Genomic DNA, 53,414 nt, shown 5'->3' with positions numbered 1-53,414 from the left:
GTGGGCCAGGCGACGCGTCAGCACCTGATAGAGCGAGTCGGTGTCGTCGGTCGTCTCCGCGATGCTGAAGGAGCGGTACTGATCCTTGCGCGGCAGCCCGTCTTCGAAGACCACCATGGAGGCCACGACGTTGGTTCCCGACAGATGCGACACGTCGTAGCATTCGATCCGCAGCGGCGCCTCGTCCATGCCGAGGGCGAGTTGCAGGTCGGTGAGAGCTTTCGTGCGCGACGTGTAGTCGGACGTGCGGCGCGTCTTGTGCAGCAAGAGCGCCTGCTGCGCGTTGACGGTGGCGGTGCGCATCAGGTCGGCCTTGCGCCCGCGTTGGGCGACCTGCAGGCTCACGCGCTTGCCGCGCCGCTCCTGCAGCCACTGCTCCAGCTCCGCGGCATCATCCGGCAGGCGCGGCACCAGGACCTGGCGAGGGATGTCGGATGACTCAGCGTCACCGTACGTGCGCTGGAGCACCTGATCCACCACGTCGGCGGAGGAGATGTCGAGCTCCTTGTCGATGGTCGTCGCACGGACACCGCGTACGCGACCGCCCCGGACGACGAAATGCTGCACCGCCGCCGAGAGTTCGTCCTCCGCGATGCCGAACAGATCGGCATCCGTGTCCTCGGCCAGCACCAGAGAACTGCGACTGAGCACCGCATCGATCGCCTGCAGCCGGTCGCGGTAGACCGCGGCCGATTCGTAGTCCATCGCCGCCGCCGCCTCGCGCATGCGCGCGGTGAGGTCACGCGCGAAGCGCTGGTCTCCGCCCGCCATGAAAGCGACGAAGTCGTCGACGATGGCGCGGTGCTCCTCGATCGTGACCTTCATCGAACACGGTCCGCCGCATCGACCGATCTGTCCCGGAAAGCACGGTCGTCCGGTCGCCATGGCCTTCTTGTACGACGCGTCGGAGCAGGTGCGGATGGGGAAGACCTTGATCATCAGGTCGATCGTGTCGTGCACCGCCCACACCTTCGGGTACGGGCCGAAATAGCGCGCTCCGGGAATGCGCCGATTGCGGGTCACGATGACGCGCGGCGCCTCGTCGGCCAAGGTGATCGCCATGTAGGGGTAGGACTTGTCGTCCTTGTAGCGCACGTTGAACGGCGGCGAGAACTCTTGGATCCACATGTACTCCAGCTGCAGCGACTCGACATCGCTGCCGACCACCGTCCACTCCACGGATGCCGCCGTGAGCACCATCCGGCGGGTGCGCTCGTGCAGGGTGTGCAGCGGCGCGAAGTAGTTGGACAACCGGGCGCGCAGATTCTTGGCCTTGCCGACGTAGAGGACGCGGCCGTCCGCGTCGCGGAAGCGGTAGACCCCGGGCTGCGTGGGGATCTCCCCCGGCTTCGGCTTGTAAGGAAGCGCGTCGGCCATCGTCAGCCGGCCTTCCGCACCGGCCCCCGCGCCGTCGCCCCCTCGTCAGACGGCCCTGCCGCGAGGATCTCGGCCAGGAAGGCGCCCGTGTGGCTCTCTTCGACGCGCGCCACCTGCTCTGGCGTCCCCGTCGCGACGATGCGGCCGCCGCCCGAACCACCCTCGGGCCCCAGGTCGATGATCCAGTCGGCCGACTTGATCACGTCGAGATTGTGCTCGATGACGACGACCGTGTTCCCCTTGTCGACGAGGCCGCCCAGCACTTTCAGCAGCAGAGACACGTCTTCGAAGTGCAGCCCGGTCGTGGGCTCGTCGAGCACGTAGATGCTGCGCCCATTCGAGCGGCGCTGCAGCTCGGTCGCGAGCTTGACGCGCTGAGCCTCGCCGCCGGAGAGCGTCGTCGCCGACTGTCCGAGTCGGACATACCCGAGCCCGACGTCGACGAGGGTCTTCAGGAAGCGGTGGATCGCTTGGATCGGCTCGAAGAAGTCGGCCGCCTCGGAGATCGGCATCTCCAGCACCTCGGCGATGTTCTTGCCCTTGTAGTGCACGGCGAGCGTGTCACGGTTGTAGCGCTTGCCGTGACAGACCTCGCAGTCGACATAGACGTCGGGCAGGAAGTTCATCTCGATCTTGATCGTGCCGTCGCCCGAGCAGGCCTCACAACGACCGCCCTTGACGTTGAAGCTGAACCGACCCGGCTGGTAGCCGCGCACCTTCGCCTCAGGCGTCTCGCTGAACAGGGTGCGGATGCGATCGAACACGCCCGTGTAGGTCGCGGGGTTGGATCGCGGTGTCCGCCCGATCGGGGCCTGATCGACGTGCACGACCTTGTCGAGGTTGTCGAGTCCGGTGATCCGGGTGTGCTTGCCCGCCACGCGGCGCGCTCCGTTGAGCTTGGTCGCGAGGACTTCGTAGAGGATGCCGTTGACCAGAGTCGACTTGCCCGAGCCGCTGACGCCCGTCACGGCGGTGAGCACCCCGAGGGGGAATTCGGCAGTGACGTTCTGCAGGTTGTTCTCGCGGGCGCCGACGACGGTCAGCATGCGCTTCTTGTCGATCTTGCGCCGCTTCTTGGGCGTCGCGATCGACCGCCGCCCGCTGAGGTAGGCGCCCGTCAACGAGCGCTCTTCCTCGAGCAGCGACGACAGCGGACCCGAATGCACGACTTCGCCTCCGTCGACACCCGCGCGGGGCCCGATGTCGACGATCCAGTCCGACGCCTGCACGGTCTCCTCGTCGTGCTCGACGACGATGAGGGTGTTGCCCAGATCCTTCAGCCGGACGAGAGTCTCGATCAGCCGACGGTTGTCTCGTTGGTGCAGCCCGATGGAGGGTTCGTCGAGCACGTACAGCACGCCCGTCAGCCCGGAGCCGATCTGCGTCGCGAGCCGGATGCGCTGGGCCTCCCCACCGGAGAGCGAGCCCGCGGAGCGTCCGAGGCTCAGATAGTTCAGTCCGACCTGCACGAGGAAGTCCAAGCGCGCGCGGATCTCCCTGAGGACGGCGGCGGCGATCTTGGCTTCGCGGTCGGTCAGCTCGAGCTGCGCGAAGTACTGCTGCGCGTCGGCCAGACTCATGCGCGACGCATCGGCGATCGAATGGTCGTGCACCAGGACGGCCAGCACCTCGGGCTTCAGACGGTCGCCGTGGCACACGGGACACGGGACCTCACGAAGGTACTCCGCCCATCGCTGGCGCTGCGCGTCGGTCTCGGCCTGGGTGTACTGACGCTCGATGTAGGGCACCACCCCCTCGAACCCGGACGAGTAGCGCATCTCCCGGCCGTAGCGGTTGCGCCACTTCACCGTGACCTTGTAGTTCTCGCCGCGAAGGATCGCATCCTGGACGTCGGTGGACAGGTCCCGCCACGGTGTGTCGAGCGAGAAGTCGAGGTCATCGGCCAGGCCCACCAGGAGGCGCTCGTAATACTGGTACAGCCCCTTGCCCTGTGTCGTCCATGGGATGATGACGCCGTCGTTGATCGACAGCTCTTCATCGCCCAGCATCAGCTCGACATCGACCGACATCCGCGTGCCCAGACCGGAACAGGTGGGGCACGCGCCGAAGGGAGCGTTGAACGAGAAGGTACGCGGCTCGATTTCGGTCAGCTGCAGCGGATGCCCGTTCGGACAGGCGAGCTTCTCGCTGAAACTCACCCACGCGTCGTCCCCTTCTTCGTCGACGAAGTTGATCTGCACGATGCCGTCGGCGAGGCCGAGCGCGGTCTCGACCGAGTCGGTGACGCGGCCGAGGATGTCGCCACTTGCCACGAGCCGGTCGACCACGACCGCGATGTCATGCTTGTAGCTCTTCTTGAGCGTCGGGGGCTCCGCGAGCTGAATCAGGTCGCCGTCCACGACCGCGCGGGCGTATCCCTTGGCCGACAGCTCCTTGAAGAGGTCGACGAACTCGCCCTTCTTCTGCGTCACGACCGGGGCCACGATCTGATAGCGCGTGCGCTCGGGTAGTTCCATGAGCTGATCGGCGATCTGCTGCACGGTCTGCCGCTGGATCTGGGCGCCGCACTCGGGACAGTGCGGAACACCGATGCGCGCCCACAGCAGACGCATGTAGTCGTGGATCTCGGTGATGGTGCCGACCGTCGAACGCGGGTTGCGGTTCGTCGACTTCTGATCGATCGAGACGGCGGGACTCAATCCCTCGATGAAGTCGACGTCCGGGCGGTCGACCTGACCGAGGAACTGCCGCGCGTACGCGCTCAGCGACTCCACGTAACGACGCTGACCTTCGGCGAAGATCGTGTCGAAAGCGAGGCTGGACTTGCCTGAACCGGAGAGGCCGGTGAAGACGACGAGGGAGTCGCGCGGGATGTCGAGATCCACGTTCTTGAGGTTGTGGACGCGGGCTCCGCGCACGCTGAGTTTCGACGAGGCAACAGGGACGATGGGCACCGGACAAGTCTAGGTGTGGCCTCCGACACCGGATCCGAGGTGCGCTCTCGGCGCACCCTCCTCAGTCCGGCCGACGGCCGGCGAAGGGGGCGAGACCGTCGCGCAGTGCCGCAAGTTGGTCGGCATCCATCCCGACTCTCGCCATGATCTGCGCCGGCACGTCGAGAGCCCGTGCCCGCAGAGACGTGCCGTCGGCGGTGAGCGCGATATCCAGCACCCGCTCGTCGTCAGTGCGGCGCGTGCGACTGACCCGCCCCTGCACCTCGAGGCGCTTGACGAGCGGCGACAGGGTGGCCGGTTCCATCGCAAGCTCCTCCGCGAGCTCACCCAGCGAGCGCGGCGAGTGCTCCCAGAGGGCGAGCATCACGAGGTACTGCGGGTGCGTCAGGCCGAGGGGATCGAGGACAGGACGATAGATGGAGACGACGTTGCGCGCGGCCGTCACGAGAGCGAAGCACAGCTGGTTCTCGAGCTTCAGCAGATCGTCGCGCGCATCCATGCCTCTACTGTACTCATTCCGTTAGTACACTAATGTTCATGACACGAAACGATGCCGAGCGGCCGCCGCTTCGTCAACGGGTGCGCGACGCCGGCGGGTGGTACACGTACCTCAACACGCGGCTCATCCGCCTGGCCGGTCCCGCGTCGGTCGGTCCGTACGAGAGCGAGCCCGAGCCGGCGCGCGCCGAACGGGCCTGCCCGCTCTGCGGCCACGCGATGTCCCAGCACACGTTCGACCGCAGCGGCCCGAAGCCGCTCATGCACTGCCCCTGATCAGGACCGCCCGTCAGGCGCGGTCGAACGTCATGATCGCGCGCGCTGCCGCAGCGCCCACTCCACCTCGTCGGGGTCGCTGTGCGGAACGACCACGCCGTCTCGCATGATCTGGTGACGCTCGTCGCCCTTACCCACGATGGCGATGAGGTCACCCTCCCGGGCGAGTTCGACGGCCTTGTGGATCGCCTCGGCTCGGCCGCCCACGTCGAAGACCTCTGCGCGCGAGCCGCGCGTACCGGCGACGACGGCTCGCCTGATGGTCGCGGGGTCCTCGTCGGCGGGATTGTCGTCGGTGACGATCACGATGTCCGAGGCCATCGCGGAGAAGCGGCCCATGAGCGGGCGCTTGTGCGCATCGCGATTGCCGTTGGATCCGATCACCGTGATGATGCGCCCCGGCGTCAGAGGCCGCATAGCGCGCAGCAGCGCGTTGATCGCCTCGGGCTTGTGGCCGGCGTCGATGACGACCTGGAACTCGGCATCCACGGGGACGAACTGGACCCGCCCCTCGACGCCCGCGAAGTTCGCAATCCCCTCCACGGATGCCGAGAGAGGATGACCCACGATCTCGAGGGCCGCGACCGCGGCCAGGATGTTGCTGACGTTGAACTCTCCCACCAGGGGTGTGGTGAAACGCTCCGTCTGGCCATCGGGTCCGATCACCGTGAACGAGGAGCCGTCCAGCCGCAGGTCGATGTCGACAGCGCGCCAGTGCGCGTCGCGACCCGTCACCGAGAACGACTGCGTGTTCAGGTCGGCATCGGCATGCAGGCGCCGCCCGGCCCGGTCGTCGACGTTCACCAGCGCGACACAGGACATCGCCGGCGTCAGCAGCTCGCGCTTGGCCAGCAGATAGGCCTCCTGCGTGCCGTGGAAGTCGCGATGGTCGTGGCCGAGGTTGAGGAAGATGCCGACGTCGAAGCGGAGGCCTTCCACGCGACCCATCGTGATGGCATGGCTCGACACCTCGGAAGAGACCACCTCGACACCGCGCTCGCGCATGAGCGCCAGCAGCGCGTGCATCTGCGGGGCTTCCGGAGTGGTGAGAGTGGACGGAACGGCGACGCCGTCGATGCGCGTTCCCATCGAGCCGATCACCCCGGTGTGCCGGGACTGACGCGCTGCATCGACGAGATAGGTCGTCGAGGTCTTGCCCTGCGTCCCCGTGATGCCGATCGTCTTCAGCGCACGCGCAGGCTGGTCGTAGAACCAGGCGGCGAGCCCACCCAACACCCGACGGGGGTGCCCATCGACGACGATCCGTGGGAGCGCGGAGAGTCCTGTCGTGGCGTCGATGATGTCGGCGCCGGCGGCGTCGGTGAGCACCGCGACCGCCCCGGCTTCCACGGCGTCGGCGAGATAGCGCGCGCCGTGAGTCCGGGCCCCCGGCTGGGCGAAGAACAGATCACCCGGCTGCGTCGAGGCCGCGCTGAGAGCGATACCCGTGACGAACGCGTCACCGGCGACGAGAGACGCACCGACCTGATCGGCGATGTCGGCGAGTGAGCGAGCAACGACGTTCTGCGGACGGTTCGCGGCGGGCTGCGCAACCCCCATTCCGGCCTCCGAAGGATCCGACGGGGAGGACTGCTCGATGCTCACTCGGCGACGATAGCAAAACAGTGCGAACCCGGCTGTCAGCATCGCCGCGCGAAGCCCGAGTCCACCCTGCCGGCGGCACCGCCTGCATGTCGTTCAGGTGGTGCGGCGCACTGGACCTGCTTACGCGTGGCCGGCATTCACCATGGCCCGCAGCTCCTTCTTGAGATCCTGCACCTCGTCGCGGAGCCGCGCGGCCAGCTCGAACTTCAGCTCACCGGCCGCGGCGAGCATCTGCTGCGAGAGATCCTCGATGGTCGCCTCGAGCTGCATGGCGCCCTCTGCCGCGATGCCCTCCCGCCGCAGGCGCGGCGTCGGCGAGCCTGCGCGACCCGAGCCGCCGCCACGAGCCAGAAGCGCCTTGGTATCGGACGCCTCGCGTGCCAGCACGTCGGTGATGTCGGCGATCTTCTTGCGCAGGGGCTGCGGATCGATGCCGTGCGCCGTGTTGTATGCGATCTGCTTCTCCCGGCGACGCTCGGTCTCCTCGATCGCCGATCGCATCGAGTCGGTCATGTTGTCGGCGTACATGTGGACTTCACCGGAGACGTTTCGCGCCGCTCGACCGATCGTCTGAATGAGTGACGTCCCGCTGCGCAGGAACCCTTCCTTGTCGGCGTCGAGAATGGCGACGAGCGAGACCTCGGGCAGGTCGAGCCCCTCACGCAGCAGGTTGATTCCGACCAGCACGTCGTAGACACCCTGTCGAAGCTCGGTGAGCAGCTCGACGCGACGCAGCGTGTCGACGTCGGAGTGCAGGTATCGCACGCGCACACCGTGCTCGCCGAGGAAGTCCGTCAGCTCTTCGGCCATCTTCTTGGTCAGGGTGGTGACGAGCACGCGCTCGTCTCGCTCGACCCGCACCCGGATCTCCTCCAGCAGGTCGTCGATCTGCCCCTTGGACGGCTTGATCACGATCTGCGGATCGACCAGACCCGTCGGTCGGATGATCTGCTCGACGACGCCGTCGGCGATACCCATCTCGTAGCGGCCCGGCGTCGCGGACAGATACACCGTCTGACCGATGCGGTTCTTGAACTCGTCGAAACGCAGCGGGCGGTTGTCGAGCGCACTCGGAAGCCGGAAGCCGTGGTCGACCAGCGTGCGCTTGCGGGACGCGTCGCCTTCGTACATGGCGCCGATCTGCGGCACCGTGACGTGCGACTCGTCGATGACGAGCAGGAAGTCGTCGGGGAAGAAGTCGAGCAGCGTGTGCGGCGGCTCGCCGGGCTCGCGACCGTCCATGTGTCGGGAGTAGTTCTCGATGCCGGAGCAGAAACCGAGCTGCTGCAGCATCTCGAGATCGAACGTCGTGCGCATCCGCAGGCGCTGTGCCTCCAGCAGCTTGCCCTGGCCCTCCAGCTCCGCCAGCCTCTCGGCCAGCTCGGTCTCGATCGTGCCAATGGCGCGATGAACGGTGTCGGTGCCCGCGACGTAGTGCGACGCCGGGAAGATGGGCACACTGTCGAGCTTCTGGACGACGTCTCCGGTGAGGGGATGGAGCATGTAGAGCGCTTCGATCTCGTCGCCGAACAGCTCGATGCGGACGGCGTACTCCTCGTAGACGGGAATGATCTCGATCGTGTCGCCGCGCACACGGAAGTTGCCGCGCGAGAAGTCGACGTCGTTGCGGTTGTACTGCATCGCGATGAACTTGCGGATGAGCGCATCGCGGTCGTACCGCTCGCCGACCTGCAGGGCGACCATCGCGCGGAGGTACTCTTCGGGCGCACCGAGACCGTAGATGCACGACACCGTGCTGACCACGACCACATCGCGACGGCTCAGCAGCGAGTTCGTCGTCGAGTGACGCAAGCGTTCGACCTCGGCGTTGACGGACGAGTCCTTCTCGATGAAGGTGTCCGTCTGCGGCACGTAAGCCTCGGGCTGGTAGTAGTCGTAGTAGCTGACGAAGTACTCGACGGCGTTGTGCGGCATCAGCTCACGGAACTCGTTGGCCAGCTGCGCCGCGAGGGTCTTGTTGTGGGCCAGCACCAGCGTGGGACGCTGTACCTGTTCGATCAGCCACGCCGTCGTCGCCGACTTGCCGGTACCGGTCGCGCCGAGCAGGACGACGTCGGTCTCCCCCGCGTTGATTCGAGCCGCGAGCTCGGAGATCGCCTGCGGCTGATCACCGCTGGGCGCATACTCGCTGACGACCTCGAACGGCCGGACGGATCGCGTGGTCTGCATGCCTCCAGCGTAGGCTCGGCCCCCGACATCGGCCGCGTCGTTCGCCCTCGGCGTCCTCGTTCGCCCAGGCCCTCCCGAGGCGCTCGGCCCGCTCGGCCCCGTACTGTGGAACCATGCTGGAGTTCCTCGTCGGGTCCGGCCTCGCCGCGGCCGCGGGGCTGAACGCGTGGATGCCGCTGTTCGCACTGGGGCTGTTGGACCGTTTCGTGCCGGTGATCGATCTGCCGGCCTCCTGGTCGTGGCTTTCCAGCGACGTCGCTCTCTGGATCACCGGTGTGCTGCTGGTCGTGGAGATCGTGGCCGACAAGATCCCCGCGGTCGATTCCGTGAACGACGTCCTGCAGACCGTGGTGCGCCCGGCATCCGGGGGCATCGCCTTCGGCGCCGGCGCGAGCGCGCAGACGGTGCGCGTCGACGACCCGAGCCTCTTCGCGGGCGCCGCGTGGGTGCCGATCGTCGTCGGCGTCGTGATCGCCCTCGCGCTGCATGCCCTCAAAGCGTCGGTGCGCCCTCTCGCCAATGTCGCCACCGCGGGCGTCGCCGCCCCCGTCCTGTCGGCGGCGGAGGATGTATCGGCGGGAGCACTCATCGTGGCCGCGATCTTCGCGCCCGTTCTGGCCGGAGCGCTCGTGGTCGCCCTCATCGTGTCGGCCGTGCTTCTGCTGCGTCGTCGACGCCGCCACCGCTCAGGGACGTCCGTCGCCTCCGTACCGCGACCGTGAGCGCGCACCTCAGCGCGAGGGGTGCAAGCGCCTCCACAGCGCCTCGACCTGCGCACTGGTCTCGGCCAGCGACCCGGCTGTGTCGATGATGACGTCGGCGACGGCCAACCGCGTGTCATCGTCGACCTGCGACGCCAGCCGCGCGCGGGCATCGGCGAGGGTGAGCCCGCGCAGCGCGACGAGGCGCTCCTCGCGCAGGGATGCCGGGGCGTGCGCCACGACGATCAGATCCCACGGGTCGTCGGCCCGCGCCTCTACCAGCAGCGGCACGTCGTAGACGACGACCGCATCGGGATCGGCGGCGAACGCCGCGGCGAAGCGCCGGCCCGACTCTGCCGCCACGGCCGGATGGATGAGGGCGTTGAGGCGGCGACGGGCGTCGTCGTCGGAGAAGACGACCGCTCCCAGCGCTGCGCGGTCGAGGTTGCCGTCACCGGCGATCACTCCCGGACCGAACGCGGCGGCGATCTGGTCGAGCACCGGAGACCCGGGAGCCTGCAGCTCGCGGACGATCGCGTCGGCGTCGACGATGACTGCACCGTGCTGGGCGAGGAGGCGCGCGATGGTCGATTTGCCGGAGGCGACGCCGCCGGTGAGCGCGAGAAGGGGCATGCCTACGAGGATGCCACGTCGGCGTCGGCCGGAGCCGTCGACGGCGGCGCCACGAAGACGGAGGCCTCTGCGATGCGCGCCGCGCGCAGTGCGGCCGAGCGCGCAGCGCTCATGAGGATTCCCGGGTCGTACCCGAGCGACGAGGTGAGTCCCACTCCGACGCCCACCGACGCGAGACGGCCGTGAGCGACCGCGGTGAGCTCGTCGATGGCGCCCCGGAACAGCGCGCTGCCGACGCGGCGGGCATCGGCGGTCGATTCGGCGAGAGTGCAGATGACGAGCTGCCCGTCCCCGTCCTCGCCGACCAGAGCCGCGGCCGGCGCGAAGGATCGAGCCGCATGACGGCAGGCGGCCGAGATCGTATCGACCACGTCACCGCCGAAGGCGTCGCCGATCTCGTCGAGCCCGTCTGCACGAAGCACGATGACGGCGATGCCCTCCTGCCGCCACGAGGCTCGCTCCACGATGTCGGCGAGGGCTCCGGCGAAGGTTCGCGGCAGCATGACACCGTCGGCGGCGACACCGTTGGAGGTCAGCCACTCGTAGCGCTGCCGCGTCGTGCGCTGCGAGCGCAGCACCGACATGACGATCGCCGCCACCATCGTCAGGATCACCGTGACGATGTTCGCGCTGAGGGAGCCGAGCCACCGCGAGAACAGCTCGCTCTGCGGCCCGAGCGTCACGAAGACGACAAGGCGCACGGCGTAGAACACCCCCGCGGCCGCGAGCACGGTCGACAAGGCCCAGGCGCTGCGCAGTCCGCGCATCGGGCTGCGCAGCGATTCGGCGGCACCGGCTCCGAAGAACACCACGAGCGATGCCGCCATCGCCCACCAGCCACCCCAGCTGCCCCGGGTCGGGTACTCGATGAGCGCGGCGACGAAGGTGATGACCGCAAGCGTCCCGACCGTCACCGACGAGACGAGAACGGAGCGGTCGTTGAACCGTCGGCATCCCAGAAGCATGAATCCCGGCACCGAGACGAACAGGGCGTTGCCGACCGCGACCGAGACCGCACCGCCTACACCCGCAGACCACGCCATGTAGGCGAGCGTTGTCGCCAGCCCGCAGAAGAATGCCACCGCCCACAGCCGTCCCGGGCCGGTATCGCGGCGCAGCAGGGTGTCGAGGATGAAGGTCAGACTGGCGACCGACGCAACGATGGCCGTCATGACCGTGACGCTGAACAGATCGAGATTCATGCCCCGTCCTTGTCGGTGAGCTCGGCCGATCCGGGCGGGAGTCCGGTGGACGTCTCCCGGTCGAAGACCTCGCGGGTCGCCGGCAGGACCACGGTGAAGACGCTGCCCTCCCCCGCGGTCGATTCGACGGCGATGGATCCGCCGTGAGCGGCGACCAGATCACGTGTGATCGTCAGACCCAAACCGTTGCCCGGCACGGACGGCACGGCTCGGAAGAACCGCTCGAACACTCTCGCGGCCGCATCGGGGGCCATGCCGATACCGGTGTCGGCGACCCGAACCGTCGTATGAACGCCGTCCGTCGAGGTGGATGCCGTCACCCGGCCACCGTCGCGATTGAACTTCACCGCATTCGCCAGCAGATTGTCGATCACCTGTCGGATGCGGGTCGGATCGGCGTACGCCTCGGCCGCGCCCGACTCCTCCACGCGAAGGTCGACGAAGCGCCCCTCTGCGACCGGCTCGAGCCCCGCCGCTGCAGCGCGCACGATCTCGGTCATGTCGACGACGCGAGGGTGCAGGCGCGTATCGATCGACGACCCCGACCGCGACGACGCCGACAGGATGTCGGTGACGATGCCGAGCAGCCGCTCGCTGTTGCGGTGCGCGGTCTCGACGTGCCTGCGCGCGGCATCCGAGAGTCCGCCGCCGTCGAGGACCAGCTCGAGATACCCGAGGATGGACGTCAGCGGGGTGCGAAGCTCGTGCGAGACCGATGTAACCAAGTCGTCACGCACCCGCTGGGCGTCCCGCTCCGCGGTGACGTCGCGCGCGATCAGCACCGCTCCGGCCGGCGCGCCGTTGTGATCGGTGAGATGGCGCCCAGCGAAGGCGAACGCGCGTCGGCGGCCGTCGGCGAGCGCGAACCACAGGACGACGTCGTCGAACGACTCCTGACGCTGCAGACGCACGAGAGGGTGCTGCTGAGGGTCGAGAGGCACCAGCTTCTCGTCGGTGACGGCGGAGTCGCCGGCGCCGCCAGGAAGGAACCCGGGGATGCGGCCGAAGCGGAGGAGCGCATCGTTCTCGAGCACGACCTCGCCCGCCGCGGAAAGGCGGATGACTCCGAAGTCGACCGTGTCGAGGACTTCGCTGACCAGCTGCTCCTGACGCAACGCCTCGCGGTGCGCCGCCGACACGCGCACCGCTTGACGGTCCAACAGCGTTCGCTGCGCACGGAAGCGGCGCGAAGACAGGTAGCAGGCGACACTGACCGCGACGATGACGACCGGAAGCAGGACCACCGCGTACGTCCCCGTCGGCGATGCCCCGGTCCACAGGATGCACCAATACACGACGGGGATGCCGACCACCGAGATCGCGAAGCCGGCGCGCCCGATCACCGACAACCACATCGCCGGAAACACCCACAGCAAACCGAAAGCAGCGTTCGGTTCGGCGAGGCGCATCAGGGCGATGGCGACGATATCGACGACCGGAAGGACGATCACGGCGTGAGGCGGCAAGCGCGACCAGGGTACGGCGAGGCCGGCCACTCCTCCGAGGACGACGAGCAGCACCGCGATCCCGAAGAGGCCGCCGTCGGTGAGGGACGCCGTGGCGATACCGATGAAGAACAGCACACCGACAACGGCGCACAGCACGAGCTGATTGCTCGCCGCGGCGCGGTCGCGCAGTTGGCCGCGGATGCGGCCGTCTGCGGGGCCGCTGGGGCTCGGAGGGCTCGCCATGGGACGACGTTACAGCCGGGGGGCGCGCGACGGCAGACGACAACGGCACAGGGCCGCCGCCCGGACGGATCCGGGGCGACGGCCCTGTGCGAATGCGGTTCGACTCAGCGGCCCGACAGCTTCTCGCGGAGAGCCGCGAGAGCCTCGTCGTCGGCGAGGGTTCCGCCGCCGTTCGAGGAGTCGGACGAGAACGACGACCCGCCGGTCTCGATCGGAGCGGCGGCCTCGGCCTCGAGCGTCTTGGCGACGGCGAGCTTGTGCGCCTCCCAGCGAGCCTGGGCAGCGGCGTACTCCTGCTCCCACTTCTCGCGCTGAGCGTCGAAGCCCTCGAGCCAGGCACCCGACTCGGGGTCGAAGCCCTCGGGGTACTTGTACTCGCCGTTCTCGTCGTACTCGGTCGCCATACCGTACAGCGCCGGGTCGAACTCGGTGCCGTTGGGGTCGACCGACTCGTTCGCCTGCTTGAGCGAGAGCGAGATGCGGCGACGCTCGAGATCGATGTCGATGATCTTGACGAAGACCTCTTCGCCGACCGACACGACCTGCTCGGCGAGCTCGACGTGCTTGCCCGAGAGCTCCGAGATGTGCACGAGGCCCTCGATGCCGTCCGCGACGCGGACGAATGCACCGAACGGGACGAGCTTGGTGACCTTGCCCGGCGCGACCTGACCGATCGCGTGCGTGCGCGCGAAGACCTGCCACGGGTCCTCCTGCGTCGCCTTCAGCGACAGGGAGACGCGCTCGCGGTCGAGGTCGACCTCGAGGATCTCGACGGTGACCTCCTGGCCCACCTCGACGACCTCGGAGGCGTGCTCGATGTGCTTCCAGGACAGCTCCGACACGTGGACGAGACCGTCGACGCCGCCGAGGTCGACGAACGCACCGAAGTTGACGATCGACGAGACGACACCCTTGCGGACCTGACCCTTGTGCAGGTTGTTGAGGAACGTGGTGCGCGACTCGGACTGCGTCTGCTCGAGCAGGGCGCGGCGCGAGAGCACGACGTTGTTGCGGTTCTTGTCGAGCTCGAGGATCTTCGCCTCGATCTCCTGGCCGAGGTAGGGCGTCAGGTCGCGGACGCGACGCAGCTCGATGAGCGACGCGGGCAGGAAGCCGCGCAGGCCGATGTCGACGATGAGACCACCCTTGACGACCTCGATCACGGAACCGGTGACGACACCGTCGTTCTCCTTGATCTTCTCGACGTCACCCCAGGCGCGCTCGTACTGCGCGCGCTTCTTGGAGAGGATGAGGCGGCCTTCCTTGTCCTCCTTCTGGAGAACGAGGGCTTCGACCTCGTCGCCGACCTTGACGACCTCGTTGGGGTCGACGTCGTGCTTGATGGAAAGCTCGCGCGAGGGGATGACACCCTCGGTCTTGTACCCGACGTCGAGGAGGACCTCGTCGCGGTCGATCTTCACGACGGTGCCTTCGATGAGGTCACCGTCGTTGAAGAACTTGAGGGTCTTCTCGACCGCGGCCAGGAAGTCCTCAGCAGATCCGATGTCGTTGATGGCGACCTGCTTGGTGGCCGGGGCGGTCGTTGCGGTAGTCATGTAGTGGGTTGTCCTTGTTGGGTTGGATGTCGGGCTCCGGCGCGAGATGATCGCGCAACGGCACACGGACGAAGACGAACGAATGCCCCGCCGGAGCGGTCGGTCAGGGATTGCGTGTCATGAGCGCGCAGCACAGCGCCACACGAATGACACTCCAGGGTATCAGAATCACCGGCTCGCCGTCGGGGGCATCCCGCGCGGCGACGGGTCCGTCGCCTAGCCGCGCAGCGGGTCGGCGGGGTCCGCCGGATCCAACGCCGGAGCCCCCGGTCGAGACAGCGTGAGCACCGCCCAGGCGACGCGCGGGCTCTCGGCCAGACGATCCTCGACGGCATTCAGCTGGGCGGCGACCGCATGCTCGGGGACGTCGCCCACGAGGTCGACCGCGGCGACGACGAACACCCGTCCGGGACCGACGTATTCGATGTGCAGGTAGGTGATCTGCGCGATCTCCGCCTGTTCCAGCAGACGCTGCAGCGCGGCGGCGCGCACTCGCGGCTCGACCGCGACGCCCACCAGGAAGCGGCGGTTCTGGCGGATCAGCACGATCGCGACGACGGCCAAGAGCACGCCGACCAGAATCGATCCGATCGCGTCCGGGACCGCAGATCCAGTGAGCTGATGCAGCAGGATGCCGAGGAAGGCGATCACCAGACCGATCAACGCCGCGGCATCCTCGAAGAAGACCGCACGCAGCGTGGGGTCGGACGTGTCCATGACGTACTCGAGCACGTCCTTCGCGCTCTCCCGTGCGCGACGACGCGACTGGCGCAGCGCCTGGAGGAACGAAACGCCCTCCAAGACGAACGCGACACCCAGGACGGCGTAGGAGACGCCGAACAGACCGGCCGGCTCAGGCGCGAACAGCTCCTGCACCCCGTGCATGATCGAGACGCCGGCGCCGACGGCGAACAGACCGAACGCCGCGAAGAGCGACCACACGTACGCTTCCCGTCCGTACCCGGTGGGATGCCGCGCATCGCGCGGACGCGCCGACCGGCGGGTCGCGACGAAGAGGAAGATCTCGTTGCCGGTGTCCGCCCACGAGTGCGCGGCCTCGGCGAGCATGCTCGCCGCACCGGTGAGCACCGCCGCGACGGTCTTCGCGACGGCGATGAGGAGGTTCGCTCCGAGCGCGACGAGAACCGTCAGCAGCGACTCCGCATCGCCGGCTGCGCCGTCCGGCGCAGGGAGCGCCGCGCGGCGGGACGATCGGGAGGGCGCCATGCTCACACGCTACGCGGGGTCGACGACGCCGTCGACGTACAGCCAGCGACCGTCGAGACGGCGGAAGCGACTGCGCTCGGTGAGCACGCCGCACGCGCCGGTGCCGCGCTCCCGCCACGACGCCCGGAAGGTGAGCGTGGCGCGGACGTCGTCCACCCCTCCGTTGGTCTCATCGATATCGAGGCGCTCCCAGCACAGGTCGTCGTCGAGCTCCAGTCGATCAGGGCGGGTGGCCGGGTGCCACGACGCCAGAAGATGAGAGGCGTCGCCCAGCGCGAACGCCGTGAACCGTGAGCGCATGAGCCTCTCCGCCGTCGCGGCCGCGAGACCGTCGAGAACAGGACCGCAGCATGCGGCGAACGCGCCGCCGCCGCACGGGCACGGCGATGCCGCAGGAGGACGGCGGCCTCGTGGCGGGGAGGCGGCGCCGAAGGACATTCCCCGACTCTACGACACGCCCACGCTCGCGCGCGCCGAGTGTGCGGCTGTGGAAAACCGCGGTGAGCGCACGGCGCGGTGGCTACCGTGAGGGACATGACGAGGCGAAGACACGTGCTGTCGGCAGTGGTGGCGTTCGCGCTGGCCGGGAGCATCGTCGGATGCACACCGCAGAGCACGCCGTCGCCCGCGCCGAGCTCCAGCTCCTCGACGTTCTCCTCGGATGCCGAGGCCTTCGCCGCCGCCGAGGCGACCTACCGCGCCTACGTCGATGCCACGAACGCCCGCAGGGTGGACCCGACATCCCTTCCCAACCCCAACGACTTCCTGAGCGGACAGGCACTGGACGACGAGATTTCAACTGCAAGCACACTAGACGAGCGTGGTTGGCGCATAACCGGTGAGACAAAGATCGCGTCGATCAGGCATGTCAGTAACGAGTTGGGTTTTCCTCTCCTGCGGGTCTGCCTAGATGCATCAGCTACCAGAGTGCTGGACCGTTCAGGCTCGGATGTCACACCCACGGACAGAACGACCGTGCAGTCACTCGCAGTGAAATTCGCAAAACGCTCTAGCGGCGTTCAAATTGTCGACTCAGTGACGAGCGCCGAATCATGTTGACGATACTCATCTTCGCTGCGCTCACTAGCGCGACAGCCTGTAACTCGAATGCTCAAGCAGCTGGGCTCTGCTCCATCTCGAACACGGGATCATCGGTAGAGATCGGGGCGACGCGGCCGGGCGGATCTGGCGGTTCCGGGGGTTCCCGCGGCGATGGCGGCGATGCCGAGGCCGTTCCGGCGCCATCCCCGCCGGCATGCACCGACAGCCTGTGCCGGGGCAATTACTCGGTCGTGGTGCTGCAGCCGACCCTCAGCGACGTGGCGTCGTTCGCTCCGGCATCCGCGCCGTTCGTCGACGAACCCGACGGGGTCGGCATCGTCGGCATGCCGATGAACTTCGTCGCGACGGCGGGCGTTCATGAACAGGCGGGAACGCTCTTCGATCTTCCGGTCACGGTCCGCTTCACGCCGACGTCGTACCACTTCATCTACGGCGACGGCACGTCGCGCGACAGTCCCACGGGCGGCCGGACCTGGGCCGCGCTCGGACGCGCGCAGTTCAGCGCCACCGACACCAGCCACGCCTATGCCGCACGCGGCACCTACACGGCGACCGCGACCGTGCGCTATGCGGCGCAGGCCAACTTCGGCAACGGATGGATCGATGTGCCCGGCCACCTCGACATCCCCGCCGGCACGACGACGCTGCAGATCGTCGACGTCAAGACCGCCCTGGTCGACAAGACCTGTCTCGAGAATCCGCGCGGGCCCGGCTGCTGACCCCCGCGCCGTCGCACCGTCGTGACAGGATGAGCGCGTGGCCGATCGCCTGATGCTCCTCGACACCGCGTCCCTCTACTTCCGTGCGTTCTACGGCGTGCCGGACACGGTCACAGCGCCCGACGGCACCTCGGTCAATGCAGCACGCGGACTGCTCGACATGATCGCCAAGCTCGTGTCGACCTACGAGCCGACCCACGTGATCGCCTGTTGGGACGACGACTGGCGTCCGCAGTGGCGGGTCGATCTCATCCCCACGTACAAGACCCACCGCGTCGCCGAGGTCGTCGCCGACGACACCGACATCGAAGAGGTCCCCGATCCGCTTACGGCCCAGATCCCTGTCATCCGTGACGAGTTGGCAGTTCTCGGCATCCCCGTGGTCGGTAGGGCCGATCACGAAGCCGACGATGTCATCGCCAGCTACGCGACTCAGCACGCCGGTGCCGTCGATGTCGTGACGGGCGACCGCGACCTGTTCCAACTCGTCGACGACGCCCGGTCGGTGCGCGTGATCTACACCGGACGCGGCATGAGCAAGCTCGAAGTCCTCGACGAAGCTGCCGTCATCGAGAAGTACGGAGTGCGGGCCAGCCAATACTCGGACTTCGCCGTCCTGCGCGGTGACGCCTCGGACGGGCTGCCCGGCGTCGCCGGTATCGGCGAGAAGACGGCTGCGGCCCTGCTCGCCAGTCACGGCGACCTCGCCGGCATCATCGCCGAGGCAGCCCGCGGGGGCCTCGCGGCGGGCGTTCGGGCGAAGATCGTCGCCGCAATCGACTACCTCGCCGTCGCCCCGCGGGTCGTCGAGGTCGTCCGCACGCTCGACCTTCCCGCCCTCGGCGCACCGCTGCGTTCCCCCGACCCCGACGCGACCGCCCGGCTGGATGCCGAGTGGAACCTCGGGGCACCGCTCGCCCGCGCGGTCGCCGCCATCACCGCCCGCGCCTGACGATCAGCGCGCGAGCCAATCGCGCAAGCGGTCCAGCGGCCACGTGGTGATGATCCGCTCCGGCGGGACGCCGGTTCGCTCCGCACGCGCCGCCCCCTCATCGATCAGACCGAGTTGACCGGGCGCGTGCGCATCGGAGTCGAGGGAGAAGAGGCACCCCTCCGCCAGCGCGAGAGCGATGAGCCCCGACGGCGGATCCTCACGCTCGGGTCGTGCGTTGATCTCGACGGCGACGTCATGAGCCGCGCAGGCCGCGAACACGGCGCGCGCATCGAAGGTGGAAGCCGGCCGGGTGCCCCGCTCGCCGCGCACGAGCCGGCCCGTCACGTGGCCGAGCACATGCGCCTGGCCCGACGAAACGGCGGCCACCAGGCGACGGGTCATCGCCGAGGATTCCATCCGCAGCTTCGAGTGCACCGAGGCGACGACCACGTCCAGCCGTGCGAGCAGGGCACGCTCCTGATCGAGACGTCCGTCATCGAGGATGTCCACCTCGATGCCGCTGAGCAGCGTGAAGCGATCGTCGCAGAACGACGGTACTTCGTCGAGCTGCGCACGCAGTCGTTGCGCGCTCAGACCGTTGGCCACGCGCAGACGCGGCGAATGATCCGTCAGCGCGAGGTATTCGTGACCGAGGGCGCGCCCCGCGTCGACCATCTCGCCGATCGAGGTCGTGCCGTCCGACCAGTTCGAGTGACAGTGCAGGTCGCCGCGCAGCATCGCTCGCAGCGTCGAACGTGCAGGGGCGAATCGGTCACGCAGCTCCGCGAGGTAGGCGGGCACCTCGCCGGCCAGCGCCTCGTGGATCACTCGGAACGACGAGTCCCCGATGCCCGCGCGCCTGCGGAGGCTCGCGTCATCACGCAGCTCGTCGTCCGAGAGATCCTCGATCGCTACCGCCGCCCTGCGAAAGGCGGCAGAGCGGTATCGCGACGCCCGCTCGCGCTCGAGCAGCGTCGCGATCTCCCGCAGCGCGTCGATCGGCTTCATCTGCACGCCATCATGACAGCGAAACGGGCCCGCGCGGTGCGCGAGCCCGTTCCAAGGGGACGATCTGTGAGGCGTCAGGACCGAATCACGGCAGACCGCCGCACGACGACGGGCACCGAGGCCAGCCGAGTGAGGGCCGCACCGAAGAGGATGGACAGGATCCCCACCCCCATCGCGAAGGCGGCGACACCGAACGAGACGACGGAGGTGAACAGCGAGGCGCGCAGGAACGACGCGTTCATCATGGTCGCGCGCACCGGATCCTCCCTGTCGAGTTCGGCATAGGTCTTACCGCCCGACGCCTTCAGCGCGTGGTGCTGGATGATGTCGGCCTGCACGTAGGCGGTGAACGGGCCCTGGACGGTCTGCCCCTGGAAGGCCATCGCATCGTCGGGCACCGTGATGTTCTCCGCGCGCAGCTGGCTGGACACCGTGAGCCAGACGACAAGACCCACCACGATGAGCGCGATGCCGCCGAGGATGCCGAGAATGCCGGCGATCTTGACGAAGCCGACCTTCTTCTGCGGGGGTTCAAGGGTGTCGGCGGTGGCGATGTTCTCTGACATGGCGGGGCCTCTCTTCGGTGCCGTGCTGTTGCCTCACGGTATCGCTCTCACGAGGGCCGGGACCAGGCGAACGGGCCGGAGAAAACCCTGTGGTCAGTCCACAGCGCGAGTCGTTGCCTCGACCCAACGGTCGAGGACACCGCGAGCCGAGCCGTCGTCGATCGCCGCCGCTGCCCTGTCGCGAGCGTCGGCGAGACGCTCGACGATCGGCAGCTGCACCTGCGTGGCATCGCGGAACAGGTCATACGAGACGATCCCCGCGGCCGCGTTGAGCAGGACGATGTCGCGTACGGCGCCCTGTTCGCCGTCGAGCACCCGTCGCACGACCTCGGCGTTGTGCTGCGCATCGCCGCCGAGCAGGTCCTCGATATCCGCCAACGGGATGCCGAGGTCTCGCGGATCGAGGTCGTGCTCGTGGATGTCGCCCCGACTGATCTCCCACACACGGCTGTGACCGGTGGTCGTGAGTTCGTCCAGACCGTCGTCCCCGCGGAAGACCAACGCCGTGGCTCCGCGCGTCTGGAAGACGCCGGTGATCAGAGGGACGCGATCGAGAGCGGCGACCCCGACGGCATTGGCCTCGGCGCGAGCGGGGTTGCAGAGCGGTCCGAGGAAGTTGAAGACGGTGGGCACGCCCAGTTCCGCTCGCGTCGGTCCCGCGTGACGGAAGCCGGGATGGAAGGCGGACGCGAACGCGAACGTGATGCCAACCTCGGTCAGGACCTCGGCGACCCGCTCCGGAGACAGAGCGAGGTCGACGCCGAGCGCGCCGAGCACATCGGAGGAGCCCGAAGCCGAACTGGCAGCCCGGTTGCCGTGTTTGACCACCGGGATACCGGTCGCAGCGGCCACGATCGCCGACATGGTCGAGATGTTGACGGTGCCGAATCGGTCTCCCCCGGTGCCGACGATGTCGAGCACGTCGGCCGATACGGGCAGGGGCAACGCCGCCTCGAGGATCGCGTCACGGAAGCCCACGATCTCGTCGACCGTCTCCCCCTTCGCACGCAGGGCGAGCAGGAATCCGCCGAGCTGCGACGGGGTCGCCGTGCCCTGCATCACCTGCCGCATGGCCCACGTCGACTCCGACACGCTGAGGTCGCGCCGCTCGAGCACGGCAGTGAGAATTTCGGGCCAGGAATAGAGCTCCGCCATGAGCCCCGATCCTATCGGCACTCTGCCAGCCAACTCCCGGCGCGCCCGAAGGGCCCTCCAATCCCCCCGAAAGTCGAACGCACCTTCAGTGATGCGAAAACCGGCTGTGAAATCAGCCATAATGGGGAGCGTGACGACCACTCCAGCGACCTATTCCCAAGCCTTGCGTTCCGTCAAGCGGCCGGATCCGGTCGCCGTCGGCACCATCGTGTGGCTCGGCAGCGAGGTCATGTTCTTCGCGGGTCTCTTCGCGATCTACTTCACGCTGCGCAACGCCTCCCCTGACCTGTGGGCCGCCAGCACCGGGGACCTCAACGTGCCGTTCGCGGCCGTGAACACCGGCATCCTGGTGCTCTCCTCGTTCACCGCCCAGGCCGGTGTGTTCGCCGCCGAACGCTTCCAGCCCTACCGTCGCGGCTCCATCTGGCAGTTCCGCCAGTGGGGAATGGTCGAGTGGTTCTTCCTCACCTTCGTGATGGGTGCCGTCTTCGTCTCCGGCCAGGTGTGGGAGTACGCCACGCTCGTCGCAGAGGGTATGCCGATCAGCGCGAGCTCGTACGCGTCGGCCTTCTACATCACCACCGGTTTCCACGCGCTGCACGTGACGGGTGGCCTCCTGGCCTTCCTTCTCGTCATCGGTCGCGCCTACGCCGTCAAGAACTTCGGACGCAAGGAGATGACGTCCGCAATCGTCGTCTCGTACTACTGGCACTTCGTCGACGTGGTGTGGATCGTCCTGTTCTTCGTCATCTACGTCGTCAAGTAAGAAGCGGAGCTGAGTTCCTCCATGGCAACCAAGACCACCCGGCAGAAGACCGGTCGTCGCAGCAAGTGGGCTGCCGCCGCGCTCATCGGCATCGGCCTTCTCGTCACCGGCGGCGTCTACGCCGGCGCGTCGGCGGCAATGGCCGCGACGGAGCCCGCGTCCGCGTCGTCCACCACGCTCACCGTCGAAGACGGCAAGAAGCTCTTCCAGGCCAACTGCGCCACGTGTCACGGCCTCAACATGGAGGGCACCGCTGACGGGCCCTCGCTCTACGGGGTCGGAGAGCTGGCCGTCGAGTTCCAGATGTCGACGGGACGCATGCCGCTGCAGATGCAGGGGCCGCAGGCACCTCAGAAGCCGGTGCAGTTCACCGAGGACCAGATCCGTGCGATCGCGGCCTGGGCACAGTCGGTCGCGCCCGGCCCGACCTACCCGGATGCGCGCATCCTCGACGGCAAGGGCGATGTCGCCAACGGCGCCGAGCTCTTCCGCGTCAACTGCGCCATGTGCCACAACGTCGCCGCCGCCGGTGGTGCACTCACCGAGGGCAAGTACGCCCCGGCACTGACCAAGACCAGCCCCCTGCACATCTACGCGGCGATGGTCACCGGCCCGCAGAACATGCCGGTCTTCAACAACATGACCATCACTCCGGACGAGAAGCGCGACATCATCTCGTCGCTGATGTACCTGCAGGAGAACGAGTCCGCCGGCGGTTTCAACCTCGGCTCGCTCGGCCCGGTCTCGGAGGGTCTGTTCATCTGGATCTTCGGCATCGGCGCGCTCATCGGCATCACCGTGTGGATCACGGCGAAGTCGAACTGATCGGGCACACGTGGACAACGGCACTGACGTAGGGAACGGACGAGACATGGCACACGAGGAAGACGCACTCGAGCACGAGAGGGCTTCATGGAAGCCCTCCCCCGGGCTCGCCGTCGCCGTCCCCGACCCCGTGCAGAACCCGGGCCTCCCGCCCCACCGGGAGCGCATCACCGACAAGGACCCGGCGGCCATGCAGCGCGCCGTTCGCACGGTCTACACGCTGTTCTACCTCTCCCTCGCGGGCAGCATCTGGGCCGTCGCCGCCTACATGCTCTTCCCGATCGAGAGCGGTCAGATCGTCGACATCCGCCACAACAACCTGTTCATCGGGTTGGGCATCGCGCTCGCGCTCCTCGCAATCGGCATCGGTGCGATCCACTGGTCCAAGGCCGTGATGAGCGACAAGGAGCACATCGAGCCGCGTCACGCCACGCGCGGACGCGACGTGACGCGAGAGGGCGCCGTCGCCGTCTTCCGCGAGGCGAACGAGGAGTCCGGGTTCGGACGCCGCACCGCTATCCGCGGATCGCTGATCGCCGCTCTTGTCGCCTCGGTGCTTCCCGGCATCACCCTGTTCCGCGGTCTGGCTCCCGAGTCCAGCCCCGAGAACCCGATCGCCGGCGACCCGGTCGCCCTCCTCAGCCACACGATGTGGAAGAAGGGTGAGCGTCTCGCGCACGACCCCACCGGCGAGCCGATCCGTGCCGCCGACCTCACTCTGGGCTCCGCTGTGCACGTGATCCCCCAGTCTCTCGCCGAGCTCAGCCACAGCGATGGCTACCTCGAGGAGAAGGCGAAGGCGATCGTCCTGCTGATGAGGATGCTGCCCGAGCAGATCGTCGAAGCCGAAGACCGCAAGAGCTGGTCGTACAACGGCATCGTGGCGTACTCGAAGGTCTGCACGCACGTCGGCTGCCCGGTCGCGCTGTACGAGCAGCAGACCCACCACCTGCTCTGCCCCTGCCACCAGTCGCAGTTCGACGTGACCCACGGCGCCGCGGTGATCTTCGGACCGGCCGCTCGTCCGCTGCCGCAGCTGCCGATCACCGTCGACTCCGAGGGGTACCTGATCGCGCAGAGCGACTTCACCGAACCCGTCGGCCCGAGCTTCTGGGAGCGCCATTGAGCACCGCGACTGTCACCGAGACAGGCCCTGACACCACGCCTCAGACCACCCGCGATGAGAAGCCGCTGGGCGGCCGCTTCGTCGCCGGCGCGGCGAACTACCTCGACGAGCGCACCAGCATCTCAGGCCTCGTCAAGGAGCTGGGGCGCAAGATCTTCCCGGACCACTGGTCCTTCATGCTCGGCGAGATCGCACTGTGGAGCTTCGTCGTCGTCCTGCTGTCGGGGACGTTCCTGACCTTCTTCTTCCAAGCGTCCATGGTCGAGACGCACTACGACGGGGCATTCGTCCCGCTGCGCGGCGTGGAGATGTCCGCGGCGCTCGACTCGGCGCTGCGCCTCTCGTTCGACATCCGTGGCGGCCTGCTGGTGCGCCAGATCCACCACTGGGCGGCTCTCGTGTTCGTCGCCGGTATCGGTGTGCACATGCTCCGCGTGTTCTTCACCGGAGCGTTCCGCAAGCCGCGCGAGCTCAACTGGGTGATCGGCTTCATCCTCTTCATCCTCGCCATGGCCGAGGGCTTCACCGGCTACTCGCTGCCCGACGACCTGCTCTCCGGCAACGGCCTGCGCATCATCGACGGCATGGTCAAGGGCATCCCGGTCATCGGCACCTGGACCTCGTTCCTGTTGTTCGGTGGTGAGTTCCCGGGCACTCAGATCGTCGGCCGCCTGTACACGCTGCACATCCTGCTCCTGCCCGCGATCCTCGTGGCACTGCTCGCGGTGCACCTCATGCTCATGATCGTCAACAAGCACACGCAGTTCGCCGGTCCTGGCCGCACGAACAGCAACGTCGTGGGCTTCCCCATGGTCCCGGTCTACATGTCGAAGATGGGCGGCTTCTTCTTCATCACGTTCGGCGTGATCGTCCTGATCGCTTCCCTGTTCACGATCAACCCGATCTGGAACTACGGTCCGTACGACCCGTCGCCGGTCTCGGCCGGCACGCAGCCCGACTGGTACATCGGGTTCGCCGACGGCGCGCTGCGTCTCGTGCCGCCGCACCTCGAGTTCGTCCTGTGGGACCGCACCTGGTCGTTCAACATCCTCATCCCTCTGACGGCTCTGGGCCTGTTCATCGTGATCGTGATGCTGTACCCGTTCATCGAGGCCTGGATCACGGGCGACAAGCGCGAGCACCACATCGCCCAGCGTCCGCGCAACGCCGCGACGCGCACCGCGATCGGTGCCGCCGGTGTGACGTTCTACGCGGTGCTGTGGGCCGCGGCATCCTCGGACATCATCGCCACCCACTTCTGGCTCACGATGGAAGGCGTCATCCACACGCTGCAGGCGCTGTTGTTCGTCGGGCCGGTGCTCGCGTACTTCATCACGAAGCGTCTGTGCATCGCCCTCCAGAAGAAGGACCGGGAGATCGCCCTGCACGGCTACGAGTCCGGCCGCATCGTCCGCCTTCCGGGCGGCGAGTACATCGAGGTCCACCAGCCGGTCGACCAGTACGAGATCGTCAAGCTCGTCGACTTCGAGACCAACCAGCCGCTCGTGGTGCGTCCGAACGATCAGGGTCGCATCCCCTGGCACGAGAACTTCCGCGCCTCGCTGTCGCGCTGGTTCTTCGAGGACCGCCTCGCTCCGGTCACTCAGGCGGAGCTCGAGGAGGCGCGAGCGCACCAGCATCACACGCTGGATCACATCGCCGCTGAGGAGGATGCCGAGATCCAGGGCATGCACGAGCGGGCGGGAGTCGGCGACGCGCCGCACCACCCGATCGACGATGGTCGCCAGAGCGAGACCGCCGTCCGCCCGTCGAATGTGATCGTCCCGGATGGCGACACGAAGGACGCGAAAGACAAGGACTGACACCCGCTCAGGCTGGCAGTCAAGCGGCGAGGAGTGACCGTCCCGGTCCTCCTCGCCGCTTCGTCGTTCGCGTAGCGTCGAACCATGACTGACGCCCTCTCCTACTTCACCGGCAAACTCGCACACGAGACCGACGCCTCGGACGTCTACGCGGCTCAGCGCGACGGAGAAACCTTCGTACTCGTCGACGTGCGCGGCGCCGACGCCTGGGCCCAGGGCCACCCGGTGGGCGCCGTCCACATGCCCTACCGCGAGATCGCTGAGCGGGCTCCGACGGAGATCCCCCTGACGACGCCGGTGGTCGTGTACTGCTGGAGCCCCGGCTGCAATGCCGGCGCGAAGGGCGCCGTCGAGTTCGCTCGCCTGGGCTACTCCGTGAAGGAGATGATCGGAGGATACGAGTACTGGGTGCGCGAAGGGCTGCCCACCGAGAACGCTCAGGGTGCGCTCCCCCGCGTGTTCGACCCCCAGGTCATGTATGTGCGCCCGTGATCACTCCGCCTGCGCGGCAGCGTGACACCGGGGCTTCAGCCGGCGATCGGTTGCACGTCTTCGCTGAAGCGCTCGGTGGCCGCTCCCGCGAAGACAACCCCACCGGCCGACGGAACCCCCGCGGCGACGTCTGCCACGACGGCGGTCACATTGTCGCGTGAGCCGGCCTGCAGGGCCGCCGCGACGATGGTCTCCGCGGCATCCTGTTGCCCGTCGACGTCTCGCAGGATCTCACCGATCGCGTCGTCCGGCAGGTAGTCGCTGACACCGTCGCTGCACAGCAGCCAGCGATCCCCGGCCACCGGCGTGTGCGCGGTCACGCTGACCGTATCGGACGGCTCGCCGCGAAGCGAGGCGGTGATGATGTTGCGGCGCGGATGCGTCATCGCGTCGGATTCCGTCACCAGCCCCTGATCGACGAGCACCTGGACGAACGAGTCGTCACGGGTCTGACGCAGCAGTCGTCCCGAACGAAGAAGATAGCCTCGAGAGTCTCCGGTGTGCGCAAGAAGCACGGTCCCGTCATCACCGAACCAGATCCCCGTGAACGTGGTCGCCATACCCGCCAGCGAGGGATCCCGCCGTACGTGCGCGCCCAGATCCCAGTTGGCCACCCGCAGCCGAGTGGTCAGCTCTGCGGCATCACCCGCTCGCCAGCCTCCTGCGACCAGCCGATGGACGAGAGCCGCCGATGCGAGATCGCCGGCCGGGCCGCCGCCGACACCGTCCGCCACGCCCGCGCCCCACGATGCGATGAACGCCGCATCCTGATTGACATCGCGAAACGGGCCGATGTCGCTGGAGACGCCGGCCCGAATCGAATGAGCCATCACCGCAGAACCGGCACCGCTCAGCGTGCGAAGTACCCGCGGTAGTACTCGAAGACCCACCCGACGATGGCGACGACGAACACGCCGAGGCCGATCGGCAGCAGGAAGGTGCCGACCGCGAGACCCAGGATGCCGAGAGCCGCGGAGAACGCGAGCACCAGCGGCCACCACGACCACGGGCTGAACTCGCCCATCTCGGGATCGCCGTCATCGATGTCGGCCGTCAGGGAGTCCTCCGGCAGCTCGCCGCCCTGGGCGCGGTGCACGCGGTCGACGTAGAAGCCGATCATCGCGGCCATGAACACCGTGAACAGCAGCGCGACGCTGCCGACCCACTCGATCGCGTGGAACCACTGACGGTCGGAGTGCTCGATGATGTTCCACCCCGTGTACAGGGCGAAGCAGAGGAAGAAGAACCCGGACAGGATCCACCAGAGGTTGACGTTGGTCTTCACTTACTTGACCTTCCCCTCGGCCGTGTCCATGACGGGAGCATCGGGAGCGTCCTTCGCCGGACCGACACCGACCGGGAGCGCTGCTTCGGGGTGGTTGAGGTCGAAGGCAGGGCGCTCACTGCGAATGCGCGGAATCGAGGTGAAGTTGTGACGCGGGGGCGGGCAGCTGGTGGCCCACTCGAGCGATCCGCCGTAGCCCCAGGGGTCGTTGACCGTGACCCGCGGCGCCTTGCGCGAGGTGATCCAGACGTTCAGGAAGAACGGGATCATCGAGGCGCCCAGGATCATCGCTCCGATCGTGGACACCTGGTTCTGCCAGGTCCAGCCGTCAGCGGCCGAGTAGTCGGCGTAGCGGCGCACCATGCCGTCGACGCCCAGCCAGTGCTGGATGAGGAAGGTCATGTGGAAACCGATGAACAGCATCCAGAAATGGACCATGCCGAGTCGCTCGTTCAGCATGCGCCCCGTCCACTTGGGCCACCAGAAATAGAACCCGGCGAACATCGCGAACACGACCGTGCCGAACACCACGTAGTGGAAGTGGGCGACGACGAAGTACGAGTCGGAGAGGTGGAAGTCCAGCGGCGGGGAGGCGAGGATGACACCGGTCAGACCACCGAAGACGAACGAGACGAGGAAGCCGAGCGAGAACACCATCGGCGTCTCGAAGGTCACCGAGCCGCGCCAGAGGGTTCCGATCCAGTTGAAGATCTTCACGCCCGTCGGCACCGCGATGAGCATGGTCATGAGCGAGAAGAACGGCAGCAGCACCGAGCCGGTGACGTACATGTGGTGAGCCCACACCGACACCGACAGCGCGGCGATGGCGATCGTGGCGTAGACCAGGGTCTTGTACCCGAAGATCGGCTTACGGCTGAACACCGGGAAGATCTCCGAGACGATGCCGAAGAACGGCAGCGCGATGATGTAGACCTCGGGGTGGCCGAAGAACCAGAACAGGTGCTGCCACAGCAGCACGCCGCCGTTCGCCGGGTCGTAGATGTGGGCACCGAGCACGCGGTCGGCTGCCGCCGCGAGGATCGCCGCGGCGAGCACGGGGAACGCCATCAGAATGAGGATGCTCGTGACGAGGGTGTTCCACGAGAAGATCGGCAGACGCCACATCGTCATACCGGGCGCGCGCATCGTGATGATCGTGGTGATGAAGTTCACCGCGCCGAGGATGGTGCCGAAGCCGGACATACCGAGTCCGAGCATCCAAAGATTGCCACCGGCGCCCGGCGAGAACGACGCTCCCGCCAAGGGCTGATAGGCGAACCATCCGAACGCGGCCGCACCCTGAGGAGTCAAGAAGCCGGCGACGGCGATCACCGATCCGAAGATGAACAGCCACAGCGCGAACGCGTTCAGACGCGGGAACGCCACGTCCGGCGCGCCGATCTGCAACGGCAGGATCGCGTTGGCGAATCCGGCGAACAGTGGCGTCGCGAACATGAGCAGCATGATCGTGCCGTGCATCGTGAACAGCTGGTTGTACTGCTCCTTCGTCGGAAGGATCTGCATTCCCGGCTCGAACAGTTCGGCTCGGATGATCAGCGCCATCACGCCGCCGAGGAGGAAGAAGATCACCGACGCGATGAGGTACATGTACCCGATCGTCTTGTGGTCAGTGGAGGTGATCCACTTGACGATGATGTTGCCCTTCTGTCCCACGCGCGTGGAGCTCATCAGAGCCGCCTGACGCGGGGGCAGCGTGGTGGGGCGCGCGGAAGTCTCGCCCTGGAGAGGAAGCGTGGTCGCCATCAGTGTTGTCCCTCAGATTCGACGGGGGCTCCCGTGCCCGGGAAGTTCTGCAGCCGGTCGTAGGCCTTGTTGATGTCACCGGTCTGACCGGCGGCGCGCAGGCCTGCGAGGTACTGCTGGTACTCGGCCGGCTCGACGACCTTGACCTTGAAGAGCATCATCGAGTGGTACTGGCCGCAGAGCTCGGCGCACTTGCCGTCGTATTCACCCACGCGTGTCGGGATGAACGACCAGTAGTTGTCCTTCCCGATGTACATGTCCTTCTTGTAGAGGAAGTCGACGATCCAGAAGGAGTGGATGACATCGCGGGAGGTCAGCTTGATCTTGACCTTCTCATTGACCGGCAGGACCAGGGTCGGCAGATCGCTGGTGATGTTCCCCTGGGCGTCGGTCTGGGCCTGAACACCCATCGTCCACACGGCGTTGTCGCCGGCCTGGCAGTCGGCCTGGTCGTCGTTGTACTGGAAGTCCCAGGCCCACTGCTTGCCGATCGCCGTCACGCAGACGTCGGGGTTGTCGTACTGCGTCTCGAGCACCGCCTGGTCGCGCGCCGTGAAGGCGAAGAAGCCGAGCACGAGGATCAGCGGAACGACCGTGTAGAAGATCTCGACGGGCATGTTGTACCGCAGCTGCACCGGCAGTCCACGCTGTCCGCGACGGCGACGATAGGCGATCGCCGCCCACCCCATGAGCGACCAGGTGATGATGCCGACCACCAGAAGGACGATCCAGGAGTTCACCCACAGACCCGACACCATCTCGGTGTGGTTCGTGGCTTGCGTGCCATCGTCGGTGAAGCCCGGCAGGAAGCCGTTCAGCTCGGTGGGAGTGCATCCCGCGAGGGTGATCGCCGAGGCGATCCCGATCGGGATGACGGCGAGCCGGAGTCGGCGTTTGACGCGCACGGTGCACCTTTCGGGGTCATGAAGGTCGAACACCGTTCAGTCTAAGGCAAGCTCCCACCCGATTCAGGCCATCCGCCCAGGATGTCTGCCACTATCGGAGGGGTTTTTCCGGCCTGACCAGCGACGCCCGTATCAGTGGAAGCTGTCGCCGCAGGCGCAGCTGCCCGCGGCGTTGGGGTTGTCGATCGTGAAGCCCTGCTCGGAGATCGTGTCCTTGAAGTCGATGGTCGCGCCATCCAGGTACGGCACGGACATATCGTCGACGATGACCTCGACGCCGTCGAAGTCGACGGCCTGATCGCCGTCGAGGAAGCGCTCGTCGAAGTAGAGCTGGTAGATCAGACCCGAACATCCGCCCGGCTGCACCGCGACGCGCAGACGCAGGTCGTCGCGACCCTCCTGCTGGAGGAGATTCTTCACCTTCTCGGCCGCGGCGTCCGTCAGGAGAACGCCGTGTGCAGCCGTGGTGGCCTCGACGGGGGTGTTGGTGGCGATGTCGGTCATGGCACTCTCCGGAACCTCGTGATGATCGAAGCCGTTATCAGACGGCGGGTCGTTCTCGATTCTACGCGGCAGCGGGCACCCCGGGCCGATGACGCCCGCGCGCCGGCACGGCGGCGAGCCGTGTCACCCGCGATCGAGCTCCTCGAGCAGCAGAGCCTCGGACACGAGTGCGCGGCGGAACGTGTCCAGGTGGAGCGACTCGTTCGGGCTGTGGGCCCGTGCATGTGGATCCTCCACGCCGGTCACCAGGATCTGGGCGCCCGGGAACTCGCGCACCAGGTCCGCGATGAACGGGATCGATCCGCCGACGCCGATGTCGACCGGCTCCACGCCGTAGCCCTCCCGCAGCGCGTCGCGCGCCGACGTCACCGCGGCCCCGCTGGTGTCGACCAGGAAAGCGTCGCCGCAGTCGACATCGCGGAAGGAGAGCTCTGCGCCGAACGGGGCGTGCGCGCGAAGGTGGGCCTCGAGCGCCCCGTAGGCCTCGCGGGCAGGCTGGCCGGGAGCCACGCGCATGCTGATGACGACCGAGACTTCGGGAGAGAGCGTGTTCGACGCGTTCTTCACACTGGGAGCATCGATGCCGGTGACGGTGATGGACGGCTTGTTCCAGATGCGGCTGAGGATCGAGCCGCGGCCGATCGTGCTCACCCCGTCGGGAAGCCCGGCCTCATCGCGCAGGGTCTCCTCGGAGTAGTCGGGCGTCGGCGCCTCCCGTTCGGTGAGCCCGGCGACGCAGACCGCACCGTCGTCGTCCCAGAGCGTGGCGAGCAACTTCACGGTCGCCAGCATCGCATCGGGCACGGCGCCGCCGAACATTCCGGAGTGGGAGGCGTGCTCCAGCGTGCGCACGGTCATCGTGAAGCGTGCGTTGCCGCGCAACGACACGGTGAGCGCCGGAGTCACGGCATCCCAGTTGCCGGAGTCGGCGACGACGATGACGTCGGCGCGCAGCGCGTCGGCGTTGTCGCGGAGGAACTGCGCGAACGACGCAGAGCCGGCCTCCTCCTCCCCCTCGATGAAGAGGTTCACACCGAGGTCGATGTCGCCACCGCGTGCGTCGATGAGCGCGCGGAGGGCGCCGACATGCGCCATGATGCCGGCCTTGTCGTCGGCGGCTCCACGTCCGTAGAGGCGTCTACCGCGCACGGTCGGCTCGAAAGGCGGTGTCTCCCACAGCGACTCGTCACCGACGGGCTGAACGTCGTGGTGCGCGTACAGCAGAATCGTCGGACGCCCGTTGCGCGCTGCGCGCGTCGCGAGGACCGCGGGCATCCCCTCCGCTCCCGTCTCGGGAACGATCGCGGTCTTCACCTCGACGCGCTCGAAGATGCCGAGCTGCTCGAGCAGCCCGGCAACCGTCTCGGCGCTGCGCGACACCTCGGCCCGGTCGAAGCCGGGGAACGCCACCGACGGAATGCGCACGAGTCGCCCCAGATCGGCGAGGGCGGCGGGGACGGCCGCCTCGGCGGCATCGCGGACGGCGGTACGACGGGACAGGTCCGAGCTCATGCGGGTAATCTTAGAGCGCAGCTGCCGCGCGTTCCCGCGCGTGCGCACCACCCGTGATGACAACGAGGATCCACACCGTGGCCAAGAACCCCGCCGCTCCCGACGCCGACGCCACCGTCCCGACCGGACCCGGCAAGCACCGTCCGACGCCGTCGCGAGCCGAGCAGGAGGCCGCCCGCAAGCGTCCTCTCGTCGCCGACACGAAGGAGGCGCGGGCCCGCGCGAAGGCCGAGCTGGCCTCGCAGCGCGAGCGTGCCCGCATCGGCATGGCGAACGGCGAGGAGAAGTACCTGCCCGTTCGCGACCGCGGCCCGCAGCGCCGATTCGTCCGCGACCTCGTCGACGGCGGATGGCACCCGGGCGAGCTGCTCATGCCGCTCATGCTGATCGTGATCCTGCTCAGCCTCGTTCCGAACAAAGCCATCGTCTACTACGGGTTCGCCGCGCTCTGGCTGTACATCCTCGTGGTCGTCGTCGACATGATCATCACGAGCGTGCGGGTCAAGAAGCTCGCGCGCGAGAAGTTCGCCGACCGCACCGAGAAGGGCCTCGGCTGGTACGGCGCCATGCGCACCATTCAGATGCGCTTCATGCGCCTGCCCAAACCGCAGGTCAAGCGCGGCGGCCGACCCGTCTGAGACGTCCTCGACGATGCCGGACTCCCCTACCGAGGGCGCGACGACGAGTCGGAGGCCGACGGAGCAGTCCACTCCTCGCGCCGCGCACCAGTGGCGAGTCTGGTTCGTCGTCGTGCCCGCACTCATGGGCGTCGTGCTCTGCGCCGCGGGCGCACTGCTCGTCACTCCGACAAGCGACGGCGGATTCTCGGCCTACCTCTGCGTCATCATCGGCGGCTGGGCAGTCGGTTTCGCCCTCGTCAATGCGCTGAACGCCTGGCCAGAGCGGTGGCAGTGGGGAGGGCACGTCGCACTCGCCCTCGGGGGCATCGCGCTGCTGGCATCGACCACTCCTCTCATCCGGACCCTCGGATCGCTGCCGGAACCGTGGCCTCGCTCACTTTCCGTCGTCGCGCTCGGCATCCCACCGGCCGGTGGATGGGTGCTGATCACCCTCCTCGGTCGAATCTCCGGACGGTTCGACCGCGCCGCCGAGCGACGCGCGGCGGCCCTGGCGGAGCCCACGTGGAGCGGGGCGGATCGTCGTCCCGAAGTCACGGTGAACGCCGCGCGCTTCACGACAGCGGCGCTGACGGCTCTCGCCGTCGGAGCGGTGGTCGTCGTCGGCGCGCTCAGCGCGGTGGTCGTGATCGTCACCGAACGCTGGCTCCTCCGCCTGCCCCCGCTCATGATCGTCGTCGCTTTGGGCCTCTTCGTCGGGATGCCGGTGTACGCGGCGATCTGGGGAGTCGTCAACAGTCGGCGCCTGCCCGTGACGCTTCGGTGGCACACCGGGGCGCTCGTCGTGGATGCCGAGGACCGCTGGACCGTTCCGTACCCGATGATCCAGAGCGTGATCTGGCGCTCGCAAGGCGATACTGCGCGCTTCGAGGTGCACACCGCGACCCGCAGCGAGACATTCCTCGTGGGCATGGTGCGCCAGCGAAACGGTAGAGCTTCACAGCTGCCGCCGCTCATGCACCGGATGCGCCGGGTACTCGAGGAGTCTGGACTGCGCCCCCACGAGCGGCGCGGCACTCTGCGCTACACGCGGAGCGCGCCGACGAACACGGTCAGCGGGTCCGGCGCGCCGCCACCAGCCCTCGGTTGATCTGACGCGCCCAGAGGGGCCCGCGGTAGATGAAGCCGGTGTATCCCTGTACGAGGGTGGCCCCGGCATCCAGCCGCTGCTGCACGTCGTCGGCGTCTTCCACGCCTCCGGCGGAGATGATGCAGAACCCCTCAGGCACGACCGCGCGCACGATCTTCAAGACCTCCAGCGCACGACCGCGCAGCGGGGCCCCGGAGAGGCCGCCCGCACCCATCGCCACAACAGCGGAGGCGTCCGCCGTGAGGCCTTCGCGTGAAATCGTCGTATTGGTCGCGACGAGCCCGGCCAGGCCGAGGTCGACCGCCAGACGCGCCACCGCCTCGACCTCGTCGTCCGGGAGGTCGGGGGCGATCTTCACGAGCAGGGGGGTGGCGCCTGCGGCATCCCGAACCGCCTCTAGGAGGGGGCGCAACGTCTCCACGGCCTGCAGCCCACGCAGACCGGGGGTGTTGGGCGAGGAGACGTTGACGACGAGGTAGTCCGCAGCCGGAGCGACCAGCTTCGTGCTGGTGACGTAGTCGGCCGTGGCGTGCTCGACATCGACGATGCGACTCTTGCCGATGTTCGCACCGAGCACGGCGCGGCGGGCTCGACGGCGCGATCGGCTGAGCCTGCGGGCAGCCGCCGAGGCGCCCGCGTTGTTGAAGCCCATGCGGTTGATCAGGCCTCTGTCGGCGATGAGGCGGAAGAGGCGTGGACGCGGGTTTCCCTCCTGCGGCACCGCCGTCACGGTGCCCACTTCGACATGACCGAAGCCGAGCGCGAACAGGCCCTCACTCATCACGGCGTTCTTGTCGAAGCCTGCGGCGACACCGAACGGCGAGTCGAAGTCAATCCCGAGGGCGCGCGTGCGCAGGGACGGGTCCGGCGCCGTCAGCGCCCGCACGATCGGACGCAGCGGCCAGATGCCGAATGCACGGATGACGGGGATGACGAGGTGGTGGGCCCGCTCGGGGTCCATGTGCGCGAAGACGGTGCGGAAGATGAAGGCGTACATCGGATCTCAGCCTAGGGCGCGCCCAGGGTCGTCCCGCGCGCGACGGCCGTGACTACTCCGTCGCCTCCGCCGCGTGGTCGGCGCGCAGCTGCGCGATCGAGGCCTCGAAGTCCTCCAGCGAGTCGAAAGCCTGGTACACGCTGGCGAAGCGCAGATAGGCCACCTCGTCGAGGTCGCGCAGCGGGCCGAGGATGGTCAGACCGATCTCGTTCGTGTCGATCTGCGACGCGCCGGTCTGGCGCACCGCCTCCTCCACCGCTTGAGCGAGCATCGCCAGATCGCCTTCGGTCACCGGGCGCCCCTGGCAGGCTTTGCGAACGCCGGACATCACCTTCTCGCGACTGAACGGCTCGATGACGCCGGAGCGCTTGATGACGTTGAGACTGGCGGTCTCGACGGTCGTGAACCGGCCTCCGCACTGCGGGCATTGGCGGCGACGGCGGATGCTGAGACCGTCATCGCTGGTACGGGAATCGATCACGCGCGAATCGGCGTGACGGCAGAACGGGCAATGCACGCGTCACTCCCCCGCCGAAAGGTCCGCGAACCGCGCAGTGACCGCTTCGCCGTGCGCCGGCAGCGCCTCGGCGACCGCCAGCGCGACGATGTCGTCGTGGGCCGCCCGCAGCGCTTCGCGGTCGTACACGATGACCTGCTGCGGACGCAGAAACGTCGCCGCCGACAGGCCCGCCGCGTACCGGGGCTGCCCGCCCGTCGGGAGCACGTGGTTGCTACCGGCCAGGTAGTCCCCGAGGCTCACGGGCGAGTACGCACCGACGAACACCGCACCGGCATTGACGAAGTCCTCCGGACGAGGGTCGCGCAGGTGCAGTTCGAGATGCTCCGGTGCGTACGCGTTGCTGAAGGCCGTGGCTGCCGCGAGATCATCGACCAGGACGACCGCCGACTGCGGACCGTTGAGCGCTTCGGTCGCGCGGGCCGCGTTGCGGGTGCGTGAGACCCGCTCCACGACCTCAGCACGCACACGATCCGCCAACTCCTGCGACCAGGTGACAAGCACCGCCGATGCCTGCTCATCGTGCTCGGCCTGACTGATGAGATCGACGGCGACCAGTGCAGCATCGGCGTGCTCATCGGCGACGATCAGGATCTCCGTCGCGCCGGCTTCGGAATCCGTTCCGACGAGCCCGCCGACAGCGCGCTTGGCCGCTGCGACGAAGTTGTTGCCAGGGCCGGTGACGACGTCGACGGGCTCCAGGCCGATGCTGTCCACGCCGTACGCGTAGGCGCCGACCGCGCCGGCCCCGCCCATGGCGTAGACCTCCGTCACGCCGAGAAGTCGCGCGGCGGCGAGGATGTCGGGATGCACCCTTCCGCCGGCATCGGCTTGGGGCGGCGACGCGAGCGCGACCTCGCCGACGCCGGCGACCTGAGCGGGAACGACGTTCATGACGACGCTCGACGGATACACCGCCTTGCCGCCGGGCACGTAGACACCCGCGCGGCGAACGGGCTGCCAGCGCTGTTCGACGCGGCCGCCGGGGACGATCTCGGTCATCGCCGCAGCGGGAACCTGGGCGGCAGAGGCCAGCCGCACGCGGCGGATCATCTCCTCGATCGCTCGCCGTACCCCCGGGTCGAGACGCTCGAGCGCGTCGTCGAGGTGCGCGGCGGGAACGCGAATGGCGTGATCCTCGACGCGATCGAAGCGCGCCGCCTGCTCCCGCAACGCCGCTTCTCCGCGCAGGCGCACGTCGTCGACGATCTCGAAGGCCGCCTGGAGGGCTTCGGCGCGGGCGGCTTGAGCACGGGGCACAGCAGCAATCCACTGCGCGGTCGTCAACTCGCGACCGCGGACATCAATGGTGTGGAGCATCGTTCCAGGCTACCCGCGTGTGACGCCGGAGACGTCCGTGAGGTAGCCGATGCGGCCGTCCTCGTGACGGACGACGAAGCGATCACCGCGATCCTCGATGACCAACGCCCATGCCGTCGGTCCGATGCGGAACAGCGGTGTGCCGTGTTCATCGACGACGTCGCGCTCGACGGGAACGAGGGCCCAGAAGGCCTGCGACGGGCTGGGGGCGAGCACCGTCTCGTCCAAGACGGTGGTCTCCGACGTCGGCTCCGCGACGGGTGCGGCGCCATCGCTCTGGGCCCCGTCAGCGTGGGCGTCGGTCAGCGGCGTCGCGACGGGGCCCGAGTACGGCGCCCGCTGCGTCGCAGGACGGGCTACGACAGGGCGAGCGGGGCTCGCATACCGGTGGGCGGGCACCTGCGAGCGATGCTGGAAGTCCTCGCCGATGGTCGGCAGAAGCGGCGCGAAGACGGTGAGCACGACGCCGGCCAGCATGAGGATGAACTCCGCCCAGACGACCCAGGTCGCGAGGAAGACGCTTCCTCCGCCCACCGAGACGAACGAGCTCCAGAGGATGCCGAGCCAGATGATCGACGAGACCGAGAAGGCGACCGAGGCGAACTGATCGATTCCGAGCGAGCCGACGCGGCGGATGCCCTGCGGCGAGAGTCGACGCAGGCCGATCAGGAACACGGCGACCGTCGGCACGCCGATCGTGAGCAGCCAGTCGATGCCCGTCCAGACCGACGTCCCCCAACCGCGGTTGCCGTAGCTGTAGATCGGGAAGAACGAGACGACGAATGCGACGAGCCAGACCGCGCCGAGCGCGACTTCGCGAATCGAGAACGGGCCCACCCCGTACTGCGCGGGAGCGGACTCATCGACACCGTCCGGTCCGTCGGTCATCGCCTCGAATGCCTCGGCGAAGGTGACGGTCGAGACGTCCGGCGCGGAGGTCGCGGCGTGCTCATCAGCGTCGGCAGTGCCGGCGGCGGCATCCGAAACCGGAGTCTCGTCGGCGGCATGCTCTTGACCGCTCGATGACTCTGCGGCAACGGCGACGTCGTGCTCCTCGCCGGTGCTCTCATCGGCGCTGTCGGGGGTGGGCTTCTCGTCGGTCACGTCACGCATCCTTCCGGAACAGAACTCGACTGGGATCCTACCTGGCCGATCACAAGCTCAGCCCAGACACTGCGGACCGAGCAGGCCTTTCAACTCGCCGTAGAGGTCGACGGTGACACGCACCTGGGCCGGCACTTCGAACACCTTCGCGACACCGCTCTTATGCAGCTTGAGGGTGACCTCTGTGTCACCGGGGTGACGGGAGAACACCTGCGCCAACTGCGTGACCGTCGACTCCGTGGCGCGATGCTCGGGCATGAGGAGCACCAAGGAGCCGGTGGCATCGACCGAACCGAGGTCGGGCGAGAACGCCGACTGCCCGTGCAGGTTCAGCCCGTCATCGCGCCGGGAGACACGACCGCGCACCACCAGGATGCTGTCGGCGACGAGCATCGACTGGAACTCCGTATAGGTCTTGCCCATGAACATCACGGTCACTTCTCCGTCGAAGTCTTCGACCGTGATCATGCCGTAGGGGTTGCCGCTCTGTTTTGCGACGCGGTGCTGCACGCTCGTGACGAGGCCGGCCACCGTGACGATGTCGCCGTCGTTGACGTCATCCGAGGCCAGGAGGTCGTGGATGGACGTGGACGCGTGTTTGGCCAAGGGGATCTCGAGCCCGGCGAGCGGGTGATCGGACACGTACAACCCGAGCATCTCCCGCTCGAAGGCGAGCTTGTCCTTCTTGGTCCACTCCGGCCGGGGCGGCACCTTCGGAGGCACCGCTTCCTCTGCCGCGTCGTAGAGGGAGTCGAAATCGAAGCCGATCGCGCCTTGAGCCTCGTTGCGCTTGCGGTCCACCGCCGCCTCGACCGCGTCTTCGTGCACCTCCAGGAGGGCCCGCCGAGTGTCGCCCATCGAGTCGAACGCGCCGGCCTTGATGAGCGACTCGACCGTGCGCTTGTTGGCGACGTGCATCGGCACCGTGTCGAGGAAGTGGTGGAAGCTGGAGAATCCCTCGTCGCCGCGGGCCTCGACGATGCCGTCGACGACGTTCGCCCCGACGTTGCGGACGGCGCCCAGCCCGAAGCGGATATCTTCGCCCACGGCCGCGAAGTAGCGGATCGACTCGCTGACATCGGGCGGGAGCACCCGGATACCCATTCGCCGACACTCGTTGAGGTACACGGCCATCTTGTCCTTGGAGTCTCCGACGCTCGTGAGCAGCGCCGCCATGTACTCGGCGGGATAGTGGGCCTTCAGGTACGCCGTCCAGTAGGAGACCAGACCGTAGGCGGCGGAGTGGGCCTTGTTGAAGGCGTAGTCGGAGAAGGGCAGCAGGATGTCCCAGAGCGCCTGAACGGCACCTTCGCCATAACCGCGTTCCTTCATGCCTCCGGAGAAGCCCTCGTACTGCTTGTCGAGCTCGGACTTCTTCTTCTTCCCCATCGCGCGACGCAGGATGTCGGCCTGTCCGAGGGAGAACCCGGCGACCTTCTGCGCGATCGCCATGACCTGCTCCTGATAGATGATCAGGCCGTAGGTGGTGTCGAGGATGTCGCGCAGCGGCTCTTCGAGCTCGGGATGGATGGGAGTGATCGGCTGCTGACCGTTCTTGCGCAGCGCGTAGTTGGTGTGCGAGTTCGCGCCCATCGGGCCGGGACGGTAGAGGGCGATGACGGCGGAGATGTCCTCGAAGTTGTCCGGTTTCATCAACCGCAGCAGGGCACGCATGGGACCACCGTCGAGCTGGAAGACACCGAGGGTGTCTCCTCGCGTGAGCAGGTCGTACGCCGCGCGATCGTCGAGCGTCAGGTGCTCCAGGTCGAGTTCCTCCCCACGGTTCATCCGGATGTTGTCGAGCGCGTCCGAGATGATCGTGAGGTTGCGAAGCCCGAGGAAGTCCATCTTGATGAGGCCGAGCGCCTCGCACGACGGATAGTCGAACTGGGTGACGATCTGGCCGTCCTGCTCGCGGCGCATGATCGGGATGATGTCCAGCAGCGGCTCGCTGGACATGATCACGCCGGCAGCATGCACGCCCCACTGCCTCTTCAGGCCTTCCAGGCCCAGCGCGCGGTCGAAGACGGTCTTCGCGTCGGGATCCGTGTCGATGAGCGAGCGGAACTCGCTCGCCTCCTTGAAGCGCGGATGAGCGGTGTCGAACATGCCGGACAGCGGCATGTCCTTGCCCATGACGGCGGGCGGCATCGCCTTGGTCAGCCGCTCCCCCATGCTGAACGGGAAGCCGAGCACGCGACCGGCATCCTTGAGCGCCTGCTTCGATTTGATCGTGCCGTAGGTGACGATCTGGGCGACGCGTTCGGAGCCGTACTTGGCGGTGACATAGTCGATCACCTCGCCGCGGCGACGATCGTCGAAGTCGACGTCGAAGTCGGGCATGGACACACGGTCGGGGTTGAGGAAGCGCTCGAAGATCAGCCCGTGCTCGAGCGGGTCGAGGTCGGTGATGCGCATGGCGTACGCCACCATGGAGCCCGCTCCCGATCCGCGACCGGGCCCGACACGGATGCCGTTGTCCTTCGCCCAGTTGATGAAGTCGGCGACGACGAGGAAGTACCCCGGGAAGCCCATCTGCAAGATGATGCCGGTCTCGTACTCGGCCTGCTTGCGAACCTTGTCGGGGATGCCGTCCGGATATCGGTAGTGCAGGCCCGCCTCGACCTCTTTGATCAGCCAGCTGTCCTCGGTCTCCCCCTGCGGAACCGGGAACCGAGGCATGTAGTTCGCCGAGGTGTTGAACTCCACCTCGCATCGCTCCGCGATGAGCAGCGTGTTGTCGCAGGCCTCGGGGTGATCGCGGAAGAGCTGGCGCATCTCGGCGGCAGTCTTGATGTAGTAGCCGTCGCCGTCGAACTTGAATCGGTTGGGATCGTCGAGCGTGGATCCGGACTGCACGCACAGGAGGGCCTCGTGAGCGTCGGCCTCGTGCTGGTGCGTGTAGTGCGAGTCATTGGTCGCGACGAGCGGGATGTCGAGGTCCTTCGCGAGGCGGATGAGGTCGGTCATCACGCGCCGCTCGATCGACAGGCCGTGGTCCATGATCTCGGCGAAGTAGTTCTCCTTGCCGAAGATGTCCTGGAACTCCGCAGCGGCCGCACGAGCGGCGTCGTACTGCCCCAAGCGCAGACGTGTCTGCACCTCTCCCGACGGGCAGCCGGTCGTCGCGATGAGTCCCTTGCCGTACGTCTGCAGCAGCTCCCGATCCATGCGCGGCTTGAAGTAGTACCCCTCCATGCTCGACAGCGAGCTCAGCCGGAAGAGGTTGTGCATCCCCTCCGTGCTCTGGCTCCACATCGTCATATGGGTGTACGCGCCCGATCCCGAGACGTCATCGCTCTTCTGATCGGGCGAGCCCCACGCCACTCTCGACTTGTCGCTGCGGTGCGTGCCCGGCGTCACGTACGCTTCCAGCCCGATGATGGGCTTCACACCGGCCGCCTTGGCCGCGTTGTAGAACTCGAACGCCGCGAATGTGTTGCCGTGGTCGGTGACGGCGATCGCCGGCATCCCATACTCGGCCGCGGCCTGCGTCATGGCCCCGATCTTGGCCGCTCCGTCGAGCATCGAGTACTCGCTGTGCACGTGCAGATGAACGAAGGAGTCGGTTGCCACACATCGAGTCTACGAAGGCCTCGGACATCCTCGGGCGGACGGCCCGGCGCCTGTGCCGAGCTCACCTCACCCTCAACTTGAAGGTGAGGCGCTTAGGCTGAGGCCATGGCCACTCCCGAGTTCGTCCTGTCACTGCGCGAGAAGATCGGCACGGCGCCGCTGCCGCTGGTCGGCGTGACAGCCGTGGTGTTCAAGGACGAGAAGGTGCTCCTCGGGAAGCGGGCGGACAACGGGGCATGGCAGTGCGTGTCGGGCATCGTCGATCCCGGCGAGGAGCCCGCCGACGCGGCCGTGCGCGAGTGCCGGGAAGAGGCGGGTATCGGCGTGCGCGCCGTGCGTCTCGCTCTCGTCCACCAGCTGCCCCGCACGACCTACGCCAACGGGGACCAGGTCGACTACCTCGACCTCGTCTTCCGCTGCGACTGGGTGTCGGGCGAGCCGTTCCCCGCCGACGGGGAACTGACCGAGGTGGGCTGGTACGGACTCGGCGAGCTGACCGAGGTGGATCCGGCCGACGTCCGCAAGATCGCGTTGGCGATCGCCGAGGACGATCCGGCTTCGTTCTCCGGCGGGCGCTGACGCGTCAACGCCCTCGGGCGGCGAGGATGTCTGCGCGCACCTGACGGCGGATGACCTTGCCGACCAGAGAACGCGGCAGCACCGGCACCTGGACGACTGAGCGTGGAACCTTGTACGCCGCCAGGTGGGCGCGTGCGAACGAGCGCAGCTCTTCGGCGTCGAACACCGTCTCTTCGCGCATCACCACAGCCGCCGTCACCGTCTCCGACCCGTCCGAGCGCGGGATGCCGACGACAGCCGCGTCCGCGACGTCGGGATGCAGCAGCAGCGCGTTCTCGACCTCACTCGGACTGATGTTGAACCCGCCGCTGATGATCAGCTCCTTGAGGCGGTCCACGACGGTCACGAAGCCCTCGGCATCCACCGTCACGATGTCGCCGGTGCGCAGCCATCCGCCCGCCAGCAGCGTGCTGGCCGTATCTTCCGGTCGGTTCCAGTACCCCTGGAAGACCTGGGGTCCGCGCACGAGAAGCTCGCCCTCGGCGCCGTCGGCGACGTCACGCGTCGGATCCGCGGGGTCCACGACGCGGATCTCGGTGCTCGGGAACGGCACGCCGACCGTGCCCGGCCGGCGCAGCGGCCCCATCGGATTGCCGACGCTGATCGGCGACGACTCGGTCATGCCGTAGCCCTCCACGATGATGCCGTGGGTCGCCTCCTCCCACCGCAGCACGGTCGACGGCGGCAGGGCCATGGCACCGGAGATCGCGTTGCGCAGGCTCGAGAGGTCGATGCCGGCGCGCACGGCAGCCCGCGCCAGGGCGTCGTAGATGGGCGGTACCGCGGCGAGGAAGGTCGGTGGCGTGCGACGCATCGCGTCGAGGGTGAGGGTGACGTCGAACGTCGGAAACAGCACGATGCGCGCTCCGAGCGAGAGCGCCGTGGTCAAGCACAACGTCAGACCGTACGCGTGGAAGAGCGGGAGCACGGCGTAGAAGACCTCACGCCCCGGCACCAGATCCGGCACCCAGGCGGCCGACTGGGCCGCGTTCGAGCGCAGGTTGCGGTGGGTGAGCATGGCGGCTTTCGGGACCCCCGTGGTGCCGCTCGTCAGCTGCAGAGCGGCGAGGTCGTCGAGCTGCGGACGCGGCGTGCGCCGGCGCACCGGGCGATGCGACGCCACCCGTGTCCAGGTGAGCACGTCCTTCGCGCGGGGAGTCGTGGTCAGCGCTGCCCTCGAGGCACGCGCCTTCGCGACGGGAAGACGCAGGGCAGCCCGCGTGCGGATCGGCATCGCGTCGGTCATCCGCACCGCGACGACCTGGCTTGGGCGGATGTCGGAGGGGAACTCGGCGATCGTGTCGGCCACGGCATCCCACACGATCGCAACCTGCGCGTGATGCACTTCGAACTGATGGCGCAGCTCCGGCGCGGTGTATCGCGGGTTGTGTTCCACGACGATCGCGCCGAGCCGCAGCACGGCGTAGAACGCGACGACATGCTGCGGGCAGTTCGGGAGGATCAGCGCGACGCGATCGCCGGGCGCGACGCCCAGGCGTCTCAAGCCCTCGGCTGCCCTGGCGACCTGGTCTCCGAGTTCGCGATACGTGGTGACCGCTCCGAAGAACTCCAATGCGGGCCGACGCGGGTAGCGGCGGACGGAGTCATCGAGCATGTCGACGAGGGTCTGCGCGACCGGTTCGATCTCGGCGGGCACCCCCGGCGCGTAGGAGGAGAGCCAAGGACGGTCGGACAGCGACATCCCTCCAGGCTAGGCACCCTTACGTACGTCCGCCGGCATGAGTCGAAGCTCAGCCCCGGAGGACGTCCAGCGCGTGCGCGAGATCGGCCGGATAATCGCTCCTGAACGTGACCCATTCGGTCGTGGCCGGGTGCGCGAAGGAGAGCTCGTGCGCGTGCAGCCACTGCCGGGTGAGCCCGAGGCGCGCCGACAACGTCGGGTCGGCGCCGTAGAGCGGGTCTCCCACGCACGGATGGCGATGGGCCGCCATGTGCACGCGGATCTGGTGGGTGCGTCCCGTCTCCAGATGGATCTCCAGGAGGGATGCCGAGGGGAACGCCTCGAGCGTCTCGTAGTGGGTGATCGAGTCCTTGCCGTCGGGAGTGACGGCGAACTTCCACGAATGCGACGGGTGGCGACCGATGGGCGCATCGATCGTTCCGGAGAGCGGATCGGGGTGCCCCTGCACGACGGCATGGTAGATCTTCTCGACCTCGCGCTCTTTGAACGCGCGCTTGAGCGCGGTGTACGCGCGCTCCGATTTGGCGACGACCATGAGGCCGCTCGTACCGACATCGAGGCGGTGTACGACGCCCTGACGCTCGGCGGCACCCGTGGTGGCGATGCGGAAGCCGGCAGCCGCCAGCGCACCGAGGACCGTCGGGCCTTCCCAACCGAGGGAGGGATGCGCAGCGACGCCGGAGGGTTTGTCGACGACCACGATCTCATCGTCGTCGTAGACGATGCCGAGGTCCGGGACGGCCACCGGGACGATCTCCGGTTCGCGCCGCTCCTCCCACTCCACCTCGAGCCAGCCCGCTGCGCGCAGGCGGTCGGATTTGCCCAGCGCGCGGCCGTCCATCCGCACCCCGCCAGCCTCGGCGACCTCAGCGGCGAAGGAGCGGGAGAACCCCAGCATCTTGGCCAGCGCGGCATCCACACGGGAGCCGTCGAGGCCGTCGGGCACGGGCAGGACGCGAGACGGCATCAGGCCTCGCGCGGAGCGGTCGTCGTGTCGTCCGCACCTGTGGCGGTGGGCTCCGTCGCGGCGGACTGGTCGGCTGCGCGGCGCTCGCGAGTGCCGTCGAGGCGAACGCCGATCAGTACCAACAGCGCGACGCCGATCATCATCGTCACGATGAACATGTCGGCGACGTTGTAGATGGCGGGATTCATGCCCAGCCACATCCACGGCGTGTTGATGAAATCGACGACGTGCCCGACGAGGAAGCCGGGGTCACGGAAAAGGCGGTCGCTGAGGTTGCCCAGGATTCCGCCGAGCAGCAGACCCAGCACGATCGCCCACACACGCGAACGCACCCGCGTCACCGTCAGGGAGACGATGACGACGGCGGCGACCGTCATGACGATCGTGAAGATCCACGTCTGACCTTCGAGGAGGGAGAAGGCGGCGCCGGGGTTGCGTGTCAGATAGAACTGGAGTGCGTCGCCCCAGACCGGCACGGGCTGCTGGAACGGAAGAGTGGTGAGGGCCAGATACTTGGCGAACTGGTCAGCGGCCAGCACCAGCGCCGCGAGAATCGCGACGATGGCACCGGCCGCTGCCCTGTTCAGGCTCCGACGCGGAGCACTGCGCTCTGTGGCGTGGTCCGTCACCGGGCTCAGGAAGCCGAGACGGAGGACGCGCCCGAGGTGGCGCCGGCGACGTCGAGGTCGCGGAGCTTCTCCTCGATGAACCCGCGCAGCTGCGAGCGGTAGTCACGCTCGAACTGACGCAGCTCGCTGATGCGGCCTTCGAGCGTCACGCGCTCGCTTTCGAGGCGTGCCATCTCGTCGCGGCCCTTGGCCTCGGCCTCGGCGAGGATCGAGGCGGCCTTGGCCTGTGCCTCGGAGATGAGCTTGTCGCGCTGGGCCTGGCCTTCGGCGACGTGCTCGTCGTGCAGGCGCTGGGCCAGTTCGATGATGCCGGCAGAAGCGGCCACGCCGCCGGCTGCGGGAGCCTCGACCGCGGGAGCGGGAACGGACTCGACGACGGCGGGAGCAGACTCCTCGACGACCTCCGCGGGAGAGGACTCACCGGACTCGTACGCAGCGAGCTTCGCCTTCAGCTCTTCGTTCTCGGCGATCGTCTTACGCCACTCGACGACGATTTCGTCCAGGAAGTCGTCGACCTCATCCGGGTCGAAACCCTCCTTGAATCGCACGTGCTGGAACTGCTTCGTGACGACGTCTTCCGGGGTCAAAGCCATGGTGTTTCCTCTTTCGGGGCTCACGACGCGGGCCGATTCGGTCGGCCCGCCACCGGCGAGCCGTACTGACCAAGTGTAGTCGGCGGTGGTGGGGCGTGCGACGGGGGCTAGAGACGCTCGATGACGCGGACGATCGTCAGCAGCACGAAGCAGGCCAACATCGTCACCGGAAAACCGAGGTCGAGGGCGATAGGGCCGATCCGCAACGGAGGAATCAGCCGGCGGAAGAACCGTAGCGGCGGATCGGTGAGAGTGAAGACGGCCTCGGCGAAGACGAGACCGAATCCCCGCGGACGCCACTGGCGGTTGAACATCGGGATGTACTCGAGAACGAGTCTCGCCAGCAGCACGAGGATGTAGAGCAGGAGAAGGACGTCGACGACGAATGCCGCCAGGCGCATGAACTCCACGACTACTGAGTGAAGGGCGCGGACTCAGGGTCGGCCTGAGCCACCGTGCCGTCACCGGAGATCGCGACGTTCTCGGGCGAGAGGAGGAACACCTTGCTCGTCACGCGCTCGATGCGACCGTACAGGCCGAGCGACAGCCCACTCGCGAAGTCGATGAGGCGCCGCGCGTCGGCATCGCTCATCTGCGAGAGGTTGATGATGACCGGGATGCCGTCGCGGAAGTTCTCCGCGATGATCTGCGCGTCGCGGTACTGCTTGGGGTGCACCGTGAGAATCTCGCTGACGGTGCCTGCGGTGGGCTGACGCACGACGGCGGGACGGTGAAGCGGGGTCACAGGGGCCGCCTTCTCGATCGGGCGCTCGCTCGAGCGCTCACGGCGAGCAGGCGTCTCGGCAGCGGGCTCTTCGTAGACCTCTTCCTCATCGGCGAGGCCCAGGTACACCATGGTCTTCTTGAGCGGGTTCGACATCGCATTCCTCCGTTTGCTCGTCTGTTCTGAGGCTAGCCGCGGTCAGGGCGCGGTCCCGTGATTGCAGTGCCGATCCGCAGGTGTGTCGCGCCGGCGGCGATCGCTTCGGCGAAATCTCCCGACATCCCCGCCGACATCCACGCGGCATCCGGAACGACGCGACGTACCGTCGCCGCCGCGCCGGCGAGACGTTCGAACGCCTCCGCGGGCGCCGCCGCGAGCGGCGCGACGGCCATGACGCCGCGAAGGCGCAGCGACGCGCACCGCGCGGCGATGTGCGTCGCCAGGGCGTCGACCTCGCTCGGGGCCGCTCCCCCACGGGCGGGATCGTCCGTGAGATTGACCTGGAGGAACACGTCGAGAGGACTGCCCTCGGGATCGGCGGCATGCAGGGCGTCGGCGACGCGATCGCGGTCGACGGAGTGCACGCAGTCGGATGCCGCGCGCACCGCCTTGGCCTTCTTGGTCTGCAGCTGCCCGATGAAGTGCCATCGCACGTCGTGGACTCTGCCGGCCGTCTCGGCCCGCTTGGCGCTCAACTCCTGTTGCCGACTCTCGCCCACGTCGTGCACGCCGAGCGCGGCGAGATCGTCGATCAGCCGCGCGGGGTGGAACTTGGTGACGACGATGCGCGTCAGCTCACCGGGGTCGCGACCGACCGCCCTGGCCGCATCCGCGATGCGGGCGTCCAGGGCGGCGAGTCGTTCGGCCAGCGCGGTCACTTCAGGAAGTCGGGAATGTCCAGGTCGTCGTCGCCGTACACCGAGTCGTAGGACTCCGCCACGGGGGCCGACACGGTGACAGCCTGCTTGTCCTCGACCGCCGCACCCTCTCGTGCGGCCTCTTCGGCGGGCACGGCCGGCACCAGGGGCGCCGCCGGGCGCGCCGCGGTGATGGGCTCGATGCGCGCCTGCGGCTCGCCACCGTCGAAGCCCGCGGCGATCACCGTGACCCGCACCTCATCGCCCAGCGTGTCGTCGATGACGGTGCCGAAGATGATGTTGGCCTCGGGGTGCGCAGCCTCCTTGACGAGCTGTGCGGCGTCATTGATCTCGAAGATGCCCAGGTTGGATCCACCCTGGATCGACAGCAGGACGCCGTGCGCGCCTTCGATGGACGCTTCCAGCAGGGGGGACTCGACCGCGAGCTCGGCGGCCTTGATGGCCCGGTCGGCACCGCGCGCAGACCCGATGCCCATGAGGGCGGAGCCGGCACCCTGCATGACGCTCTTGACGTCGGCGAAGTCGAGGTTGATCAGACCCGGCGTGGTGATCAGGTCGGTGATGCCCTGAACACCCGCGAGCAGCACCTGGTCGGCGGTGGCGAAGGCCTCGATCATGGAGATGCCGCGGTCGCTGATCTCCAGCAGTCGGTCGTTGGGCACGACGATGAGGGTGTCGACCTCCTCCTTGAGCTTCGCGACGCCCGCCTCGGCCTGGCTCTGCCGGCGGCGTCCCTCGAAGCTGAAGGGCTTGGTGACGACACCGATGGTCAGCGCGCCGATCGACTTCGCGATGCGTGCGACGACGGGTGCGCCGCCGGTTCCCGTACCGCCGCCCTCGCCCGCGGTGACGAAGACCATGTCGGCACCCGCGAGGGCTTCCTCGATCTCCTCCGCGTGATCCTCGGCGGCGCGACGGCCCACCTCGGGATCGGCGCCGGCGCCGAGCCCGCGAGTGAGCTCACGACCCACGTCGAGCTTGACGTCCGCGTCGCTCATCAGCAGAGCCTGAGCGTCGGTGTTCACCGCGATGAACTCGACACCCCGCAGCCCGAGCTCGATCATCCGATTGACGGCGTTCACGCCGCCGCCACCCACACCCACGACTTTGATCACCGCGAGGTAGTTCTGGTTCTGGCTCATGCCGGCCTCCATTGTGTCCCGAACCCTGACTGCTAAACCTTGAACCTCTAGTTGAGGTTTAAAGAATTGCTCAGTATGCAATTCCTTGATTGAAGGTATGCGGCAGCCCTCCCGCGGACCGAGAGGCTGGGGGCGTGTCGCGCAGAAAAGCGTGTCGAGTGCTACCGAACGACGATCGTGCTCGGCGACGACACGTCGTAGCTGCGCGCCCCGGGGCGCGCCGTCATGATCGCGGCGAGATTCTTGGCCTTCAGCGGCGAGTCATCGGCGTTGCCCCAGACCACCGTGGTTCCGCCGGAGCCGAGGGTGAGGGTGACGTCATTGGGAGAGGTCGCCGCGATCGCGGTGACCTGAGCCCGGATGTCGCCCGGGAGGGCTCGGAAGACCGTTCCGACGGCAGTGAAGGCGGGTGAGGAGAGCCCGCCGGTCACGGTGAGCACGGGATGCCCTGCGGCCGGCTGGGGCGCGGTCGACAGGGCGACACCCGCGGCATCCACCAGAGTGAAGCCGGCGGGAGTCTGAATGGACCCGATCGGAGTGCGCTCGACGATGCGCACCACGAGCTCGTGGGGCGGTCGCGCTTCCAGCGAGTACGACTCCACGAGCGGGAACTTCACGAGAGCGGCCTTGACGGCGGAGGAGTCGACCAGCGGCAGCGGAGTGCCCAGCTGCCCGTCCAGCGCGGTCTCGACGGACGCGGGATCCAGCGTCGATGTGCCGACGACGGTGATCTGCTGCACCGCGAAGAGCGGGCTGTACGCGACGCCGAGGGTACCCAGCACGAGCAGAAGGAGCGCCGAGCCCGCGACGATCCAGGCCATCCGCCGCCGACGCTGGCGCGCGGTGAACCGCCGCACCTCGGCGCGCAACGCGCGGCGTCTCGCCCGTGCGGCCGCCCACACCTCGCGCACGCCGACAGGCGCTTCTTCCTCACCGACCGAGATATCCGCCGGCTCATCGATTCGTGGCGACGACGACACCCAGAGGGGCATCAGCGGGGCGGTGAGATGATCGTCGCGGTCCGCGACGTCTTCCTCGACGGGAGCGTCCGCCCGGCGGGGTGGACCGACCTGACGCACGGGCGGCTCGACGCCACGATCCTGCGCCGACTCACGGTCGGGCGCCGCCTGATCCGGCGCCGGGAGGGGCGTCGGCCGCCGCATGGACTATGCCTCCGCCGTCGGCGTCGACAGCGCCTCGAGCACCTGCGGGATGATCTGGTACACGTTGCCGCAACCGAGCGTGATGACGTAATCGCCCTCCCGCGCGACGGTCGCGGTGTACTCGGCCGCCTCCTGCCAGTCGGCCACGTAGTGCACCTTGGAGGGATCGCGGAAGGCTCCGCTCACGAGCTCCCCCGTCACGCCGGGCACCGGGTCCTCGCGCGCCCCGTAGACGTCGAGCATGACGGTGTGATCTGCGTACGACTCGAGCACGTCGGCGAACTCGCGGTACATCTCCTGCGTTCGCGAGTATGTGTGCGGCTGCTGGATCGCGATGATGCGACCGTCGCCGACGACGCTGCGCGCCGCGGCGAGCGCGGCGGCCACCTCGGTGGGATGGTGCGCGTAGTCGTCGTAGACGCTCACCCCGCGCTCGACGCCGTGGAGCTCGAAGCGTCGCACCGTACCCCCGAACTCCTCCACGGCACGCAGGGCCGGCTCGAGGGCGTAGCCGAGCGTGAGCAGCACCGCCACGGCCCCCGCCGCGTTGACCGCGTTGTGGGCTCCCGGAACGGCGAGCCGCCCGGTCACCGTCTCGCCGTCGTGCGTGAGCGCGAACGAGACGGGACCTTCGGTCACGATGTCGCTCAGACGGACGTCGGCGGCGGCATCCTCCCCGAACGTCACGATCCGCTCATGGCGAAGAGCCTGAGCGACCCGGCGAGCGCCGGAGTCGTCGGCAGAGATGACGACGGCCTCTCGTGCCGCGTCGCCGAAGCGGACGAAGCCGTCGTAGAAGGCGTCGCGCGACTCCCAGTGGTCGAGGTGGTCGGGATCGACGTTGGTGATCAATGCGACTGACGTGTCGTACAGCAGGAACGTGCCGTCGGACTCGTCGGCTTCGATGACGAACAGCTCATCCCCGCCCGTGCCGCTGGAGACACCGAGATCGGCGATGACGCCCCCGTTCACGAACGTCGGCGCCGTTCCGAGTGCACGCAGCGCCGTCACGAGCATGCCGGTGGACGTCGTCTTGCCGTGAGCCCCCGCGACGCTCACGAGCCTGCGCCCTCCGATCAGCCAGTACAGCGCCTGGGAGCGGTGGATCACGGGCAGCCCGCGCTCCTTCGCGAGCACGTACTCCGGGTTCTGCGGCCAGATGGCGCCGGTGTGGATCACGGCGTCGACATCGTCGGGGAGATTGGCCGCATCGTGCCCGACATGCACCGTGGCGCCCCGCGCAGCGAGAGCGCGCAGGGCGGCGCTGTCGGCACGGTCGGAGCCCGAGACGCGGATGCCCCGATCGAGGAACATGCCGGCCAGCCCCGACATGCCCGATCCACCGATCCCGATGAAGTGGGCGGCGGTGATGTCCTCGGGGATGGGCAGGCTCAGGTCGGGTCGAATCATGGCTCGTCAAGTCTAGGTCGAGGCCGCCTGGGCGGATGCTGCGGCGCGCGGCGCACGAACGCGCCGCCGCCACCGCCATCCAGCTTTTGTTATGACACATTTGGTACGGACGGTGGTACAATTCGAACATGACCGACCCGGATCACCTGAACATCGTGCTCGGGACTCTCGTCGGCGCCATCACGGTGTCCGGCGCGATCGGCGCGTTGAACGCCTGGCGTGGGCGTTCCGTGGGAGAGCGCGCCCTGGCACGCTTCGCGGACCGCGCGGCGCTGCCGGTGCCGGCGGCCTCGGCGGCCGCTCTGGAGGCGTACATGCGACGCCGAAAGCTGGTGGACTACCTTGCATTGTCCTCTGCCGGCGCCGTCGGCGGACTGCTTCTGCTCACCCCGCTCGGGTTGACCACGTTCTCCCCACTCGGCATCCTCATCCCGGCGATGTACGTGACCATGCTCGTCGTCTCCTGCTGGTCGACGCTGCACGAACGCCTCTTCGCGCCGGCGCAGGGTTCGATCCGGATCGCGCGATCGCGTGGAACCACCGTCGGCGACGACCTCGCCGGGCTCCCCCGCGCGCTCACCTGGATCCTCCTGGGAGTCGCGCTGACGTGCGGTGTAGGGGTGGCCTCGAGCCTCGCCGCAGGCAGCGTCTCCCGTATCGATCTGGCTGCGGTCGCGCTCGTGGTCACCGCGGTCGCCCTCGCAACATGCGTCGTTCTCCCGCGCCTCGAGGCCGCGATTGTCCGCCGCCCGCAACCGGCCGGTTCCGAACTCGAACTGGCCTGGGACGATGCCCTCCGCGTCGCGGCACTCAACGGGTGCCGTCAAGGTGCGGCTGCGCTCTGCATCGCCGCGGCGCTGATCGCCGGCGTCGCCATGTTCTCGGGACCCGACGGCGATCCCGGGTGGACCGCGAGCGTGTTCGTGATACTCCTGCTGCCTCTCACGTACCTCTACCCCACGCAGGGCGCAGCCGTTCCCCGACGACTCCATCCGGACGGCATCCACGTGACCGCGAGGAGCATCGCATGATCGTCATCGACCCGGCATCCGCAGTCCCTCCGTTCGAGCAGCTGCGGCGACAGCTCATCGACGACGTCTCGACCGGCACGCTCGCACCGGGCACCCGTCTGCCGACCGTGCGCCGACTGGCCGAGGATCTCGGCCTCGCACCCGGCACCGTCGCGCGCGCCTACCGCGAGCTCGAATCGGCCGGCATCATCGAGACACGCGGGCGCAACGGCACCTTCGTCGCCCCGCAGGGTGACGCGGCCCTCCGGGAAGCGCAGCGCGCCGCCGCGAGCTTCGTCGACCAGGTCCGCACGCTGCGCATCGATCCCGAGCAGGCTCTCGCGCTCGTTCACGCCGCGTTGCGCAGCGCGCCCACCGCTCCCTGAGCCTCATCCGTCCCCACTTGTCGCGGTGCGGCACGCGCAGCGACAGAACAGGACGGACGAAACCGATCGGCCCCGCCATACACGCTCAGCCCGCGAGCGCCCGATCCAGCATTGCGATCACCGAGGCCGTGCCGGCACGCGCGGCGGCGGTTCGCGCCTGCGCCGCGGCACGCATCGCCGACAGCGCCGCGTCGTCGCGCAGCAGCGGCACGATCTGCTCACGCACGCGGTCGGGGCTGAACGCGGCATCCTCGATCAGCTGTGCGGCGCCGGCGGCCACGGCTCCGCGCGCGTTGAGCGCCTGTTCTCCGTTGCCGACGGCGTACGGCACGTACACCGCGGGGATGCCGAGAGCCGACACCTCGCTCACGGTGGCCGCGCCCGAGCGCGAGACCACGAGATCCGCCAGCGCCAGCGCGAGGTCCATCCGGTCGAGGTAGGGAACGATCCGGTAGTCGGGGTGTCCCGGGTCGACGATCGGGTCGCGCTCCCCCGCGGCGTGCAGCAGCTGCCAGCCGGCGTCGATGACCGCGGGCCATGCCGCGGCGAACGTCTCGTTGAGCCGGCGCGCGCCCAACGATCCGCCGAACACGAGGAGCACGGGACGGGCCGGGTCGAGGCCGAAGAAGCGCGCCGCCTCGTCGCGCATCGTCGTGCGATCGAGCTCGACGA

51 protein-coding genes (1 of these 51 cut by a window edge) are annotated in these 53,414 nt (G+C 68.0%); 15 read left to right on the top strand and 36 right to left on the bottom strand.

What is annotated here, in order from left to right:
• The 3 genes from uvrC to BGN98_RS05440 form a co-directional block, all read right to left on the bottom strand.
• A partial coding sequence (uvrC, locus tag BGN98_RS05450) for an excinuclease ABC subunit UvrC (protein ID WP_288120077.1) occupies positions 1-1,377 on the bottom strand: 1,377 nt, incomplete at its 3' end.
• 2 nt (positions 1,378-1,379) lie between these two features.
• Positions 1,380-4,292 (bottom strand): excinuclease ABC subunit UvrA, encoded by a 2,913-nt coding sequence (gene uvrA, locus BGN98_RS05445; protein ID WP_061681606.1) that lies wholly within the window; start codon positions 4,290-4,292, stop codon positions 1,380-1,382.
• A gap of 61 nt (positions 4,293-4,353) precedes the next feature.
• Entirely contained in the window at positions 4,354-4,791 is a 438-nt protein-coding gene (locus BGN98_RS05440) for a MarR family winged helix-turn-helix transcriptional regulator (RefSeq protein WP_036320963.1), read from the bottom strand.
• Between the two features lie 32 nt (positions 4,792-4,823).
• On the opposite strand from BGN98_RS05440, the gene BGN98_RS05435 reads away from it, so the two are divergent.
• The gene (locus tag BGN98_RS05435) at positions 4,824-5,066 is read left to right on the top strand and encodes a hypothetical protein (RefSeq protein ID WP_036287935.1); all 243 of its coding nucleotides are present in this window, start codon (positions 4,824-4,826) and stop codon (positions 5,064-5,066) included.
• A 30-nt stretch (positions 5,067-5,096) separates the two neighbouring features.
• On the opposite strand, the gene BGN98_RS05430 is transcribed toward BGN98_RS05435, so the two are convergent.
• Both BGN98_RS05430 and uvrB read right to left on the bottom strand, forming a co-directional pair.
• Positions 5,097-6,671 (bottom strand): UDP-N-acetylmuramoyl-L-alanyl-D-glutamate--2,6-diaminopimelate ligase, encoded by a 1,575-nt coding sequence (locus BGN98_RS05430; protein WP_288120071.1) that lies wholly within the window; start codon positions 6,669-6,671, stop codon positions 5,097-5,099.
• A 120-nt stretch (positions 6,672-6,791) separates the two neighbouring features.
• Positions 6,792-8,861, bottom strand: a complete 2,070-nt coding sequence (gene uvrB, locus BGN98_RS05425; protein WP_036287941.1) for an excinuclease ABC subunit UvrB — start codon at positions 8,859-8,861, stop codon at positions 6,792-6,794.
• 113 nt (positions 8,862-8,974) lie between these two features.
• Here uvrB and BGN98_RS05420 point away from each other — a divergent pair, with 113 nt between their 5' ends.
• Entirely contained in the window at positions 8,975-9,583 is a 609-nt protein-coding gene (locus BGN98_RS05420) for a DUF4126 domain-containing protein (protein ID WP_036287943.1), read from the top strand.
• 9 nt (positions 9,584-9,592) lie between these two features.
• On the opposite strand, the gene coaE is transcribed toward BGN98_RS05420, so the two are convergent.
• The 6 genes from coaE to BGN98_RS05390 form a co-directional block, all read right to left on the bottom strand.
• Complete coding sequence (coaE, locus tag BGN98_RS05415) at positions 9,593-10,195, bottom strand: dephospho-CoA kinase (protein WP_288120063.1); 603 nt, start codon at positions 10,193-10,195, stop codon at positions 9,593-9,595.
• Between the two features lie 2 nt (positions 10,196-10,197).
• Positions 10,198-11,397, bottom strand: a complete 1,200-nt coding sequence (locus tag BGN98_RS05410) for a nucleotidyl cyclase domain-containing protein (RefSeq protein ID WP_288120061.1) — start codon at positions 11,395-11,397, stop codon at positions 10,198-10,200.
• The gene (locus tag BGN98_RS05405) at positions 11,394-13,088 is read right to left on the bottom strand and encodes a PAS domain-containing sensor histidine kinase (RefSeq protein ID WP_288120059.1); all 1,695 of its coding nucleotides are present in this window, start codon (positions 13,086-13,088) and stop codon (positions 11,394-11,396) included. The genes BGN98_RS05410 and BGN98_RS05405 overlap by 4 nt, the downstream gene beginning before the upstream one ends.
• Positions 13,089-13,192: 104 nt before the next feature.
• Positions 13,193-14,644, bottom strand: a complete 1,452-nt coding sequence (rpsA, locus tag BGN98_RS05400; RefSeq protein ID WP_005049227.1) for a 30S ribosomal protein S1 — start codon at positions 14,642-14,644, stop codon at positions 13,193-13,195.
• Between the two features lie 216 nt (positions 14,645-14,860).
• The gene (locus BGN98_RS05395; RefSeq protein ID WP_288120058.1) at positions 14,861-15,871 is read right to left on the bottom strand and encodes a cation diffusion facilitator family transporter; all 1,011 of its coding nucleotides are present in this window, start codon (positions 15,869-15,871) and stop codon (positions 14,861-14,863) included.
• Positions 15,872-15,880: 9 nt separating this feature from the next.
• Positions 15,881-16,309 carry a YchJ family protein gene (locus tag BGN98_RS05390; RefSeq protein WP_288120057.1) on the bottom strand — a complete coding sequence of 143 codons (429 nt, stop codon included), beginning with the start codon at positions 16,307-16,309 and terminating at the stop codon, positions 15,881-15,883.
• 114 nt (positions 16,310-16,423) lie between these two features.
• Between BGN98_RS05390 and BGN98_RS05385 the strand changes: the two genes are divergently transcribed.
• The 3 genes from BGN98_RS05385 (at position 16,424) to BGN98_RS05375 (ending at position 18,604) form a co-directional block, all read left to right on the top strand.
• The gene (locus BGN98_RS05385) at positions 16,424-16,930 is read left to right on the top strand and encodes a hypothetical protein (RefSeq protein WP_288120055.1); all 507 of its coding nucleotides are present in this window, start codon (positions 16,424-16,426) and stop codon (positions 16,928-16,930) included.
• Between the two features lie 236 nt (positions 16,931-17,166).
• Positions 17,167-17,652 (top strand): hypothetical protein, encoded by a 486-nt coding sequence (locus BGN98_RS05380; RefSeq protein WP_288120053.1) that lies wholly within the window; start codon positions 17,167-17,169, stop codon positions 17,650-17,652.
• A 37-nt stretch (positions 17,653-17,689) separates the two neighbouring features.
• Positions 17,690-18,604, top strand: a complete 915-nt coding sequence (locus BGN98_RS05375; RefSeq protein WP_288120051.1) for a 5'-3' exonuclease — start codon at positions 17,690-17,692, stop codon at positions 18,602-18,604.
• A gap of 3 nt (positions 18,605-18,607) precedes the next feature.
• On the opposite strand, the gene BGN98_RS05370 is transcribed toward BGN98_RS05375, so the two are convergent.
• From BGN98_RS05370 to trpD, 3 genes are all read right to left on the bottom strand, one after another.
• Entirely contained in the window at positions 18,608-19,594 is a 987-nt protein-coding gene (locus BGN98_RS05370; protein ID WP_288120049.1) for a PHP domain-containing protein, read from the bottom strand.
• A 74-nt stretch (positions 19,595-19,668) separates the two neighbouring features.
• The gene (locus tag BGN98_RS05365) at positions 19,669-20,160 is read right to left on the bottom strand and encodes a hypothetical protein (protein ID WP_005049210.1); all 492 of its coding nucleotides are present in this window, start codon (positions 20,158-20,160) and stop codon (positions 19,669-19,671) included.
• 93 nt (positions 20,161-20,253) lie between these two features.
• A complete protein-coding gene (gene trpD / locus BGN98_RS05360; RefSeq protein ID WP_288120047.1) occupies positions 20,254-21,315 on the bottom strand; it encodes an anthranilate phosphoribosyltransferase in 1,062 nt (353 codons plus the stop codon).
• 121 nt (positions 21,316-21,436) lie between these two features.
• Here trpD and ctaE point away from each other — a divergent pair, with 121 nt between their 5' ends.
• The 5 genes from ctaE to BGN98_RS05335 all read left to right on the top strand — a co-directional run bounded on the left by ctaE (position 21,437) and on the right by BGN98_RS05335 (position 26,347).
• A complete protein-coding gene (gene ctaE, locus BGN98_RS05355) occupies positions 21,437-22,081 on the top strand; it encodes an aa3-type cytochrome oxidase subunit III (protein ID WP_005049205.1) in 645 nt (214 codons plus the stop codon).
• A gap of 21 nt (positions 22,082-22,102) precedes the next feature.
• On the top strand, positions 22,103-22,906 hold the full coding sequence (gene qcrC / locus BGN98_RS05350) for a cytochrome bc1 complex diheme cytochrome c subunit (protein ID WP_005049203.1): 804 nt from the start codon (positions 22,103-22,105) through the stop codon (positions 22,904-22,906).
• Between the two features lie 46 nt (positions 22,907-22,952).
• Positions 22,953-24,032 carry a cytochrome bc1 complex Rieske iron-sulfur subunit gene (gene qcrA / locus BGN98_RS05345; RefSeq protein WP_036287972.1) on the top strand — a complete coding sequence of 360 codons (1,080 nt, stop codon included), beginning with the start codon at positions 22,953-22,955 and terminating at the stop codon, positions 24,030-24,032.
• Entirely contained in the window at positions 24,029-25,855 is a 1,827-nt protein-coding gene (gene qcrB, locus BGN98_RS05340) for a cytochrome bc1 complex cytochrome b subunit (RefSeq protein ID WP_288120045.1), read from the top strand. Before qcrA ends, qcrB begins: the two co-directional genes overlap by 4 nt.
• 84 nt (positions 25,856-25,939) lie before the next feature.
• Positions 25,940-26,347, top strand: coding sequence for a rhodanese-like domain-containing protein (locus BGN98_RS05335; protein ID WP_288120043.1), 408 nt, complete (start codon positions 25,940-25,942; stop codon positions 26,345-26,347).
• A 35-nt stretch (positions 26,348-26,382) separates the two neighbouring features.
• On the opposite strand, the gene BGN98_RS05330 is transcribed toward BGN98_RS05335, so the two are convergent.
• The 6 genes from BGN98_RS05330 to BGN98_RS05305 all read right to left on the bottom strand — a co-directional run bounded on the left by BGN98_RS05330 (position 26,383) and on the right by BGN98_RS05305 (position 32,317).
• The gene (locus BGN98_RS05330; RefSeq protein WP_288120041.1) at positions 26,383-27,177 is read right to left on the bottom strand and encodes a PP2C family protein-serine/threonine phosphatase; all 795 of its coding nucleotides are present in this window, start codon (positions 27,175-27,177) and stop codon (positions 26,383-26,385) included.
• Positions 27,178-27,197: 20 nt separating this feature from the next.
• A complete protein-coding gene (locus BGN98_RS05325; RefSeq protein WP_005049192.1) occupies positions 27,198-27,632 on the bottom strand; it encodes a cytochrome c oxidase subunit 4 in 435 nt (144 codons plus the stop codon).
• Entirely contained in the window at positions 27,633-29,396 is a 1,764-nt protein-coding gene (gene ctaD / locus BGN98_RS05320; RefSeq protein WP_005049190.1) for an aa3-type cytochrome oxidase subunit I, read from the bottom strand.
• Positions 29,396-30,301 carry an aa3-type cytochrome oxidase subunit II gene (gene ctaC, locus BGN98_RS05315; RefSeq protein WP_121190186.1) on the bottom strand — a complete coding sequence of 302 codons (906 nt, stop codon included), beginning with the start codon at positions 30,299-30,301 and terminating at the stop codon, positions 29,396-29,398. The genes ctaD and ctaC overlap by 1 nt, the downstream gene beginning before the upstream one ends.
• Positions 30,302-30,433: 132 nt before the next feature.
• Positions 30,434-30,805: an iron-sulfur cluster insertion protein ErpA gene (erpA, locus tag BGN98_RS05310; RefSeq protein ID WP_036287992.1), complete on the bottom strand. Its 372-nt coding sequence runs from the start codon at positions 30,803-30,805 to the stop codon at positions 30,434-30,436.
• 123 nt (positions 30,806-30,928) lie between these two features.
• A complete protein-coding gene (locus BGN98_RS05305) occupies positions 30,929-32,317 on the bottom strand; it encodes a dipeptidase (protein WP_288120037.1) in 1,389 nt (462 codons plus the stop codon).
• Positions 32,318-32,394: 77 nt separating this feature from the next.
• Here BGN98_RS05305 and BGN98_RS05300 point away from each other — a divergent pair, with 77 nt between their 5' ends.
• Together BGN98_RS05300 and BGN98_RS05295 are read left to right on the top strand one after the other, a co-directional pair.
• Positions 32,395-32,955, top strand: coding sequence for a DUF3043 domain-containing protein (locus BGN98_RS05300; protein WP_288120036.1), 561 nt, complete (start codon positions 32,395-32,397; stop codon positions 32,953-32,955).
• 13 nt (positions 32,956-32,968) lie between these two features.
• A complete protein-coding gene (locus BGN98_RS05295; protein WP_288120035.1) occupies positions 32,969-34,045 on the top strand; it encodes a hypothetical protein in 1,077 nt (358 codons plus the stop codon).
• Here BGN98_RS05295 and BGN98_RS05290 read toward each other — a convergent pair.
• The 5 genes from BGN98_RS05290 to dnaE are packed head-to-tail and all read right to left on the bottom strand — an operon-like array spanning position 34,008 to position 41,511.
• Positions 34,008-35,042 (bottom strand): quinone-dependent dihydroorotate dehydrogenase, encoded by a 1,035-nt coding sequence (locus BGN98_RS05290; protein WP_288120034.1) that lies wholly within the window; start codon positions 35,040-35,042, stop codon positions 34,008-34,010. The two genes, BGN98_RS05295 and BGN98_RS05290, sit on opposite strands and share 38 nt — an antisense overlap.
• 52 nt (positions 35,043-35,094) lie before the next feature.
• Positions 35,095-35,559, bottom strand: a complete 465-nt coding sequence (nrdR, locus tag BGN98_RS05285) for a transcriptional regulator NrdR (protein ID WP_036288013.1) — start codon at positions 35,557-35,559, stop codon at positions 35,095-35,097.
• Between the two features lie 3 nt (positions 35,560-35,562).
• Entirely contained in the window at positions 35,563-36,879 is a 1,317-nt protein-coding gene (gene hisD, locus BGN98_RS05280; protein ID WP_288120031.1) for a histidinol dehydrogenase, read from the bottom strand.
• Between the two features lie 9 nt (positions 36,880-36,888).
• On the bottom strand, positions 36,889-37,983 hold the full coding sequence (locus BGN98_RS05275; protein WP_502687813.1) for a hypothetical protein: 1,095 nt from the start codon (positions 37,981-37,983) through the stop codon (positions 36,889-36,891).
• A 57-nt stretch (positions 37,984-38,040) separates the two neighbouring features.
• Positions 38,041-41,511: a DNA polymerase III subunit alpha gene (dnaE, locus tag BGN98_RS05270; protein WP_502687815.1), complete on the bottom strand. Its 3,471-nt coding sequence runs from the start codon at positions 41,509-41,511 to the stop codon at positions 38,041-38,043.
• Positions 41,512-41,664: 153 nt separating this feature from the next.
• Between dnaE and BGN98_RS05265 the strand changes: the two genes are divergently transcribed.
• Positions 41,665-42,138, top strand: a complete 474-nt coding sequence (locus tag BGN98_RS05265; RefSeq protein WP_016465351.1) for an NUDIX hydrolase — start codon at positions 41,665-41,667, stop codon at positions 42,136-42,138.
• A gap of 4 nt (positions 42,139-42,142) precedes the next feature.
• Here BGN98_RS05265 and BGN98_RS05260 read toward each other — a convergent pair whose 3' ends face one another.
• The 10 genes from BGN98_RS05260 to murC form a co-directional block, all read right to left on the bottom strand.
• A complete protein-coding gene (locus BGN98_RS05260; protein WP_288120025.1) occupies positions 42,143-43,840 on the bottom strand; it encodes a long-chain-fatty-acid--CoA ligase in 1,698 nt (565 codons plus the stop codon).
• A gap of 49 nt (positions 43,841-43,889) precedes the next feature.
• Complete coding sequence (locus BGN98_RS05255) at positions 43,890-44,807, bottom strand: RluA family pseudouridine synthase (protein WP_016465353.1); 918 nt, start codon at positions 44,805-44,807, stop codon at positions 43,890-43,892.
• On the bottom strand, positions 44,807-45,436 hold the full coding sequence (locus BGN98_RS05250; protein ID WP_036288025.1) for a signal peptidase II: 630 nt from the start codon (positions 45,434-45,436) through the stop codon (positions 44,807-44,809). The genes BGN98_RS05255 and BGN98_RS05250 overlap by 1 nt, the downstream gene beginning before the upstream one ends.
• Positions 45,437-45,441: 5 nt before the next feature.
• Positions 45,442-46,029, bottom strand: coding sequence for a DivIVA domain-containing protein (locus BGN98_RS05245; RefSeq protein ID WP_036288027.1), 588 nt, complete (start codon positions 46,027-46,029; stop codon positions 45,442-45,444).
• A 107-nt stretch (positions 46,030-46,136) separates the two neighbouring features.
• Positions 46,137-46,439, bottom strand: coding sequence for a YggT family protein (locus BGN98_RS05240; protein ID WP_081768000.1), 303 nt, complete (start codon positions 46,437-46,439; stop codon positions 46,137-46,139).
• Between the two features lie 2 nt (positions 46,440-46,441).
• The gene (locus BGN98_RS05235; protein WP_005049149.1) at positions 46,442-46,909 is read right to left on the bottom strand and encodes a cell division protein SepF; all 468 of its coding nucleotides are present in this window, start codon (positions 46,907-46,909) and stop codon (positions 46,442-46,444) included.
• 32 nt (positions 46,910-46,941) lie between these two features.
• The gene (locus BGN98_RS05230) at positions 46,942-47,631 is read right to left on the bottom strand and encodes a YggS family pyridoxal phosphate-dependent enzyme (protein ID WP_036288030.1); all 690 of its coding nucleotides are present in this window, start codon (positions 47,629-47,631) and stop codon (positions 46,942-46,944) included.
• Positions 47,628-48,773, bottom strand: a complete 1,146-nt coding sequence (gene ftsZ, locus BGN98_RS05225) for a cell division protein FtsZ (protein WP_036288033.1) — start codon at positions 48,771-48,773, stop codon at positions 47,628-47,630. Before ftsZ ends, BGN98_RS05230 begins: the two co-directional genes overlap by 4 nt.
• A 161-nt stretch (positions 48,774-48,934) precedes the next feature.
• A complete protein-coding gene (locus BGN98_RS05220; protein ID WP_036288036.1) occupies positions 48,935-49,936 on the bottom strand; it encodes a cell division protein FtsQ/DivIB in 1,002 nt (333 codons plus the stop codon).
• Positions 49,937-49,939: 3 nt separating this feature from the next.
• Positions 49,940-51,346: a UDP-N-acetylmuramate--L-alanine ligase gene (murC, locus tag BGN98_RS05215; protein ID WP_036288039.1), complete on the bottom strand. Its 1,407-nt coding sequence runs from the start codon at positions 51,344-51,346 to the stop codon at positions 49,940-49,942.
• A gap of 128 nt (positions 51,347-51,474) precedes the next feature.
• Here murC and BGN98_RS05210 point away from each other — a divergent pair, with 128 nt between their 5' ends.
• Entirely contained in the window at positions 51,475-52,377 is a 903-nt protein-coding gene (locus BGN98_RS05210) for a hypothetical protein (RefSeq protein WP_288120014.1), read from the top strand.
• Complete coding sequence (locus tag BGN98_RS05205; RefSeq protein ID WP_061681688.1) at positions 52,374-52,742, top strand: GntR family transcriptional regulator; 369 nt, start codon at positions 52,374-52,376, stop codon at positions 52,740-52,742. The genes BGN98_RS05210 and BGN98_RS05205 overlap by 4 nt, the downstream gene beginning before the upstream one ends.
• An 85-nt stretch (positions 52,743-52,827) precedes the next feature.
• Here BGN98_RS05205 and BGN98_RS05200 read toward each other — a convergent pair whose 3' ends face one another.
• Positions 52,828-53,414, bottom strand: the 3' portion of a protein-coding gene (locus BGN98_RS05200) for a UDP-N-acetylglucosamine--N-acetylmuramyl-(pentapeptide) pyrophosphoryl-undecaprenol N-acetylglucosamine transferase (protein ID WP_036288048.1). It continues 511 nt past the right edge of the window; the window shows 587 of its 1,098 coding nt (coding positions 512-1,098); its start codon lies off the right edge, out of view; the stop codon is at positions 52,828-52,830.

The organism is Microbacterium sp. 69-7 (genome assembly GCF_001897985.1).
GTDB classification, from domain to species: Bacteria; Actinomycetota; Actinomycetes; order Actinomycetales; family Microbacteriaceae; genus Microbacterium; species Microbacterium laevaniformans.
Note: the sequence above shows the minus strand (reverse complement) of the source record. Positions and strands in the feature narration are given on the sequence as shown.

What these genes read in the sequence shown, in the direction of transcription:
- BGN98_RS05440 (WP_036320963.1), bottom strand. Translation starts at nt 4,791, where the DNA reads ATGGATGCGCGCGACGATCTGCTGAAGCTCGAGAACCAGCTGTGCTTC.
- BGN98_RS05435 (WP_036287935.1), top strand. Translation starts at nt 4,824, where the DNA reads ATGTTCATGACACGAAACGATGCCGAGCGGCCGCCGCTTCGTCAACGG.
- uvrB (WP_036287941.1), bottom strand. Translation starts at nt 8,861, where the DNA reads ATGCAGACCACGCGATCCGTCCGGCCGTTCGAGGTCGTCAGCGAGTAT.
- BGN98_RS05420 (WP_036287943.1), top strand. Translation starts at nt 8,975, where the DNA reads ATGCTGGAGTTCCTCGTCGGGTCCGGCCTCGCCGCGGCCGCGGGGCTG.
- coaE (WP_288120063.1), bottom strand. Translation starts at nt 10,195, where the DNA reads ATGCCCCTTCTCGCGCTCACCGGCGGCGTCGCCTCCGGCAAATCGACC.
- BGN98_RS05410 (WP_288120061.1), bottom strand. Translation starts at nt 11,397, where the DNA reads ATGAATCTCGATCTGTTCAGCGTCACGGTCATGACGGCCATCGTTGCG.
- BGN98_RS05405 (WP_288120059.1), bottom strand. Translation starts at nt 13,088, where the DNA reads ATGGCGAGCCCTCCGAGCCCCAGCGGCCCCGCAGACGGCCGCATCCGC.
- rpsA (WP_005049227.1), bottom strand. Translation starts at nt 14,644, where the DNA reads ATGACTACCGCAACGACCGCCCCGGCCACCAAGCAGGTCGCCATCAAC.
- BGN98_RS05395 (WP_288120058.1), bottom strand. Translation starts at nt 15,871, where the DNA reads ATGGCGCCCTCCCGATCGTCCCGCCGCGCGGCGCTCCCTGCGCCGGAC.
- BGN98_RS05390 (WP_288120057.1), bottom strand. Translation starts at nt 16,309, where the DNA reads ATGTCCTTCGGCGCCGCCTCCCCGCCACGAGGCCGCCGTCCTCCTGCG.
- BGN98_RS05370 (WP_288120049.1), bottom strand. Translation starts at nt 19,594, where the DNA reads ATGAAGCCGATCGACGCGCTGCGGGAGATCGCGACGCTGCTCGAGCGC.
- BGN98_RS05365 (WP_005049210.1), bottom strand. Translation starts at nt 20,160, where the DNA reads ATGTCAGAGAACATCGCCACCGCCGACACCCTTGAACCCCCGCAGAAG.
- trpD (WP_288120047.1), bottom strand. Translation starts at nt 21,315, where the DNA reads ATGGCGGAGCTCTATTCCTGGCCCGAAATTCTCACTGCCGTGCTCGAG.
- ctaE (WP_005049205.1), top strand. Translation starts at nt 21,437, where the DNA reads ATGGGGAGCGTGACGACCACTCCAGCGACCTATTCCCAAGCCTTGCGT.
- qcrC (WP_005049203.1), top strand. Translation starts at nt 22,103, where the DNA reads ATGGCAACCAAGACCACCCGGCAGAAGACCGGTCGTCGCAGCAAGTGG.
- qcrA (WP_036287972.1), top strand. Translation starts at nt 22,953, where the DNA reads ATGGCACACGAGGAAGACGCACTCGAGCACGAGAGGGCTTCATGGAAG.
- BGN98_RS05335 (WP_288120043.1), top strand. Translation starts at nt 25,940, where the DNA reads ATGACTGACGCCCTCTCCTACTTCACCGGCAAACTCGCACACGAGACC.
- BGN98_RS05330 (WP_288120041.1), bottom strand. Translation starts at nt 27,177, where the DNA reads ATGGCTCATTCGATTCGGGCCGGCGTCTCCAGCGACATCGGCCCGTTT.
- ctaD (WP_005049190.1), bottom strand. Translation starts at nt 29,396, where the DNA reads ATGGCGACCACGCTTCCTCTCCAGGGCGAGACTTCCGCGCGCCCCACC.
- erpA (WP_036287992.1), bottom strand. Translation starts at nt 30,805, where the DNA reads ATGACCGACATCGCCACCAACACCCCCGTCGAGGCCACCACGGCTGCA.
- BGN98_RS05305 (WP_288120037.1), bottom strand. Translation starts at nt 32,317, where the DNA reads ATGAGCTCGGACCTGTCCCGTCGTACCGCCGTCCGCGATGCCGCCGAG.
- BGN98_RS05295 (WP_288120035.1), top strand. Translation starts at nt 32,969, where the DNA reads ATGCCGGACTCCCCTACCGAGGGCGCGACGACGAGTCGGAGGCCGACG.
- BGN98_RS05290 (WP_288120034.1), bottom strand. Translation starts at nt 35,042, where the DNA reads ATGTACGCCTTCATCTTCCGCACCGTCTTCGCGCACATGGACCCCGAG.
- hisD (WP_288120031.1), bottom strand. Translation starts at nt 36,879, where the DNA reads ATGCTCCACACCATTGATGTCCGCGGTCGCGAGTTGACGACCGCGCAG.
- dnaE (WP_502687815.1), bottom strand. Translation starts at nt 41,511, where the DNA reads ATGCTCGACGGAGCGGCCAAGATCGGGGCCATGACGCAGGCCGCGGCC.
- BGN98_RS05265 (WP_016465351.1), top strand. Translation starts at nt 41,665, where the DNA reads ATGGCCACTCCCGAGTTCGTCCTGTCACTGCGCGAGAAGATCGGCACG.
- BGN98_RS05260 (WP_288120025.1), bottom strand. Translation starts at nt 43,840, where the DNA reads ATGTCGCTGTCCGACCGTCCTTGGCTCTCCTCCTACGCGCCGGGGGTG.
- BGN98_RS05255 (WP_016465353.1), bottom strand. Translation starts at nt 44,807, where the DNA reads ATGCCGTCTCGCGTCCTGCCCGTGCCCGACGGCCTCGACGGCTCCCGT.
- BGN98_RS05245 (WP_036288027.1), bottom strand. Translation starts at nt 46,029, where the DNA reads ATGGCTTTGACCCCGGAAGACGTCGTCACGAAGCAGTTCCAGCACGTG.
- BGN98_RS05235 (WP_005049149.1), bottom strand. Translation starts at nt 46,909, where the DNA reads ATGTCGAACCCGCTCAAGAAGACCATGGTGTACCTGGGCCTCGCCGAT.
- ftsZ (WP_036288033.1), bottom strand. Translation starts at nt 48,773, where the DNA reads ATGAGCCAGAACCAGAACTACCTCGCGGTGATCAAAGTCGTGGGTGTG.
- BGN98_RS05220 (WP_036288036.1), bottom strand. Translation starts at nt 49,936, where the DNA reads ATGCGGCGGCCGACGCCCCTCCCGGCGCCGGATCAGGCGGCGCCCGAC.
- murC (WP_036288039.1), bottom strand. Translation starts at nt 51,346, where the DNA reads ATGATTCGACCCGACCTGAGCCTGCCCATCCCCGAGGACATCACCGCC.
- BGN98_RS05210 (WP_288120014.1), top strand. Translation starts at nt 51,475, where the DNA reads ATGACCGACCCGGATCACCTGAACATCGTGCTCGGGACTCTCGTCGGC.
- BGN98_RS05205 (WP_061681688.1), top strand. Translation starts at nt 52,374, where the DNA reads ATGATCGTCATCGACCCGGCATCCGCAGTCCCTCCGTTCGAGCAGCTG.